This is a genomic window from Bacillota bacterium (assembly GCA_040755295.1).
Lineage (GTDB): Bacteria > Bacillota > Desulfotomaculia > Desulfotomaculales > Ammonificaceae > SURF-55.
In genome coordinates this window covers 1-55,964 of the sequence record JBFMBK010000009.1, presented here as the reverse complement: position 1 = coordinate 55,964, position 55,964 = coordinate 1, and the positions used below count along the sequence as shown (strand labels likewise).

The following is a 55,964-nucleotide window of genomic DNA, read 5'->3' as shown; positions in this document are numbered from 1 at the left end:
TCGCGCTCGGGTTCGGCTTGGCGAAAAAGGTTATCCTAGAGGGGTCTTAATGCGTGTCCTACTGGTCGGTAATCCGAATGTCGGTAAAAGCGTTTTCTTCTCGGACCTTACGGGAACCCTGGTAGAATCGTCGAACTACCCGGGCACAACCGTGGCTTATACCAGGGGGTTCCTTAACCTCAACGGCCGGAAAATCGAAATTATCGATGTTCCCGGCACCTACTCCCTGGAGCCGACGCGAAAAGCGGAAGAGGTCGCCGCGGCCATGCTGCCGCAAGGCGACGTCATAATCAACGTTGTCGACGCCACCAACCTCGAACGTAACCTGTACCTCACTCTGGAGCTTCTGGAACTGCAGAGGCCGTTGATCGTAGCGCTCAATCTCTGGGATGAAGCCCAGCACAAGGGGTTGATCATCGACCCCGGACAGCTTGAGGAGATCCTGGGAGTACCGGTGGTGACAACCGCCGCCATCCGGGGCCAGGGGATGAAACAGCTCGTTTCCCGGCTGCATGAAGCCCGTACCGGACTTGCAGGCTGGCAGACGGTGGACGAACGTTACGCCGCCGTCGGTCATATAGTCCGAAAGGTGCAGCAGGTCACTCACCGCCACCATACCCTGCTCGAAACCCTCGAAGACTTAAGCGTGATGCCGCTGTCGGGCCTCTTAATCACGGCGGTGGTGCTCCTTTGCGCCTTCAAGGCGATCCACTTCATAGGCGAAGGGCTGATAGATCATGTCTTCGACCCGGTTTTCGAAGGGTTGTACGCTCCTCTTCTCGACAAACTGAGCGTCATCCTGGGCGGTTATGGATTCCTCCACCACATGTTAATCGGCCAGCTAATCAACGATAAGATAGATTTCGTACAGTCTTTCGGCCTCCTGACGACTGGTCTGTACGTCTCCCTGGCGATGGTCCTGCCGTATATCATCGCGTTTTACGCGGTTCTGGGGGTGCTCGAAGATTTCGGTTACCTGCCGCGCCTGGCGGTTGTCCTGGACAGGCTTATGCACCGGGTCGGTCTGCACGGTTACGCCATTATCCCGATGATCCTGGGTTTCGGCTGCAACGTTCCCGCCGCCCTCGCCATCGGCAACCTGGAAAGCCGGCGCCAGAAATTCATCGCCAGTACCCTTATGGTCATCGCAATACCGTGCTTTTCCAAAACCGCAATGATCGTCGCCTTGGTCGGCCGTTACGGGTTCCTTTACCTTGCCCACATCTTCCTGACCCTTTTCAGCGTATGGCTCATCCTCGGCCTCACCTTAAACCGCCAGCTTGAAGGTTCCACCCCGTCCCTGCTGATGGAGATACCGCCCTATCGCCTTCCCGACCTGAAGAACCTGTCCCAGAAGCTTTATCTCCGGGTCGGCCTTTTTCTCAAGGAAGCGATCCCCCTGGTACTGGCAGGGGTGCTGGTAATGAACCTGGCTTTCTACTCCGGTGTTATCCCTATAGTGGCACGCGCCTTAGGACCGTTATTCCGTTTCCTGTTCGGCCTTCCGGGAGAAGCCTCCATCGCTCTTTTCCTTGGTTTCGTGCGGAAGGATGTGGCGTTCGGCCTCCTGGCCCCCCTGAATCTTTCCCCGGAACAACTCGTGACGGCGTGTACGATCCTGGCCGTATACTTCCCGTGCATGGCCACTTTCGCCGTCCTGCTCAGGGGACTCGGCGTGCGGGACATGCTGAAAAGCACCGGCCTTATGTGTTTGACGGCCGTCCTCGCGGGGGTTTTCTCCAACCTCGCCATGCACCGGTACGGTATGCTGTTATGGATAGGTGTTTTAGCCGTCATCAGCGGTCTTATCGTATTTGGCGGCAGACGCGCAAAAACCTCCGGGATCGCCGACGAGTTCTGACGCGACTCTTACCGCCTGGCAACAAGTTACGAGTTACGAGTCGCAGGCCAAGTCCTCGGTCCTCGGTCGAAAGTCCTTAGTGTGATCGGGTGTCGAAAAGAATTAACTCGCGAGTCTCGGGCTCTATATTCTGAATTCTATAATTCTGTCTATTACCTATTACCTATTACCTATTACCTATTACCTACTGACTACTTCCTACTGACATTTAACCTTGCACCTTGAACTTTGAACCTTGAACGTTATAAAGGAAGCCTCACCGTAAAGGTGCTTCCTTCCCCCGGTCTGCTTTGAACCTCCACCGCCCCGCCGTGGAGTTCGACTATCTGCCGGACGATCGCCAGCCCCAACCCGCTACCGCCTGTTCCCCGCGTCCGCGCGCGGTCCACACGGTAGAACCTTTCCCAGATGTACGGCAGGTCCTCGGGAGAAATGCCCGGACCGGTATCCCGGACGCTCAACTCAATTCCTTCGGAACCCTTACCGGCGATAAGGGCCACGGTCCCGCCGGACGGTGTGAACCTAAAGGCGTTATCCAGGAGGTTTACCACAACCTGCTCCAGGCGGTCCGGATCACCGTTGACCGGAGGAAGCGCGCCCGCTTCAACCTCGAAAACCACCCCCGCTGCCGCCGCCCTGGGCCGGAACCTGGCCGCGGCCCGCGCCACCACTTCTTCCAGCTGAACCGCTTCCCGACTGATGCTGATGGTCCCGGTTTCCATCTTCCGCAGGTCCAGGAGTTCTTCGGTAAGACGACGGAGCCTCTCTCCTTCTTCCTTTATGGCGTTGAGATACTCCTTCTGCTCTTCACCCGCCACCATTCCGTCCATGATGGCTTCGGTATAACCCTGTATTATACTAAGCGGCGTCCGTAACTCGTGGGAAACCGCGGCTACAAAATCGCGCCTTGTCTGGTCTACTCTCTCGAGCACCGCCACCCTTTCCTCCAGTTCGGCGGCAAGCCTGTTCAACGAACCGCCCAGTTGGGCGACCTCGTCCTCGCCTTTAACCGCCAGCCGCGCCGCATAGTCACCCCCGGCCATCGCCCGCGCCACTTTCTCCATGGCCACCAGTCGGCGGGTGAAATTTCTGGCGACAAAGTAGCTCAGAAGACCGGCCAGCGCCATCCCCCCAAAAAGCGCCGCCAGCAAGGTGAACTCGAGACCGCGGGCCCTTGCCGTCAAGGGATCGAGCGGGGCATAAACGAAAACGCCACCCTGGACCTGTCCCCCGGAACGTATCGGGACCCCGACCCACAACAGGCTCACACCCGTGAAAAACGGGTGAGCCCCACGCCGCGTAACCGTCTGACCGGCCAGAACGGCTTCCACGTCGTCCCCGGTTACCGGCATCCCTTGATAGATCTGCCACCGCCCGCCCATACCGCGCCAGGTCAGTACCCGACCTTCCAGATCGACGATCAGCACGTTCGCCCGGAGCACCTGACTCAAAAAGGCGGTCCTTTCGCCCATTGTCTGCGGTGAAGCCCCATTCGATATAAGGTCCGCCAACCCCTCGGCTTCCGAAGTCATCCGCTGTGCCTCATAATGGTAATAACCCGCCTCGATAGCCCTGGTCTGGAACAATCCAAGGATTCCAAGGACCAGAGCTACCAGAAGCACCATCGCCACCCAGAGTTTACCCGCTATGCTGCGCATTTTCGGCCTGTCTTTCTCAAGGCAATATACTTGCCCGTCTCACTTTTCAATCTTATATCCGACGCCCCACACCGTTGTGATTAACGGAGACGCGCCCGCCCGCCCGAGCTTCTCCCTCAGACGGGTTATGTGAGTGTCTACGGTCCGGGAATCCCCGTAAAAATCGTAGCCCCATATCAACGTTAAAAGCTCCTCGCGCCGGAAGGCCCGGCCCGGCGCCTTCCCAAGCGCAAACAGGAGGTCGAACTCCTTCGGCGTAAGCGGAACCGGCTCCGTCCCGACTGTAACCGTCCGCGCCGCCGGATCGATTATAACCTTTCCCAAGACAAGCTGTTTTTCCGCTTCGGGATATTTCCTTGACCGCCGCAAAACCGCCTTAATCCGCGCTATTACCTCCCGCGGGCTGAAGGGTTTGACGATATAATCATCAGCGCCGAGCTCCAGCCCGAGGACCCGGTCCATCTCATCGCTCCTTGCTGTGAGCATGATCACCGGTACATCCAGGGTTTTGCGCATCTGGCGGCAGACATCCCAACCATCCCTCCCCGGCAGCATCAGGTCGAGAACGATCAGGTCCCACTCGCCGGCGGCGGCCTCAGTCAGCGCCGTTTCACCGTCCGCGGCCTCTCCCACCTCGAACCCTTCCGCGAGAAGGTATTTGCGCAGCAGCTCCCTTATTCTCGGCTCATCGTCCACGAGCAATACCCGCGGCCGGGGGTCTCTGGTCATATCGGCTTCCCTCCCGTAAGGAACGATCGTCGCCTTCGGCGTTATTCACCGGGTACTTGTTATAGGTTTGCCGTCCCGATTCGCGACGATTTACCTATACAAACAATAACAGAGCTCCCGGTCGTTTTAAAGAAGCTTTTTCGGGCCGAAAAAAAACGGCGCCGTTAAAGCGCCGCGGAACAGGGATTTCGTCGTGATTTATTTCGCGAGAAACCAGCTTATCCTGGTCACCAGACGGACCAACGGGTTCCTGAGCCTACGCTCAAGTTGACGGTGTTCCTCCCTCAACCGGTTGAGCTCCTGGTGCAGGAACCGATAGTCACGTTCCAGTTCCTGTCCGGCGTTGGTGGTTTTCTGCAACTCGTTGGAAAGGCGCGCGTTCTCCGAAAGAAGACGCCTCTCGTTTTCCGTGGTGCGTATCGCGCACTGTTCGAGCTTCTGCTTCATGTCGATGACCTCCCGCTGCAGACGGGCCACCTGCGTTCCGTACTGCTCCCGGGTTTCCGCAAGTTTTGCCCTCGCCTCGCGTTCCTTATCACGCTCCCGGCCAAGCTCCGCCTCGAGCCCGGAAATGATGCCTTTCAACTCCTGGACAACGCCTTCATAGTTCGCGATCTCTTTTTCGCTTTCCCGCGCCCGGCCGACCCAGAGCCGGCACTGGTGTAAAATGCTCTGTGCCTTGTTCTCGATTTTCTTCATTTGCTCCCGGTAATACACAAGCTCCCGCTTCCTGAGGGTCAACAACAGTTCCTTCTCCGAAAGCTGCGTGTTGATGCGGTCGCATTCATCCCGGTAGTGGGCGTGCGCGGCCAGGGCGGCTGCGGTCTGCTGCTGGGCGGCGATTATTTCGTTCAACTGGATTCTTTGGGCAAGAAACTTCTTCTGCCAGGCCGTGCGTTCCGCGCCGTGTCGTTGTTTCTGCTCCCGAAGCAGCCCGAGAAAACGCCGCATTACGGCGTCGTAAGCCGTCTGCGCGGTAGCGCTGTAAGACCAGGTCTCTCCCTGCTGCTCGAAAAAGGGGAAGCGGCGAAGCACCCCTTCCACTGCTTGTATCGCAATCGGCCGCCAGAGGTTCAATGCCTCAACGATTTGGTTCAAGGAAAGACCGGCGGGGTGTGCCCGCAGAATCTTTAATACAAGGTATTTCAAGGGGTACTGCCCGGCGTCAAGGTCCCACTCCGTAAGACCCCACATCCCGGTGTCCAACTGGACAAAACGCCCGTCGGAAATGAGGTTGGCCGCTTCGGTTATCACCTTCTTGGCTTTATTCTTCTTACCCTTCTCCTCCCGCCTTAACTCCCACATGCTCAGCGGCTGCTGGCGTTTTAAAAGCAGATGATAAAACGCATCATTGCCGCGAAACCCCTCGGTATTCAAATGCCATTGGTTCTTATTATCCAGGTTAAAACAAGTGTGTTGTTTAAGGCACAGCTCAACCTTTTCCTCCACTTCGCGGAGTGAAAGATCCCGTAGCATCTTCCGCCGGACATATGGAGCAACCTCTTTCACCGAAAGAGCTTCAAAGAAATAGAGTGTTCTTTTTAAAACATCGGTCAGGGAATAGAGCCTGCCGTTCACAAAACCACCTTCCTTAAGATTCATTTGATGGAAGTATTTAACATTAGAATTCCGCAAAAAAAAAATTCCTCCTGCCTGTGGGAGGAAATTTATTGCCAAATTGTACCGGTAATCCAATTGTCTAACCTCTGTTAGCGGTGTAGTTGGGGGCCTCCTTGGTGATGGCCACATTGTGCGGGTGGCTTTCGATCAACCCCGCAGGGGTTATCCTGATAAAACGGGTCTTTTCCTTTAACTCTTCTATGGTCCGGCAGCCGCAGTAACCCATCCCGGCCCGCAGACCGCCAATCAGTTGAAAAACGGTCTCGGCAAGCGGCCCCTTGTAGGGTACCCTGCCCTCAACCCCCTCGGGCACCAGCTTTGGACCGTGATCCTGGAAGTAACGTTCTGCTCCGCCCTCGCGCATCGCCCCCAGGGAACCCATACCGCGGTAAACCTTATAACTCCGTCCTTGATAGATTTCGATGTCTCCAGGGCTTTCCTCGGTTCCGGCGAAGAGGCTTCCAAGCATCACGGTATCCGCGCCCGCGGCTATAGCCTTGGCGATATCACCGGAGAACTTGATCCCGCCGTCGGCGACGATACGCCGCCCGAAGCGTTTGGCTTCCTCGGCGCAATCGTAAACAGCGGTGATCTGCGGTACTCCGATGCCGGCAATGACCCGCGTGGTGCATATCGACCCGGGGCCCATCCCGACCTTGACGGCATTCGCCCCGGCCTCAAAAAGCGCCCGCGCACCTGCGGCGGTCGCCACGTTTCCCGCCAACAGGTCCATGTCGGGGTAAAGCTTTTTCATCTCCCGGACGGCTTCCACGACGTCTCGCTGGTGACCGTGCGCCGTATCCACCACCAGGACGTCCACCTTCGCCGCCACCAGGACCTCGACCCTTTCCAGGAAACCTGCGGTTACCCCTACCGCCGCCGCGGCGAGCAGCCGGCCCTGGTCATCCTTTGCAGCGTTGGGATGCTTGTGCAGCTTCTCAAGGTCCTTAATGGTAATGAGACCGCGCAGCCTCATATTCTTGTCCACCAGCGGCAGCTTCTCTATCTTGTACCGGCGCAGTATCTCCTTCGCCTTTTCCAGCGTCGTGCCCACCGGTGCCGTGATGAGGTTGTCTTTGGTCATAACGTTTTTAATCGGCTGTTCAAAATCGGTCTCGAAACGTATATCCCGGTTGGTGATTATCCCCACCAACTTCCCTTTTTCCGTAATCGGCACCCCGGAAATACGGTACCTCCCCATCATGGCCATAGCCTCTTGGACGGTATTCTCCGGCGCGAGGAAGATCGGATCGGTAATAACGCCGTGCTCGGACCGTTTGACCCGGTCAACCTCGAGGGCCTGCTGTTCCATGGTCATATTCTTATGGATTACACCGATGCCGCCCTCCCGGGCCAGGGCGATCGCCAGCCGGGATTCGGTCACGGTGTCCATTGCGGAACCGACCAGCGGTATGCTCAGTCTGATTTTCTCAGTCAACCAGGTGGCTGTATCCACATCCCGCGGCAAAACCGCCGAAGCTGCCGGAGTCAGCAAAACATCATCGAACGTAAGCCCCTGTCGGCTGAACTTTTCCGGATACATCCTATCTCCCCCTTTGTATGCAGTCTATTATAGCACAGGCCCCTGTTATAAAAAAGTTCTCCCTTATTTGTAATAACGGCCGCGCAGCCTGTACGTAAAAGCTGCCGGCGCAAAGACCGCGAGGAGCGGCAGCAGGGGAAGCGCGTAACGGCAGTGGGCGTACGTGACAAGGTGCACCGCTGTATAGGCCGCAAGAATACCGAAAATACGCCCGGCGCCCGGCAATCGGCGTGCGAGACCGTAGACCAGGCCAAATAACCCCGCCGACAGGATGACATAGTGAAGGTACTGGGTAAAAACCGGCGGTAACTTTTGTTCCGCACCCCACAAAAACGTCCTGAACCAGAGCAGCTTAAACTTCGCCCGAGTGTACCAATCCAAATAACGCCTGAAATCCTCTGCAAAGCCGGTTTCAAGACGCTCCAGGGCAAGGGCGGTCTGCAGCCGGCTCGTTTCCATGGGGTCCTTCCCCACCGGCCAATCATTGCTCCAGCCGTACCTGATTCCCTCAAGGTTAACGTAAGTCCCCAGCAGCAGGGGGTTTCCGCCTCCCTCGGAAAGCGGGATGAAACGGTGGAAGACGACGGCGTTGCGTACCCACCAAGGTGACACGGTAAGGCAAAAGAAACCTAGGAGCACGACGGCGGCAAGAAACGGCGCCCGTACGGATCTCCCGGAAGCGGTAAGAAATCGCCAGCCTAAAAAACATAAAGCAAGCATCACCAGGACGGCGCCGGTGGGACGGAGAAGGACCGCCAGCCCTGCGATTACCCCCAACAGCGCATAACCACGGCGGTTCGCCGGCTGCACCTTCAACCAGATCAGAGTGAACACAAGCAGACAAAATGTGAAAAGCGTCTCGGTAAGCAAGAGCCCGCTTAACAAGATAAGAGGAGGATAAAAGGCGCAAAGCAACGCCGCGCCGGCTCCCGCCCACCGCCCGCTGAAATGCTCGCCGAGATAATAAACGAGACAAACACCGCCCGCGGAGATAATCGCCTGGGCGTACCGCGCCGCCGCCAGTGCATGGCTGCCGGCGTCACCGAACATCCGGAAGAAAAAGGCAAGGAAAAGCGGGTATCCCGGGGTGATATAGGCCGTCGGCCCGAGGGCCGGTTCAGGGGAAAGTTTAGGGCGCCAGTACGAAAAGACGTGGTCGACAGCAAGGCGTCTGCCGCTCTCGATGTAACCCAGGTCGTCGCTCTGCAGGGTCAACGTGTCGCCCCAGTGATGGATAAATGCCGCCCGCACCGCAAACGCCGCCATAAACACCAACACCGGAACAGCGACGTTCAACCGGGAGGCGCGCGCCGGGCAGGCTCCCGCCGCAGCCAATTCAGTCCCGATCGGCCCCGCCCGTTGTTGTCCGCGGCAGGACCGGGGGCTTCGTCTCCCATGCGACTGGTTCAGATGACGGTTTTTTACCCAAGGAATCGCATCTCCTTTGGGAAAGGCGGTCTTCTCCGGAGGGATCTTCCTTTCCTTGATTGAAGGTTTCTCAGAGTTTACGCTGTTCTATGCAATAATGGTCGTTACCGGTCCTGGTTTTTGAGATGACAGTGTCCGGCGCCTCCTGCGGACAGCTCCTCCAACTGCTGTCGCAAAAGCGCGACCTCCTGGGCAAGGCGCACCACCCGCTCACTCTGACGCGAAAGCGCCACGGAATACTGTAGATTAAGCGCCAATAAAAAGAGAAAACCCAGCAGGAAAAGGGCGGAAGGCGCGTAGTATATCCCCAGGACCTGAGCCAGTACCTCCACCAGACTGCGGTTCGCCGCAAAAATCAGGAGCACCATGGCAGTTGCCAGCCACAGAAGCGCGTACTTTTCCTTGAGGTGGCGGCGCCTTATCAGGTCCAGTATCAAATAAAGCAATGCGGCGCTCACACCCACGGTGAAGAGGTAAACCGCGCCGCTACCACTCATAGGGCGCCCCCTCCTTCCTGCGGAAGGCGCTGACAAAGACGGCCAGCAACACCTTAATTATGTAATAAACCGCGCGCCACGGAGTAATCGAAGAAAACCCCGCCTGGCGGGGCCGCATCCCCACCGGTACCTCGATCACCTTAAAACCCAGCCGCCTGGCTGCCACCAGGCTTTCCGGCTCCGGGTAATCCGCCGGATAATGTGCGGCGAATGCGGCGATCGCACGCCGGCCCGCGGACCTGTAGCCGGATGTGGTGTCCCGGAACCGACGCCCGGTTAAAAGCGATACCGCCCACGAGAGGATTATCATTCCCGCACGCCGGGCGTATGGCGCCTTATAGCCGTTTGACGCCACGAACCGTGACCCTACCACAAGATCGGCTTGACCAGATTCAACCGGCCCGATAAGTTTCGGAAGATCTGCGGGGTCGTGCTGCCCGTCGGCGTCTATCTGCACGGCGACATCGTACCCGTACCGGAGAGCGTAACGGTAACCGCCCTGAACCGCCCCGCCGATGCCGAGGTTGAACGGAAGCGTCAGCACCCTCGCGCCGGCCGCCCGGGCCACGGAAGCGGTGCCGTCGACGGACCCGTCGTTCACCACCAGAACTTCCCCTCCGGGCAAAGCGGCCTTTGCCTGAGCCACCACGTTTCCGACCGTTGAAGCCTCATTATACGCCGGAATAATGACCAATACCCTGGTAATTTGTGACACCCCAATACTATTAATAACTCCGAAGACACCTTTCGGCAATTTTCTTTGTCTGCGGGCGATAGAGTCTCTTTTCTTCAGGATTCGCTGCAGCATGAAAAATCCCTGCCGCATATTGCGCTTTCCCTTTTTGAAGCGCTGCATGCAACCTTATCTTCTTGTGCGAAATCACCGGTGAATGATAAACTACGGGTGTAACCGGACTCGATTTTAAGGCGGCACGGAACTTTTTTCTCTTTCCCGGGGTCTAATAGGTGTCCGGGCCAACCGGACCCAGAGGAGGATGCTCCTTTGGTTGACGTAAAGGCGCTGGTCACTAAGGCGCAAGACGGCGACAGTGAGGCGTTCGAACAGCTGGTCTTGATGTACCAGGACCGCGTTTACGGGCTCTGTTACCGGATGTCGGGTAACTACGCCGACGCACAGGATCTGGCACAAGAAGCCTTTGTCAGGGCGTACCGGGCGTTAGGAAAGTTCCGCTTGGAGGCTGATTTCGGGACCTACCTTCATAAGATCGCTGTGAACCTTTGTATCAGTTTCCGGCAGCGGAATCACAACGAACTCTCCCTCGACGACCCGGTATCGACCGAAGAAGGACCTCTCACCCGCCAGGTGGCGGACAGAGGCCAACAACCGGAAGAGATGGTGGAAGAATCAGAGTTTCGCAATCTGATTCGGGAAGGATTATCCACACTGGCGCGGGAGCATCAAGCGGTGCTGGTTCTGCGAGAAATGGAAGCGCTGAGTTACGAAGAAATAGCCGTCTCGCTCGGCGTGGCGCCGGGCACGGTTAAATCCCGGTTAAGCAGGGCTCGTGAGGCACTAAAGAAATCTGTCAGCCAGTTAGCCAGTAAAAAGGGGCTCGACCTGCCCGGGATAAAAGTTAGGTGATATTATGCGGTGTAATAAGGTAAAAAAGAATTTAATGTTGCTGATCGACCGGCCGGAAGACATAAAGCCGGATGTTGCCGCACACCTTCAGGCGTGCAGCGGCTGCAGGCAGGAATTTGCATTGTTACAGCGGTTGAGCAAAAGCCTTCGGTCATTGGAAGCCCCACAGGCGCCGGCGCATTTCTCAGCCGGCGTGATGGCGCGGATTGCCGCGGAAGGCAGAATGGAAAGCCGCGGCCGTTTCGGCTGGGTTTCCTCCTGGAAGCGGCTTGCGGTAGCGGCGGCTACAGTCATAATGATGGCGGGAAGCGCTTTTGGGATCATTCGTTTCGCCGGGGTTACTCAGCCGCCGATGGTTGCGGGAAATCCAAAGCCGCCGGTTGTGCAGCCGGGAACCACCCAGGGTACAAAGCCGCCGTCGAACCCCGTTACAGCAACAGAAACGCCGGGTTACCAACCGGGGAATAACACGGTTTCACCGGAACACACAACGCAGGCGCAGCCGACAGGCGATAACCCGGGATCAGAAACTCAACCGGCGGCGGACGGTCAGGAAACGCAGCCGCCCAAGCATAGTGACAACACCGTTGAGATCGCTGCCGCGCGTTCACCCCGCGTGTTCTTGAGCGAGACACGGATTCTGTCGAGCACGGTGTTGCGAGTAGAGGTCAAGAATCTGGCGGGAGCCAGGGCGGAAGCGCTTTCGGCGGCCCGCGGGTTTGACGCCAGCGGCGGGATCTCGGTCGCCAACAGCAGTGACGGACAAAAACGTACGGAGATGTATCAGTTTATCGCACCACCTGAAAAAGCCGAAGACCTTGTAACAGCCCTTGGGGGGCTGGGGATGATAACCAGCCGGCAGGACGAACAGCGTGACATTACGAATGACTTCAACAATGCCCAAACGCAGTACCTGGACCTTATTGCCAGCCGGAACGCGGACCCTGAAGGCACGGCTAAAATAGACGCTGAAATCGACGGGCTGGAGAAATACCTGTCCCGGTTGGAAGCAGCCACCGGCAAGAGAACGGTAACACTCTGGCTTGTGGAAATCCCTTAATGAAAGACTCCCCCCTTTTGCCACAAGATACAGAAAGGAACCTCACCGGTTCCTTTTTTTATTCAGGCTTCAGGCTTCCCGTTATCGGGCACTATTAGCTGAAACAACAACGCGGTTGGATAGTCACCTTTCTAATGAGGGTCACTCTATGGCGGCCGGGCTAAGATTCTGGGTTAAGGTTTTTTGAACGGCAAAAAACAACCGCCGCCTCGGCCCTGGTTAGAGGCGCCAGCGGAGCAAAAAGGCCGTTCGACCGCCCGCGCATCAAACCGCGGGCATAGAGCCCGGCCACCGCTTCCCTGGCCCGTGAAGGCACCGTCGCCCAATCCCGGTACGGCGGCGTATCGACGGGCTTAATGCTGCCGCTAAGGAGTGAATCGAGAGCCACCGCCACCGTCGCTCTGTCCACCGGTAGCGACGGCCGGAAGCTTCCGTCGGGGAAAAGCGGCAGCAGCCTGTTGTAAACCACATCCTGAACGGCTTCACGCGCCCAGAGCGGCGTATCACGGGGCACGGGGCCTGCCGGAACGCTTTCCTTCGAAAAACGCGATAACAGCGCCGCAAACTCCACCCTGGTAAATATCCTGTCAGGTTTAAAACTTCCGTCGGGATAACCGGCAAGGAGGCCGTCGGCGGCCAGCGCCGATACCTCTTTTTCCGCCCAGTGCCCGCCGATATCGCTAAACACCTTCGCGCTGCGCGGTTCTACCCACAGACCGCTGACCCCGCCTGTGCGGGCGTCTGCCGCGACCAGACGCACCGGTTCCTGATTTGTCCAGTCAATCGGGCAGGAAAATTCGCCAGTGGGCCCTATTTCCACCGGCAAGCGTCCATCCGTCCGGTAGAGGTAAAGCTGCGTTCCCCCGGTCCGACCGGTCAGCGGCTTCCCGGAGACCGGCGGGGAAACCTCCAAGGCCGGCGCCTGCTCTGTATTTCGCGATTTAATCGCCAGAGCGACAGGAACCGCACCATCTTCTTTCCAGAAAGTGAGCGATACCTTTTCGCCGGCCCGGATGTACTCCAGATCGACGGGATAACCGTCTTTGGTAATGATGCTCCCCGCACTGACACGGTAATTATCATCGTTAATTACTATCAGCCCGCGTTCGGGCTGGCAGCTTTGTACCGTGCCTTCCATCTGCCCCGTCGCTTCACCGACATCTACGCGCGCCACCCGTCCCTGCGAATCCATGGTCACACGCAACCACTGACCGGAGCCGAGTATGGTCGATCCGAGATTAACAGCGCCTTTATAAAAGCAGGCCCCCGGAGCGATCAGCAAGGTCCGGTAATTCCCGGTGCTGTCCTGAACGTTAAGCGTTTCCCCTCCTGCACCGGAATAAAGCATCTGCCCGTATATAATCCCCGTATCGACCCGGACCTGGAGCAACCCTTTCCGGTCATCCAGAACGTTTCCCGTGATGTGTTCCCCGGTCGCCAGCCGGTCCGGGGATTCCTCGGTGGTTCCCCGAAAAACACGCGCCCCGGGGAAAAACGTATACGTCCGGCCGTCGACCAGAGTCAGTTTATCATCCGCCACTTTTTCCACAAAGCCGGAAATTACTTTCTGGCGCACCGCTATATGTAGCACATTCTGAGTCTGCGGGTCCAGGTGGAGCTTGAGCGGAATCCCGGGAGGAATATCTGCGGTCACAGTGGGCGGGCCGAAAACCTGGTCCAGCGCGTCGAGCCCCACCGGGTCGGTTTCACGGGCTATGGAGTACCCCGGTTCAAGCGGATAGCTTTCCCCGCCGATAAGCGAAATACGGCTCGCATTCAAAATCGCCAGGAATCCATCCTTCTCCACCCAGTCGGCTTCGGCCTCCCACGCCTCCTGAGTCGACGGGTTGATCTTCAAAACAGCCCTGACTCCCGGCGGTATCGACTCTGCGGGCAAGTTTTTCCTCTGTACGGTCACGTATGGCGTCCGGACGAGATACCCCCCGTCTTGAATGGCCGGCGTTTCCTTTGTCGCTACGACTCCGGACTCCGTTTCAAGGAAACGTGCCGGCGACAGACATTGTCTTTGGCTTACTACATAAGCCTTGTTTCCGTCGGGGCAAAGATACAGGTCCGCGCCCGGGATAATCGCCTGCTGCGCGGGTGTAATCGCTTTACCGTCTAAAACAGCCGCCGCCGTTTGCGGCGTCTGTATTGTTCCGCCATTCGCAAGTTTCACCGTATTGTCCGCAATAGTAACCACTACCTCGTGTTTAAGCGGCTGTCCGTAAACAAGAGCGAAAGGCTGCCGGATATGCCCGTCGGACATCGTCCCTCGGCTTACCTTAACACCGGTCACGAATATTTTGTACCGGCCCGGTGTGGGGCGTTGTATGCTGACCTGCTCCACGTTATTCAGCCGGTCCGGCAGGCCCCGTTTCGCAAAGTCGTTCCCCAGGTAACGGCTGCCGTCCGGCCCCTCCACCACCAGGTCGAGGTCGTTGACCAAAGCCGGCGACGCCCCGGCGAGAGCCGTCGGATCAGTCCAGCAAAGGGTCACTTTCAGGGGCGTGTCGTCATCCCGCACCGTCACTTCGTATCCGATTCGCTCCCCCTCCCCTGCTCCCGGTTCTTCGGAAGCAAACCGGAATGTGTGTTCCCTTAAAGCAATGACCGTACCGGCGAAATCCAGGATGCCGAAACCGCCGCCCGCCGACCCTTCAAGAGGCCGCGCGCCGTTGATTAAAAGCGCTTTGAGAAGCGCCGCCGGCGGCGTGGTATAACCTTCTTTCCCGCGCAGGTACTCACGCAGCAGCACCGCGGCCCCGCCGCCCACCGCCGCGGACATGCTCGTACCGTCCTGGCGCATGTAAGTATTGTTACCGGAAGGGTTGGACGCCGCACTGCGCGAAGCCGGGGCGATCACCCCTACCCCCGGCGCCACCAGATCGGGCTTCATCCGCCCGTCCCCCGCCGGCCCCCGACCGGAAATGCGGGCCACCGCATCGGGATCGGTATACCCCAGGAGGGGCCGCGGGTTCTCGCTCGCTCCGACGACCAGGGCGTTTTTACTGTTAGCTTCGCTTGTAAGGGTTTTCCCGGCCGGGCCGCCGTTACCCGCGCCGAAAACGGGCAGGAAGTCGGGGTTGTAATAGCAAAAACGGTCGATCTGCGATGAGGCGGATGAATAGCCGTTTGATCCGCCGCCCCAGCCGTCGACGTGTACGCGCACCCCGGCGTTGTAAGCGGGTTTGAACAGCGAAACTAAGTCCGCCGGCGGGTCCGGCTCACCGTCGGCGTTGGTGATCGCTTGAAAGTAGATGCTGGCCTCCGGGGCAACACCGCGGTAATCCCCACCCGAAGCCGCCCCGGTTCCCGCAACAATCCCGGAAACGTGCGTGCCGTGTCCGCTGGTGTCGGCGGTGCTCCCCCCGGACCAGGACCGCAGCATGACCACCTTCGGCATCTTTCCCGGGGTGCTTTTGAAATCGGGGTGAAGGTCATCCAGGTTTCCTCGGTCAAGGCCGCTGTCTGCCACCCCCACTATCTGCCCCAAACCGGACAGGCCCTGCGGTGTTATAAATCCGGGAACAAGCGACGGCGCCGTTCCGGTAACCGCCGCCGCCCGGTCGGAAAGGAAATGCGGCGGTTCGTAAGCCTCGACTGTCAAGACCGCCGTCTCGTGCAAGAGCTTCTCAACCGACACCGCGGGAAGACTCACGCGCAGTGTCGTCCCTTCCTCCCCGGCACCCTTTATGACCGTACCGCCGGCGGCATAAACGACCTTCGCGATATGTTTTTTGTCTTCTTGAGAGAAGAGGACGACATTCAAAAGTAGTGTTTTCCGGGCGGGAGCATCTTTTATTTCCGGGGGAACGTCCGGAACCACATACGGCTTGAACTCTATTCCGCGCGGGAGCGAAACCGGACGGCGCACACGGACCAGTACCCGGTCCCGCGAAACCGCCTCCCCCACCTGCACCCCGGGAATGCGTCTCAACCGGGGTATGGCATTCGAATCGGCGAGATAAACCCCGGAGCTATAGCTCCCGGCGTTCTCTCCGGCAGGTCCCGGGCCCGACCCGGATACCGTCCACCAGATCCCGGCCGAACAGATCACAAAAAGGGCTGACAAAAATAAAAACCGCCGCATTTATACCTCACTTAAGGTTTAGTTAATATGTTAGCGGTTAAACCAGTTAAATTATAAATTTTATTCCGTGGTGTATCAATAAGATAAAGGTACCTTATTAAGTTAAAAAACCCTGGGCTTGCAGATTATCTCTCTGATCCTGGTGTCAAAAAAGTGCTGCGAATGCGCCGGCTGGATCACAACCGCCGTATCGGCGCCGCTTGCAGTCCCGGCTACCGCCACGACATCCTCGCCGGGAGAAATCATCCCGGCATCCAGCGCCATAACGCTTATCTCCACACAGACCTTGGCCCCCTGTCCGAAAAGACGGAGCGTTGAAGCGATGATTTCCGCCGGGTAGACGCCGCCGAACTTGAATCTGAGCGAACGGTCAATCCCAGCCATCAGGTGGGTCGTTGTCAGTATTCTGATCCCTGCGCGTTCAAGCCGCGCCCGCGCCTCCACAGACATCTCATCTGCGCCCGGCGTTGAGAACCCGACCTGGTGCGCCACACATACCGTGTTAAGACCGCATCCAGCCAGTAAAGCCGCCGTCTCTCCCGAGCACGAAGCCACGACAAGATGTTTCAGGTTAAGTTCCCCGGCCCGGGCCAATGCGGCCTCAATGGTAGCGGCGGTATTTGTCTTTCCCGCCGCAGGCCAGTAATGCGTCATCAGACTACCCTTAGCGCCCGTGCGTGCCGTGAACGGGACAGGACATTGAGCATTCCCAAAGCCCGTCCGGTACCCAGCGCCACGCAGGATACCGGATCCTCCGCGACATAGACCGGCAGACCGGTTTCCTTGGAGAGGAGCGTGTCAATCCCCTCCAGGAGTGAACCGCCCCCGGTCATAACGATGCCCTTGTCCACAATATCCGCAGCCAATTCCGGCGGTGTCCACTCAAGGATACTCTTGAGGGCGGTAACGATGTTGTCAAGCGGTTCCCGGATCGCTTCCCATACCTGCTGACTGTTGACCGTTACGGAACGCGGCAGACCGCTGACAAGGTCGCGCCCGCGGATGCTGCCGGAACGCTTTATTGTACTGGAAGGAACCGCGGTGCCGATCTCGATCTTCAGTTCTTCCGCCGAACGGTCGCCGATAATCATATTGAATTCGCGCCGCACATATCGCACGATCGCCTCATCAAATTTATCCCCGCCTACGCGTGTGGAAGTGGAGCATACGATGCCGCCGAGCGAGAGGACCGCGATGTCCGTGGTCCCGCCACCGATGTCGATCACCATCGACCCGTTCGCTTCGGCCACGTCCAACCCCGCCCCAAGAGCCGCCGCCATCGGCTCTTCAATCAGAAAACTTTGTCTGGCGCCGGCCTGAATCGCCGCCTGGCGGACCGCCCGTTCCTCAACGCTGGTGACTCCGGTCGGGATGCACACTATTACCCGCGGGCGCAGCAGAAATCGCCTGCACCCGCATTTCATTATAAAGTACCTAAGCATCTTCTCAGTAACGTCATAGTCCGCTATAACGCCTTCTTTAAGCGGCCTTACCGCGATAATATTTCCGGGCGTCCGCCCCAGCATTCGCCTGGCGTCCTCACCAACCGATATCACCCTGTTGTCATCGCGGTTTATCGCCACGACCGAAGGCTCATTCAGCACTATCCCCTTGCCTTTGACATAAACCAGTACCGTTGCCGTCCCTAAATCAATTCCGATATCCGGAGTGAAACCAAGCATCCGATCCCCCCCTGTTTCTCTTGCGGACTCGTCCAAACATTACCCAAAAAATAACCGCCGTATATTGCGGCTTCGGGAAACGAAACGTCACCGCACAGGATGCTATGTGTATTCTACATATTCTGGGGGAATTCCTTTAGCCTCGGCAAAATTTCACCCGGTGTCCTTATATTTCCTCCTGGTGGCCTCACCGCCGCGCAGGTGCCGTTCCGCTTTATTGACGTCCAGAACCTGCCGCACTTGCTGCGCCATTTTTTTATTTAATGAGGGCAGACGTTCTGTTACATCCTTATGCACGGTACTTTTTGAAACATTAAATACCTGCGCCGCCTGCCGGACCGTAGCCTGGGTCTCGAGTATATACGCACAGATGTCTAGAACCCGCCGCTGGATATACTCCTGCATCACCCTACCCCCCGGTTCCGCTCTGTTACCTAAACTATATGCTGCATAATTAAGGGAAATGCTTGTCCAGAGGCGGCTTTCGCCGTCTTTCATCCATTCGTTCCTTGAGAGGCGGACGTTACTGAACCGGGCGGAACGTTATGCAATCCACGGGTCATACGCTTAACGGACCGGAATGCATTTAGAACTACCGCCTCTCCAATAATCTTCAAGAAGAAAATTATCGCATTTTGGTGTCAGCCGACAAAAAATGGAGTCTAAACTCCTAATATTTAACAACCTGCACGCCGCTGTAATAATGGGTGAGTATCTGCCCGAAACCGCATCCGTTTTCGGCCATTCCCATAGCGCCGTTCTGGCAAAGCCCTACACCATGCCCGTAACCTACCGTGGTGAATAAGACGCGGTCCTCCTTAATGTTCCAGGTGAATCTGGTGGATTTAAGTCCCAACCGTTCACGAACGATCGTGGCGGAAACGGGTTTTCCGCTGACCGCGACCTCTTTGGGCCTGCCTGTTGCGGTTACATCCGTGATGGTTATGGTCAGCTGTCCCTCCCCCTTTCCGTCCTCGGAAGCGCTTGTCGTCGTGTTCTTCGGAGATATAAGACCTTGGAGTTGGGCCAGCGTGAAGGAACGGCTCTCCACCGGTCTGGTCTTCAAATCATAAGGACACTGAACGCTTTTTAGATACGGTATATCGAATTTCCAAACGTCGCGCGCGTTTTCGGTGCAGCCGCCGCACGAAGCGTGATAAACAGGGTCGATTAATTGTCCCTTGTAAGTGATAACTAGTCCGGAGGTTTCCGCCACCGCCCGCCGCACTTTGTAATAGTAGCGATAATAAGCGATCGGCCCCCACGATTTTTTCAGGTCCTCCCGGCTTAGATAAGCCTGGCTGTGCTTCGGCTCATCGCAGATATCGGTACCGGGGTGCGGGTTATTGGCCACCCCCCGCGAAATAATGCGACGCATGGAATAGGTGCGCGCCGCCACCGCCTGTGCCTTTAACGCTTCAAGCGGCGCCGAAGCCGGCATCTCCGCGGCCACCACACCGACAACGTATTCCTCCAACGGTATCGTCTCCACGGTGCCGGGCCCGTGCCGGTACAGCCGTATGTCCTGGCCCGTCTGGCGGATTTCAACCCTTTCCCTCGCAACCCTGCCGGGATAAAACCATACGATGGAAATGACGGCTGCCATTAAAAGTAACAGTCCTGCTCTCAGCCTCATATTACCCCCCCAGGCAGGTTTGACCGCGACTTCCCGCATTATGTACGCCGGCGACCCTTCGAAGAGCGATTATTATGGTTTGTCTCCCGAAAAGGGCGCGTACTATAAGATACTACCTTTTACCGACCAGTATTACCATTTTAAGGGGAAAGAACGAAGTCTCTCTCCGGCATCCTGCATCCGACTTCTAAAACAGACAGGCGCAGTTTTGCAGCAACCTCCCAGGGGGTTATGCCGGCGTGTTTAGTGGAGGGATTGAAATCGGTGAGTTTATCGGAAGCCGCTGAAGGAAAATAAAAGGGGCCTGTCTCAAAAGCTATTTGAGACAGCCCCCATAGAAAACAGTCTTGTTGTTAAAAGGTTTTTACCGGCGTCCCGCCATGTCGGCCGCCTTCAACCTGGCCAGAGCCCGGAGAAGCGCCGCCTCAGCCCTGATGAGGTCAATATCTGCCGTCTTGCTGCGCAAGCGTTCCTCTGCGCGTTCCTTGGCCCGGCGTGCGCGTTCTACGTCTATTTCCTCAGCCAGTTCCGCAGCGTCGGAAAGGATAACCACACGGTTGTCTTTGGCTTCCAGAAAACCGCTGCTGACCGCCATCTGCCGCCACTGACCGTCTTTTTGAATGCGTACCGCGTCGGTCTTCAGGCTCGTCAGCAACGGCGCATGGTCGGGCAGTATACCCAAATCACCGCCGGCGCCGCGCGCACTTACCATCCTTACCTCGTCGGTAAAAACGACGCGGACCGGCGTGACGACAACTAACTTCTGGAGTTTTTCAGCCATTACCAGTCACTCCTTAAGAGGCCCCAAGGAGCCTCTTGCCCTTTTCAACCGCCTCTTCAATACCTCCAACCATATAGAAGGCATCCTCCGGCAGGTCGTCGTGCTTACCGTCCAGGATCTCTCTGAACCCACGGATGGTATCCTTGAGTGTTACAGCCCTCCCGGGTGTTCCCGTGAAGGCTTCCGCCACGTGGAAGGGCTGCGAGAGGAACCTCTGCAGCTTACGCGCGCGGGCCACAATCAGTTTATCCTCTTCTGAAAGTTCTTCCATACCGAGGATAGCGATGATGTCCTGTAGTTCCTTGTACCTCTGGAGTACCTTTTGCACGCCGCGGGCCACCGCGTAATGCTCCGCTCCGACAACCTTCGGCTCCAGAATACGGGATACCGAGTCGAGCGGGTCCACCGCCGGGTAGATTCCAAGCTCTGCGATCTGCCGGGACAACACGACGGTGCCGTCAAGATGGGCAAAGGTGTTAGCCGGCGCCGGGTCCGTCAGGTCGTCGGCGGGCACATACACCGCTTGCACCGAGGTGATGGAACCCTTAGTGGTGGAAGTAATCCGTTCCTGCAACTGGCCCATCTCGGTCGCCAACGTCGGCTGATAACCCACGGCTGAAGGCATCCGGCCTAAGAGTGCCGACACCTCGGAACCAGCCTGGGAGAAACGGAAGATGTTATCGATAAAGATCAGCACGTCCGCGTTTTCTTCGTCACGGAAGTACTCGGCAAGACACAGACCGGTCAGGCCCACGCGCAGACGGCAGCCCGGCGGCTCGTTCATCTGGCCGAACACCATCATCGTCTTGTCCATAACCCCGGACTCGGTCATTTCTATGTACAGGTCGTTTCCTTCACGCGTCCGCTCGCCCACACCGGCAAACACCGAAATGCCGCCGTGCTGCTTGGCGATGTTGTTAATCAATTCCATAACGATAACCGTCTTGCCCACACCGGCGCCGCCGAACATCGCAATCTTGCCGCCCTTCATGAACGGAACCAGCAAGTCGACCACCTTCAGGCCGGTTTCAAGCTGCTCCACCTTTGTGGACTGGTCAACCAGCGGAGGCGCCGGTTTATGAATCGGGTAGAGCTTGTCGGTCTTAATCTCACCCTTGCCGTCAATCGGTCTGCCGAGAACGTCGATCATACGGCCCAGCGTCGGTCTTCCCACCGGCACCGAAATCGGCGCGCCCGTGTCGGTAACCTTTGCACCGCGCTTTAAACCGTCCGTGGTGGACATGGCAACGGTACGTACTACGTTGTTACCAAGGTGCTGCTCCACTTCCAGGGTAAGGTCTATCTTTCCCCCGGAAGGTCCCTCGGCTTCAATCTTAAGTGCGTTGTAGATTGGAGGCACTTGTCCCGGAGGGAACCGCACGTCAACCACAACGCCGATTATCTGAACAATTTCGCCAACATTCATTGTGCCAATCAAACCTCCTCCAAGGCCTTATTCGAGCGCCGCCGCGCCGCTTACGATCTCCAGCAACTCCTTCGTGATACCTTCCTGCCGTGCCCGGTTCATCTTCAGTGTAAACGTGTCGATCATTTCCGCCGAACTCTTCGTCGCACCGTCCATGGCAGTCATACGCGCGCTGTGCTCGCCGGCCTTTGACTCAAGTATGGCGTGAAAAACAACTGTTTCCACGTATTTCGGAAGCAGGTCGTAAAGCACGGCTTCCGCTGAAGGTTCAAAGATGTACAGCGGCTGCGGACCCTTTTTACTTTCTTCGCCGGCCGCTCCTTCTTCCGCCGCGGGCGGCTCGACCGGCAGCACTTTTACCACCGTGGGCTGCTGAACAAGGATGTTAACAAACTTCGAATAAATCACATAAACCGCGTCATACTCGCCGCTCGCGTACTTATCGATGGCATCCTTCACAATCAGCCGGGCATTCGCGAACTTTATGTCATCGCCTAAGCCGACGAACTCACCTTGCATCGGTATCCGGCGGAAACGGAAGAAGTTCCTTGCCTTGCGCCCTACAGCAATGATATCCGCGCCGGGGTGCGCGCTGGATTCACGCATCGTCGCGCGCAGGACATTGCTGTTGAAACCGCCGCAAAGCCCTCTGTCTGCGGTAATTACGATATAACAGACCTTTTTGGGTTCGCGCACTGCTAAAAGCGGGTGTCTTACATCACCTGCCGCCTTGGACAGGCGCCCCAAAACCTCATGAATCTGCCGGGCATAAGGGCGCGCCGCCGTAACCGCTACTTGCGCCTTCGCCATTCTGGCAGTCGCTACAGCCTTCATCGCTTTACATATCTTCTGGGTGCTCTGGAGGCTTTTTATGCGCCGCCTGTAATCACGTAAGGATGGCATTACCTCACCTCCACGCTACGCCAGTCCGTACTGCATCTTAAAGCCTTTTTTGAAATCATCGATTGCGCTCTTGAGTTTCCCTTCCGTATCGGGCTTAATTTCCATATCGGTCTTAATCGCCTGCAGCACCGCAGCTCCCTGAGCGCGCATATATTTCAACAACTCCGCTTCGAACTCCTGAACCTTATCGGCAGGAAGATCGTCAAGGTGACCCCGGACGCCGGAATAGATCGATACGACCTGTTCCTCCATCGGCATCGGGACGTACTGTCCCTGTTTCAAGAGCTCGACCAGACGCTCGCCGCGGGTAAGCCGCGCCAGTGTCGCCTTATCAAGGTCAGAACCGAACTGGGCAAAAGCCGCCAGTTCCCGGTACTGAGCGAGTTCGAGCCGCAACTGGCCCGCAACCTGCCGCATCGCCTTCCGCTGCGCCTTACCGCCGACTCGTGATACCGAAAGACCCACGTTGACGGCGGGACGCACACCGGCGTAGAAAAGGTCGGGCTCAAGAATGATCTGTCCGTCTGTAATGGAGATAACGTTCGTCGGGATATAGGCCGAAACGTCACCCTGCTGGGTCTCGATGACCGGCAATGCCGTCATCGAACCGCCGCCGTAATCCGGGTGCAGTTTCGCGGCCCTTTCCAGAAGCCGTGAGTGCAGGTTGAAGACGTCACCCGGGTACGCCTCGCGTCCCGGCGGGCGTCTCAAGAGAAGTGACAGCTCGCGATAAGCCGCCGCCTGCTTCGAAAGGTCGTCGTAAACGATCAGGACCTCTTTCCCCTGATCCACGAACTCCTCGCCGAGGGCCGCGCCGGCAAACGGAGCGATATACAAAAGCGGTGAAGGATCGGAGGCCGACGCCGCAACCACGATGGTATGATCCATCGCACCGTACTCCTGGAACTTCTGAATCACGTTGGCCACCGTCGAAGACTTCTGGCCGACCGCTACGTAGATGCAAATACAATTCTGTCCTTTTTGGTTGATGATGGCGTCCACCGCAATGGCGGTCTTACCGGTTTGCCTGTCACCCAGGATTAACTCCCGCTGACCGCGGCCGATCGGAATCATACCGTCGACGGCTTTGATGCCGGTCTGCAGCGGTGTGTCCACCGGCGCCCGGAAAATAACACCGAACGCGATCTTTTCAATCGGGCGGAACTTATCCGAATTAATGGGCCCCTTACCGTCAAGCGGCACACCGACAGGGTTAATGACCCGTCCGAGCAATGCGTCGCCGACCGGAACAGAGGCGATACGACCGGTCCTTTTGACCACATCCCCTTCTTTGATGTGCGTGTACGGCCCGAGGATAACGCAACCGATGTTGTCTTCTTCCAGATTCAGCGCCATCCCGAGCGTGCCGCCGGGGAATTCAAGCAGTTCGGCGTACATACAATCTTCCAGTCCGTAAACCCGCGCCACGCCGTCACCGATGTATATAACGGTGCCTACATCCGTGACCTCGACCTGCACCTCATATTTTTCAATCTGCTGGCGGATTATCGAACTGATTTCTTCCGGTCTAAGTTTCATTTCCCTCTGTCACCCCTATCCAACTCGAATTTCGCGCACCTGTTCCTTCAGGCGCTGAAGCTGTCGCGCTACACTGGAATCTATCACCCGGTTACCGATACGGACTACAAGGCCGCCAAGGATTTCCGGTTCCACCTGATAACCCACCTTGACATCCTTGCCGGTCACTTTGCCGAGAGCCTTGACCAGCTCATCCTTGTCGGCCGACTGCACTTCCACCGCCGAGGTGATCTCAACCTCGACGACGTTCCGCGTCTCGTTAACCAACCTGGTATATTCTCCGACGACGTCCTTCAAAAATATTTCCCGCCGGGCATCCATAATCACATTGATAAAGTTCAACGTGTACGGTTCCACCTCGGCGCCGAAGACCTCTTTAACGATGTCCTTTTTAACGCTTGTCGGAACCTGGGGATGAAAGACCACCCTTCGGAGATCCTGCGAGGCATCCAAGGTATCCATGATATCGCTCAGTTCCTGTTCGATCTTATCCAACAGGTTCTCTTTTTGCGCGATCTCGAATAACGCACGCGAGTATCGTTCAGCAACCGCACCTTTTAACATGGCAGGCTCTTCACCTCGCTAATAGCGTCCTTAACGAGCTTATGCTGCGCATCGATATTCAACCCGTCCCTGATCACCTTGCTGGCGACAAGAACCGCCAAGCTCGCTACCTGATCCTTCAGCTCGGCCATAACCTTATCTTTCTCCCTCTCGATGTCCGCCATAGCTCCCTCTTTCAGGCGGGTCGCCTCCTGCTTTGCCGCTTCGATGATAGCCTGGGCTTGTTCTTCACTCGCTTTAGTGGCCTTTTCCACGATCTTCTGAGCTTCTTCGCGTATACGGCGCATTTCAGCTTCGACTTCCGTCTTGATCTTTTCTGCATCAGCCCGCTGTTTTTCCGCCTGTTCTATGTTAGAAGCCACATATTTCTGCCGGTCTTCCAAAACCTTTAATATTGGCTTGTAAGCTACCAGCCGAAGAAGGACTAACAAGAGGAGGAAGTGAAAAATTTGAGCGACTATCGTCCCGTTAATCTCTATCACCGGGGTTTTTCCCTCCTTCCGCAAAAGGGTACGGTAGCAGGTTTTAGCCTTATAAGACTAAAACCTGCCCCCTAAAGATTATTAATAAAAGCAATACCGATAAAAGTCGAAAAGCGACTCCTTCGTTTCGGACCAGGGCCCAAAACCGTTCTTACCCACCGATCTTACCCATGAGCATGAACGCGATAACCACGGCGATAATCGGAATGGACTCGATCATACCTATACCCACAAACATAATGGTCATGAGCTGACCGCGTAACTCAGGCTGACGGGCTGTTCCTGCCAGGCACTGACCGGTGGCGATACCGTCGCCGATGGCAGCGCCCAGAGCACCCAGACCAGCAGCAAGAGCCATGCCTAAAGCTGCACCAGCACCAACCTCCATCACTATCCCTCCTTTCCGCAAAATTTGTGTTTCGTTTAATGCTCTTCGCTTACCACCATAGAAATGTAAGCGATACTTAACGCTGTGAACAAGAATGCCTGGATGCAGGAAACGAATATCCCGAAACAAAGCCAGATCACCGAGGCCAAAAATCCGCCGAAATATTCCGCCGAACCGGTGATAAGACCCAGCAACGCGCAAACCATAACGTGGTCGCCTTTTAAATTGCCGAAAAGTCGGAACGACAGCGTAATCGGTTTTGCGAAGTCTTCCACGATCGGCAGAATCGGTATCGGCATGAAATAATGCTTAAACATCTTAAGACCTCTGTATCTAAGCCCCCAAATATAGATCAAGGAGAAGGTAATCAACGCCAAACCCAGCGTGGTATTAATGTCAGTCGTCGGCGCTACCAATGTCGGTATCAAACCCTGCAGGTTGCATACCAAAATGAATATAAAATAGGTCAGGATGAGCGGGTAAAGACCTTGTCCTTTCTTTCTGCCCATGCTGTCAAAAAGCTGTGCTCCGAGAAAATCAAAGATCAACTCGATCATGCAAGACAGCTTGCTGGGACGCCGCACGTTGCATCCTCTGGCCGCACTGAGTAAGAGCAGCAACGTCAACGCCATTGCCAACCAGGTGTAGTAAATGGTACCGAGATTAAACGCGACCTCATAACCGGCGATGTTAAAGTGCTCCGCCTCTATCGGAAAACCCCAGAAATTAAGAGCTCCCTCGGTATGGTGCAGGTCAAAGTGTTCGCCGCAACCCGAAGTAATAAAGACTATTAACGCCATAACCGATCCAAGCAGGAAAACCCTTTTAAATCGCTTCATTCCCATCAAATTTTCACTCACCCCCTTCCTTGATCAACTAAATAACAAAGAAGCCCTCACGCATCGACCTGAAGACGGCCTAATACGAGGGCTCTTATCGCCTCGACGATACTGAATGCCGGAACCAACAACAGGCCTCCCATTACCGCCGGAAGGATGAACCAGCCTGTTTTTGAAGCAAAATACAATGTAGTGATTATTAAAACCCAGCGGGTAGCCGTACCCATCTGGATAAAGGATTTTGCCCGGTGTTCCCCGTACGGCAGAAGCTGCAGCATCCGCCGCATCCGCAGGCTCAGAAAAAATCCGTTGATGATACTGATACCGAGACCCAGGGTAAAACTCGCTATCAGTGTATTATGCGGCTGATATAAAAGCATAACCATCAAAACCACAAGAACCCACACAGCCTCACGGATAACACGGCCGGCAAACCGCTCGAACTCTCCCGACAACGCCACCTAACCCATCACTCCGGTAACTAGTTATTTTTCTTCGTCTTTTAGGGAAAAACGCCCCATTATATTTATAATCCCGTAAACACCGGCCCCAACCCCTACCAGCAGACCTACAATGGTCATCCATGGTATCTCCGATTGGAACCGCTTGTCTAACTTGTCCCCGATCCACCAGCCCAGAACAACAGACACTGCGAACTGCACACTAATGCTTGAGGTGAGGGCGAATACCTGCATCACGCGTCCCCACCCGTTCTTGCTGGCCACGATGGCGTTTTTCCTCCGTTTTTTCTCTTTTACTTGTTCCTTAAATTACAATTCCAGACTCTTTTACTCCCTTTTCTACCCAAAATAAGCTTATCCAATGCAGTATATTTTCTACGTTACCAAAAATATTCCTGCCGGAAAATACATTTTCGTCTGCGGTTTTGAAAATTTTTTTTCGCAAGGTTCACTTTAAAATATCTTGTGACCTTAGGAACGTACCGGCGGGCTGAATTCCACCGGTCGCGGGCCCAGTCCGAAAAAACACCTGAGCCCTTCTTCGATCCTCGCCGCCGCCCGCCCGTCACCGTACGGGTTAACCGCTTCCGCCATCCGTTTGTAGAAAGTGCTGTCGTTTAGAAGTCTTTCCACCGCTGCAAACACCCTGCTCTCTTCTGTTCCGACAAGCATCACCGTGCCTGCATCCACGGCTTCGGGCCTTTCCGTAACGTCGCGCAATACGAGTACCGGTTTTCCGAGCGCAGGCGCCTCCTCCTGCAATCCTCCAGAGTCCGTGAGCACAAGAAAGCTCTTCGACATCAGGTTGGCGAAATCGCCGTAAGGCAGCGGCTCTGTGAGATGCACCCGCGGACAATCCGCGAACTCCTTCGCCGCCGCCTGCGAAACGACCGGGTTGCGATGAACCGGAAAAACCACGGTAATATCGTCATGGTTCATGACCACGCGTTTGAGCGCCCTGTACACGCCGGCCAGAGGTTCGCCCCAGTTTTCCCGGCGGTGGGTGGTGACAAGGATGACGCGCCGCCCGCTGTTTACCGCGGTTTCCAATGCCCCGTCCCCGAAACGATAGTCCGGCCGCACCACCTGGAAAAGAGCGTCGATGACGGTATTCCCCGTAACAAATATGCCGCCCGCGTCGACGCCTTCGTTCAGAAGCGCGGACCGCGCCCGCGCCGTCGGCGCAAAATTGACATCCGACAGCACCGCCGTGAGGTGCCGGTTAATTTCCTCGGGGAAAGGCGCGTATTTCTCACCGGTACGCAGTCCGGCCTCGACGTGCCCTACCGGAATCTTAAGGTAAAAAGCGGCCAGTGCCGCGGTGAAGGTGGTGGTCGTGTCCCCGTGGACCAGGACGACGTCCGGACGCACCTCCCGCAGAACCCGCTCAAGGCCGTTGAGCGCGCGGACCGTCACCCCGAAGAGAGTCTGGCCTTCCTGCATGATGTTCAGATCGTACCGCGGGACGATCCCGAACAGCGCAAGCACCTGGTCGAGCATCTCGCGGTGCTGCGCCGTAACGGCGACCACCGCCTGAAAGGCATCCGCCCTCTCCAACGCCTGTATGACGGGTGCCATCTTAATGGCTTCGGGCCTGGTGCCGAAAACAACGAGAACCTTTTTGGGGGAGACGTTCATGAGGAAAGGTATCCTTTATCAACCAGCTTTTGTACGTGCTGTTCTAGCGCCACGTCGATATTAATCCCGTAGTGCTCCTCCAGGACAAACATCATTGACACCGCCGTCTGGGCGACATCGAGGAGTTCCCTTGTCACCTTTTCCATCACTGTCCGTGTATCCTCGTAACACGCCTCGCCGGAAAGCCCCCTCAGCTTACCGATCGCCTGCGCAAGTTCCCCGGCCTCTTCCATCAGCTTGAGCGCCGTCGATTCGAGGGTGGGCGAAAGCCTGTTCAGCCTCGGCAGTGATATAACCTTGTGTTTAACCGTCACCGTTCTCGCCCCCTTCCGGAAATCCCGGTCGCCCCTGAACCCTGTCCGCCGCGGCAAACCGTCGCCGGATTCGCAGGATCCGCCCCGAACCCCCCGGCGCCGTCTTCCGCTGAACTCCGGTTTTCCCGGGATTAGGGGGCGGGTGCAGCACCCGCCAGGGCTCTCCGGTGAACCGTTCCAATATCACACCCGCCTCCGCCAGTATGGATTCCGCAAGCTTGTCCGGGTAGTTACCGCCGAAAACAACCCGCCTGATTCCGGCCTGAACGAGCATCTTGGCGCAGAGAACGCAGGGCTGGTGCGTGCAGTAAAGGGCCGCACCGCCTATGCTGACGCCGTATACCGACGCCTGCACCAGCGCGTTTTGCTCCGCATGAAGGCCGCGGCATAGTTCGTGCCGCTCACCTGACTTGATCCCCTGTTTCTCCCGCAGGCACCCCGTATCGAGACAGTGCTTCAGTCCCGAAGGCGCGCCGTTGTAACCTGTGGCCAGGATGCGGTGCTCTTTCACGATAACCGCCCCTACCTTACGGCGCAAACAGGTTGAGCGGCTGGAAACGACGCTCGCGACCGCCATGAAGTAGACATCCCAGTCTGGGCGCATCTTATCCCTCGTAAAGGGGGTATTTTTTACAGAGTTCCGCCGTCATTCCGCGGGCCTTGGTTATGTATGCGTCGTCATCCCGGTGATCCAGTGCGAGGTGAATAATCTCGGCTATCCGCAGCATTTCCTCCGTGCCCATTCCCCGCGTGGTCATGGCCGGAGTGCCCAGACGGATGCCGCTTGTTACCCGGGGGGGCTGGGTATCGAAAGGAACCGCGTTCTTGTTCACCGTAATGTTAACGCCGTCGAGCAACTGCTCCGCGACGACACCGGTCAAATCTTTATTGCGCAGGTCCACCAGTATTAAATGATTGTCCGTCCCGCCGGAAACCAGGTCGAAACCGTAATCTGCCAGAGCCGCGGCCAGGACGCGGGCGTTTTCCACCACCCGCCGCTGATACTCCTTGAATTCCGGCCGCAGGGCCTCCCCGAAAGCGACCGCCTTGGCTGCGATGACGTGCATCAGCGGCCCGCCCTGTGTACCCGGAAAGACCGCCTTATCGATCATCGCGCCGTACCTCTCCCGGGCGAGTATTATCCCGCCGCGCGGCCCGCGGAGGGTTTTGTGGGTCGTAGAGGTGACCACGTCCGAGTAAGGGACGGGACTCTGATGCAGACCCGCCGCCACCAGGCCGGCGATATGAGCCATATCCACAATGAGGTAGGCGCCCACCTCCTGCGCCGCCTCCTGCATTCGCTTGAAGTCGATTTCACGAGGGTAGGCGCTGGCTCCGGCCATGATAAGCCGGGGGCGGTGTTCCCGCGCGACCTTCACTACCTCGTCATAGTTTATGCGGCCGGTTTCCTTTTCCACCCCGTAGGGTACGAAACGGAAGTACGTGCCGGATAGATTCACCGGACTTCCGTGGGTAAGGTGCCCGCCGTGCGCCAGGTTCATGCCCATTATGGTGTCCCCCGGCTTCAGCAGGGCGAAGTATACCGCGATATTCGCCTGTGTCCCGGAGTGCGGCTGGACGTTTGCGTACTCCGCCTTAAAAAGCTCACGCACCCGTTCCGATGCCAGACGTTCCGCAATGTCGACGTACTCGCAGCCGCCGTAGTAACGCCTTCCGGGGTAACCCTCGGCATATTTATTGGTAAGAACGGATCCCTGGGCTTCCATGACCGCGCTGCTGGTGAAGTTTTCAGAGGCGATCAGCTCAATCTTGTTCTGCTGGCGTGAACGTTCAAGTTCCACAGCGCGGAATACTTCAGGGTCAACCTCGGCGAGGCGCCGCATCGAGCTCAACTTTTGCCCTCCCCTTTTAAACCCTAATCCGGACAAGCCGGAACCAAAATATTAATTTTTCTTGTCATTCATCGTAGATCTTGGTTCAAAGCGCCGCTCAATTGCGGTTATCTTGTCCACCCGTCCGGCGTGACGCCCTCCGGCAAAATCCGCGTTCAGCCAGGCCCGGACGATGTCCAGCGCCAGGCCCGGGCCCACAACCCGCTCTCCGAGTGTGAGAACATTTGCGTCGTTGTGTTCACGCGCCATCCGCGCCGAAAACGTGTCGTGGCACAGCGCCGCCCGGATCCCCGGCACCTTGTTGGCGGCGATGGAAACACCGATGCCGGTGCCGCACACGAGGATTCCGAACGTGAATTCCCCGCGGGCCACAGCCTCGGCGACAGTCGACGCCACGTCGGGATAGTCGCAGGAATCCGTGGAAAAGGCGCCGAAGTCATAAAATTCCGCGTTTTGATTCCGTAAAAAATTGAGGATCTCCTGTTTGAGTCTGAAACCACCGTGGTCGGAACCGACAGCAACCCGCAAAACAAGACCCCCTATTTCAGATGCCGGATGCAGGACATCAGACGCCATCCCAAGAGCATTCTACAGAAGTCCGCCCGTTTCCTATAAGGATGCTGAACTTTTTCCCCTGTTGCCGGAAAGACGTTGCAAAACTCCGTGTTTTACGGTTTTGAGTCATTTTCGCACTCCGCCTGGAAGCGGTTCAGCGCCAACCGGCAGAGCCGGCGTATTTCTTCGGCGTATTGACGGTAAAAGAAAAGCGGTTTGCCGATAGGATCCGGTATATCGCCGCCAAAACCGGCATATTCGGCGAGAGTGTATATCTTCTGTTGTTCTTCCGGCGCCATTTCCACAACGGCTTTTTTATGATGCGCGGTCATCGTCAGTATAAGATCGGCCTCACGCACCATTTCGGGGGTTAAATAACGGGCCTTGTGACCGGTCAGGTCTATTCCCCACTCCGCCAGGGCTTCCACGGCCTCATAAGAAGCCGGGGCGCCCGACAAAGCATAAACGCCGGCTGACGCAACCTCAACGTCCTTTGCCCCTTCGGCGGAAAGCAGGTTCCTGCAGACGCCTTCCGCCATGCTCGACCGGCAAGTGTTTCCAGTACAGACAAACAATATCCGCGGCATCTTCTCACCCCCCGTCCAGCACCAAGAAGTTTTCCCCGGTAAAAACAATAAGGTTCTTTCAGCAGAGCACTACTTAACCGTATAACGTAATTGTTTTCCCGCTAAGTGCCGGCTCAACGTAACAGGCTAAACCCGACGCCGAATAGAATGAGGCCGCCCGCAAACTGCGCACGCCGGCCCACGAGGACGGAAATTACCCGTCCGAGACCTAACCCCAGCGCGGTCATCAACCCGGCGACTATCCCGATCGTTCCTACAACGGTAAAGGGCTCAAAACGGTAAACACCCAGGGTGAAACCAACGCTCAAGGCGTCCATGCTGACACTGACACCGACAGCGACAAGGCCCGGTATCCCCGGGCGTAGTGCACGCGCCCTACGCTGGGCGCCGCTACGCACCGCGGTGTAAATCATCCTTCCGCCAAGGAAGAAAAGCAAGGCTGCTCCAATCATTCCCGCCAGGCGCCCGAGGTATTCTCCCAGCGCCTCACCCACCCACCATCCGATAAGCGGCATTACAACGTGAAAAGCCGCAATGGTGGCTATCAATAAATACCCGCGTCTTCGGCTTATCCCTGCAAGCCCGATCCCCAGACAGACGGAAAAAGCGTCTATCCCCAGGGCTGCCGCGAGCAGTATCACCGTGAAGAAACTCATGACCCGCCCTCCGCCCGGACCACCTGCGACGCGAACTCATGCAGCCGCTGCCGGACCGCCGCCCCCATTTCCCCCGCAACCCCTTCGACCAGGATGACGTCTGCGTTTTCCAGCTGCCTGAGCGCCGCGTAAAGGGCCGCAGCCACCGACCGGCTGTCGGTTGAAGAACCGCACGCCGCAACCACACCCGGGTAAAGCCCGACGCGTTCTTCCCGGGCCAGGACGGCGACATCATTCCCATCCGCCGTAAAAGAAGCGTGGAGGCGCACAATTGCATCCGTAACGCTTCCCGGCGTTCCTTCCACCAGAATAAGCCGGGCGCGTGACAGAGAGGTCGGCTTCTGTTCCTTGCGCAGGAATTCCTCCTGCAGGGACATGCCGCAAACGGCCGCGATTTCCCCGACGCTGACCGCCCCGTGCCTCAATATCTTGGGGACGTCCCCCGACACATCCAGGATCGTCGATTCAATTCCGACAAACGTGGGACCACCGTCGACCACCGCATCGATCTTTCCGGCCATGTCCGCCATTACATGCGCCGCGGTGGTGGGGCTCGGTCTACCGGAAGCGTTGGCGCTCGGCGCGACCACGGGAACACCCGCCGCACGGATGATGCCCAGGGCCACCGGGTGTGCCGGAACGCGCACGGCAATCGTTTCAAGCCCCCCGGTCACCATCCGGGGCAATCTTCCCGCCCCCCTGAAGACCAGCGTAAGCGGTCCGGGCCAAAAGGCTTCCATAAGCCCCGCAGCAAGCGCCGTAACCTCCCCGACGTATGCGGTCACATCCTCCGGCGCGGCCAGATGAAGGATTAACGGGTTATCAGCCGGCCGTCCTTTTGCGGCGAAAAGAGCCCGGACCGCGGCCTCGTCGAGGGCGTTCACCCCTATCCCGTATACCGTTTCCGTAGGAAAGGCCACCAGTCGGCCCCGGGCGATCAATGCCCCGGCCTTGGAGAGCACCACGTTATCGGGGCGGCTGCCGTCAACCCGCCAGACAGTTGTTTCAGGCATAACGCTTTAAAACCGTCACCTTTTTTCAATGTAGTATATCACAGCGTCTTAATAACCCAGGACAGTTTTGCCTCCCGGAAGCATGAAATTCCGCGGGTCAAACCCTGCGCCGCGCCACCACCAGACGTTCCCGTCCGGCCAGGTCCGGTTTAATGACCGCTTCCCACGCCGCGGAATTCAAGAGTTCAAGCGCCGCCTTCCCCTGCCCGGGGCCGATTTCCATCAGGAGGTAACCGCCGGGCTTCACAAGCTTCTCCGCCTGGGGAACCAGCCGGCGGTACAGGTCTAATCCGTCGGAGCCCCCGTCAAGAGCGGACCTCGGTTCATGCCGCACCTCCTCCGGCAGTCCCGCCAATTCCCCGGCGGGAACATACGGGAGGTTGGCCGTGACCAGGTCAAAAGAATACGCTCCGGCCAGAAACGGCGCCAACAAGTCGCCCCGGTAAAAGGCTACCCTGTCGGCCACCCCGTGCCGCGCGGCGTTGCCCTTAGCCACCGCCTCAACCCCCGGCCCGATATCAGACGCCAGGACAAGCGTACCCGGCACCAGAACGGCAAGGCTGACCGCCACGGCGCCGCTCCCGGTACCCACATCGACCGATACGGGCGATTCAATTCCCTGAAGCAGGGTGCAGGCCGTTTCCACCATGATTTCGGTTTCGGGCCTCGGGATCAGGACCGCCGCGGATACGTTGAAGGTTAATCCCATGAACTCCTTCTCACCGGTGATATAAGCGATCGGTTCATGCGCGGCCCGCCTCCGGACAAACGACGTAAAAGCCACCGCCTCTTCCCGAGTGACGCGGTGGCCCGGTTCCCGATAAAACAACGTTTTTTCGCAGCGAAGAGCCGCCGCCAGAAGCACCTCGGCGTCGAGGCGCGGGGATTCGATACCGGCCGTTATAAGCTCTGCGGTCCCTTTTTTCAGCATTTCCTGTAACTGCATCAACCCGTCCCCGCAAAAATGCCTTACCCCATCCGGCGCAAACGCTCGGCCTGGTGATATGTAACAAGCGCGGTTATGAACTCGCTCAAATCTCCCGCCATCACCTGTTCGAGCCGGTACAACGTCAGGTTGACACGGTGGTCGCTGACCCGGTTTTGGGGGAAGTTGTATGTACGGATGCGCTCGCTGCGGTCGCCGGTCCCCACCTGCGTCCGCCGCTCCTGCGCAATCGCTTCCTGCTGTTCCTGCTGCATCCGGTCCAGCAGCCGCGCCCGAAGCACCTTCATCGCCTTATCACGGTTTTTGTGCTGCGATTTCTCGTCCTGGCAGCTTACCACAATGCCGGTCGGAACGTGCGTAACCCGGACCGCCGACTGGGTGGTGTTCACCGACTGACCGCCTGGGCCGGTCGAACAGAAGACATCAACCCGAAGGTCCTTGGGATCTATATCCACATCCACCTCTTCCGCTTCGGGCAGGACGGCAACCGTTGCCGCCGAGGTATGAATCCGCCCGCTCGCCTCGGTATCGGGAACGCGCTGCACCCGGTGGACCCCGCTTTCAAATTTTAACTGACTGTAAGCTCCGCGCCCCTCGATAAGGACAATGGCTTCTTTTGCGCCGCCGAGGTCCGTCAGGCTGGAGCTCAGGATTTCCGCCCGCCATCCGAGCCTTTCCGCGTATTTCAGATACATCCGCAAAAGGTCAGCCCCGAATAGGGCGGCCTCTTCGCCCCCCGTACCGGCCCGGATCTCAATAATAACGTTCTTCTCGTCGTTGGGGTCCTTCGGCAGGAGAAGAACCTCCAACTGCCGGGTAAGGTTCTCCTTCTTTTCTTTCAGCGCCTCCAGCTCCTCCTCGGCCAGTTCCCGGAGTTCAAGGTCTTTTTCTTCCCGGAGCATGGTTTCCGCGTCCTCAATCTCCCGGACAACGTTCTTATAATACCGGTAGACCGTTACGACCGATTCGACTTCCGCCCTTGCTTTAACGTATTCCCGCCAGCGGGAATAATCGGACACCACCTCGGGATCGGCGATAATGCTTGTGAGCTCCTCGTAACGCTCCTCGAGTTTAGCCAGTTTCTCGAACATTATGCTCTCCTTCTTTCACCCGCACCGCTTCCAGCGCGGCCAGCGCCACTTCCACCTGGGAATCGTCCGGCTCACGCGTGGTCATCCGCTGGAGCCACAAACCCGGCGTAATCATCGCTTTGACTAACGGATTATGCATCCTGCACGCGCCGAATCTGTTCATCTCGTAACTGACCGCTGCGATTAACGGCAGCAGGATAATGCGGGATACTATACGCCACCACAAGACCTGCTTTCCCAGGAGCGAAAAGACAAAAATGCTGAGTACCAGCACCACCAACAAGAAACTCGTGCCGCAGCGCGGATGCAAGACCGAAAACCGGCGCACGCCGGACGGCGTTAGGTCGGCTCCGGCTTCGCAGGCGTTGACCACCCGGTGCTCGGCGCCGTGATAAGCGTAAACACGCCGTATATCCGGAATCAAACCGACCAGCAGGATATACAGCAGAAAAACCGAAAGTCGTATGACTCCTTCAATAATGTTCTGCCCCAGGCTTGAAGGCACCTGATCTCTCACGAGGTGCGCAAGTCCTGTGGGTATAATCACAAATAGAACTACCCCCAGACCGAGGCCTAAAAACAGTGTGGCCGCGATCTCCCAGCGGCCAACCGGATGCTCCTCCTCGCCTCCCACAGCTTGTTCCGCGGAATACGTCAGGGCCTGGATTCCTATCACCAGCGCATCATAAAGCACCATTACCCCCCGGATAAAAGGACGGCGCCATATTCGGTGGGCGCTCAAGCCCTTCAACGGTTCCCGCTTCACCACAATGGATTCATCCGGACGGCGTACGGCCACCGCCCAGGACCGGGGACCGCGCATCATCACGCCTTCGATGACCGCTTGCCCGCCGTACACTACTTCATCTTTTTTCACTTTACCCCCCGAGCTTTCTGAACGCGGTATGGAAGGCCGCTGCAAAACAGCTCCCTCCAGGCAACGACGTCCGATATTGGACTTCACGGGTCGGACCTGCTGGGAATCCTGTTACTTGTGGCTCCGTTCTTGTATTTCCGACAAAGATACGGTTGATTCACGTCTGGAGCCGCGCGGCTTATAAATCAGAGGTGAGAACTCGGAACCGACGACAGCCCGTACCCGGACGCCGTTCAGGAACCAACTTCCCACCTTATTTATATCCTGCAAAAACACTTCCGAGCCAAACGATACCTCATCCGGTCTTCGAGCCTCTGTTTCAGTGGTCTTGAAACGTTCCGGTAATGTTTGTATGGTATGGCTACATCCCGTATTTTTTACGGAAACGCTCCACGCGGCCTCCCCGTTCCGCAACAAACTGCCGCCCGGTATAAAAGGGGTGGCACTTGGAACAGACCTCCACGCGTAATTCCTGCTTGGTAGAGCCTGCCTCGAAGGTATTGCCGCAGGCGCAGACCACACGCGCCGGACCATACTTCGGGTGAATATCCTTCTTCATTTTTTTTGACACCTCCTAGAACAGGTTAAACAGTAAAATAATCTCCCGTGAACAAAAAACCGATGCTATTATAGCACAGGGTAAACCTCCCTGCAACGATATAACAACATCAGCCGCAGGTCACCGCGGTCAAGGTCATACGCCGGACTTCCGGCCCGGCAGGGGAAGTAACTCTTCATCGTCCCTAAATAAAAGCCCCGTCCGTCCCGGAAGGAAGGAGAGGCTTTTATTGCGTTACGGGAAGCGGTTACTTTACCTCTACTGTCGCGCCGGCATCAGTCAGCTTGGCTTTCACGGCCTCCGCCTCTTCTTTGTTGACCTTTTCCTTAACCGGTTTCGGCGCATTATCAACGAGATCCTTCGCTTCCTTAAGTCCAAGACCTGTAATCTCGCGCACAACCTTAATGACGTTGATCTTCTTGTCTCCCACCGCAGCCAGGATTACGTCAAACTCCGTCTGTTCTTCTTCCTGCGCCGCCGCGGGCGCTGCGGCAGCCGCCGGAGCGGCCACGGCCATGGGGGCCGCCGCGGTTACCCCGAACTCTTCCTCGAGCGCCTTAACCAGTTCAGCCAGTTCCACCACCGTAAGGCCCTTTATCGAATCCATAATTTCTGCTATCTTAGCCACTTCTGTTTCCTCCTGAATTATTAATTATTAAATATTAAACCTATGAGGCTTTCGCCTGCTTTTCCCGAACCGCCTCCAAAACGTAGACCAGGTTGCGCAGCGGGCCGTTCATTACGTTCACCAGCCCGTAAAGCGGCGACTTCAGGCCGCCGACCACTTTCGCCACCAGCACCTCATAAGGCGGCAGTTCCGCAAGCGTCTTAACATCATCCCCGGATAACACCTTGCCTTCGAGAATACCACCCTTTATCTCAAGAATCTTGAATTCCCGGATAAAGCCCGACAATATCTTGGCGGATACGGCAGGTTCGCCGTAAACCACGGCAAGGGCTACCGGTCCTTCAAGGAACTGGTCCATCCCTTCGATACCGGCGTTTTTCGCCGCAATCTTCACAAGGGTGTTTTTCGCCACCCTGATTGTGCTGTTGACCGCCCGCAGCCGGTTGCGCAGATCGCTTACCCTTGCGACGGTGATACCTTTGTAGTCGGCAATGAATACGGTTTTAGCCGTCTTCAACATTCCGGTGAGTTCTTCCACCATTTCTTCTTTGCGTTGGCGCGTTAGCACGTCCATACCACCCCCCTTCTCGGGAAGCCCGTTGGCAAACTTCACATAGTTTTGGCAGCGAGTTGGGTCTGGGTGCTCACATACCCGACCGGTACGCTCCACCCCATCCCCACCCCGGCTTTCGCGCTATGCTCGTTTCTAACGGCCTTCAAACTTTTAAATCAGCCGAAAATAAAAACGAGGCCTGTAGACATAAAGACCCCGTTGTTTCTCATTCAGGCCTCGGTTGGCAGCATATTGATGCTTTTAAGTCGGCGACACCAACTGTCTACAGCTTTCAGAAGCAGGATGCAGGAGGTCAGACTCGAAAAACTTCGTTGGCTCCAAAAACATCCCGATTCCGTTAATCGCTTTGACCGCTTGAGGCGGTGTTTTTCCTGATTACTTCTTTTAGGACACGACTTTCGAAAGGTTAACCTTTACCCCGGGGCCCATCGTTGACGAAACGGTAGCCCCCTTCAGGTATTGGCCTTTGGCCGCCGCAGGCTTCGCCCGGACCAAGGCCTCAACCAGAACCCGCAAATTCTCGACGAGCTTATCCGCTTCGAAAGAAACCTTGCCGATCGGGGCGTGTATAATGCCCGCTTTATCTACCCGGTATTCGATCTTACCCGCCTTTACCTCGGCCACAGCCCGTGCGATGTCAAAGGTAACCGTCCCCGTCTTGGGGTTCGGCATCAGCCCCCGCGGACCTAGTATACGGCCCACCTTACCGACCATGCCCATCACATCGGGAGTGGCTATGGCAACGTCAAAGTCAAACCATCCGCCCTGCACGCGCGCAATCAGGTCCTCCGCGCCGACAACGTCCGCTCCGGCGGCCTCGGCCTCCTTGACCTTCTCCCCGCGGGCGAAGACCACCACCCGGCGCGTCTTCCCGGTTCCATGCGGCAGCACGACCGCGCCGCGGACCTGCTGGTCGGCATGACGGGGATCAACACCCAGCCTTATCGCGGCTTCCACCGTTTCGTCAAACTTGGCGGTCGCCGTCTGCTTGACAAGCTCCATGGCTTCGGGCGCACCGTAAAGTACGGTTCTGTCCACCTTTTTCAGCGCGTCTGTATACTTCTTTCCGCTTTTCGGCACTTAAATACCTCCTTGTGGTCATAGCGGAGCAAGTTCCAAGCTCCTCCCACATCCGTAATCAGCCTTCGACTACTTCTATACCCATGCTGCGGGCTGTGCCCTCAACCATACGCATAGCCGCTTCTAAAGACGCCGCGTTAAGGTCGGGCATCTTCAGTTCGGCGATCTCCTTCACCTTGGACCGCGGCACCTTACCGACCTTCTTGGTGTTGGGCTCCCCGGAAGCGGTCTCAATTCCGGCCGCTTTCTTCAAGAGCACCGCCGCCGGCGGGGTCTTACAGACAAAACTGAAAGAGCGGTCCTCATAAACGGTGATCTCCACCGGGATTATCAAACCGGCCTGAGCGGCCGTCCGCTCGTTGTACTCCTTCACGAAAGCCATTATGTTAACTCCATGCTGGCCCAAAGCAGGGCCGACCGGCGGCGCCGGCGTCGCCTTACCGGCGGGAACCTGGAGTTTGACTATCGCCTGAACCTTTTTTGCCAATCAGCACACCCCCTTCTACACTATCTTTTCCACTTGCGAATAATCCAGTTCTATAGGCGTTTCGCGGCCAAACATCGAAACCGACACCTTCAGTTTGGCCTTCTCGGTATTTATCTCCTCCAATACCCCGATAAAGTTCTGGAACGGCCCCGACGTAACCCGGATCTTCTCTCCGGGTGTCAGGTCAATCCTTATCCTCGGGATATCACCTTCAGCCTGTTTGAGTATCTGTTCCGCTTCGGGCTCGGTCAACGGCACCGGCTTGTTGCCGCTGCCCACAAAACCTGTTACGCCGGGAGTATTACGCACGACGTACCATGATTCGTCCCCCATAATCATCTCGACAAGGACGTAGCCGGGGTATATCTTACGCTTGAGTATCTTTTTCTTTCCGTCCTTTATCTCAACCTCGTCTTCTTCCGGCACAACAATGCGAAAAATCTTATCCCCCATGTTCATGGAAGCGATTCTCTTTTCCAGGTTGGCTTTCACCTTATTTTCGTAACCGGAATAGGTATGTATTACATACCACTGTTTACTCATACTCAATCACGGCAGGGAGGCTTGCCCCTCCCTCACCTCCTTAAAACTTATCGCTCCCGTCAATAATCAAACCGCTTCAGCTTCATGATTTAATGATGAATTGCAGGACCCGGCTGAAGATGGAATCCGCAATCCAGATAATTACCATTACAATAGCCACAACCACTAGTACCACAGCGGTATAAATGGCAACCATACGCCGGGTCGGCCAGTGTACCTTCTTCATTTCCTGCCACGTCCCGGCAAAGAACTGCCTGACGGTCCTTATAAGCCTACCCGGATCCAGACTTTTCTTAGCCGCTTCTTTTTTAACAACGTCTTTTTTAGCAACGTCTTTTTTGGCGACATCACGCTTAAGGGTCCCCCGCCGGATCTCCTCGACCACCGCTCCCTTTGGCGTATCCTCGGATGGAGAACCTTTTATCGTCTTAACCTTTTTCCCCTTCTGCGTGGGTGCTGGTTTTTCCGCCTGGGTACGGCCCTTTTTCTCTTTCTTGGATTTAATGACGGCCATAATCCCGCCCCTTGCTCAATCTATTTTGTCTCCTTGTGCAGGGTATGTGTCCCACACCACCGGCAGTATTTCTTAAACTCAATTCTGCCCGGGTCGTTCTTTTTGTTCTTGCTCGTAGCATAATTCCGTCTTTTACACTGCGTACAAGCAAGCTGAATAACGATACGCACCTCAAACACCGCCTCTATTAAGGTAAAAAAAAGACGCGCTTCATACATTACGCCCTAAGTAATTTAGCACAAGCGCCGGCCGCTGTCAACTCTTTTCTTTCCTGCCCGCCGCCGGACTTCGATAAGGCCGGTTAGCGGTTGTACATTAATAATCATTGACACATCCAGGTAAATTATTCCGAACCTACGAACAAGCAGGAATTATGGTACATCGTATCGAAGTTTAATATGATTTGGCAGTATCCCAAACATGCGCCGTGAGACTTGTGACTTGGACTTCGGCGCCGCTGCCATGATCCTGTTTTCCACAGGATTCATCCTGCACCTTTTTGGGCCGGCTTAATTGTTAAAGAAGGTATCAGCGACCGTACGGCCGGTTCCCGGGCAGATTAGCAATCGGGGCAGCAGACGTTGTTGTATGCTAAGGAACCGGAAGGTGGCGCAGAATGTTTGAGGACCAAGAAAGAACAGAAATAGAAATATCGGCGGAAGGTCTCCGGTTTACAAATGAAATCAAGAACTTGGGCGCTGACGGCATTTTTCAGTGCAACCAGTGCGCTAAGTGTGCTGCTGCCTGCCCGCTTGTCCTGGCGGGTTTCCCCTTTTTCAACAAACGGGTCATCCAGGCGATTCTTCTGGGCACCAAGGAGAAGCTGCTGAGCGACGTTTCCATCTGGGCATGCCAGGCATGCAACCGGTGTACCCAGTTATGCCCCAGGGATGTCGACCCCTTCGAAATAATTCTTGCCGTACGCCGGGCCGCCGTGCAGGAATACGCGCTGCCGGCCATGGCCCTTGAAGGGATTAAGTCGCTTTACGACTTTGGACATGCGGTTTATCTGTCGGAAGCCGGCAACCCGAGGAAGAATCTCGGATTACCCGAAAAACCGCCGTCAACCCTTACGAACCCGGAATCGCTTCAGGAAGTGCGTGCCATAATGCGTAAAACGGTGCTGATCAACCTCGGGATTATACCCATGGGAGACACGGTTTAGGATGCCGTCGCACTGAAAGCTGATAGGTGATATTTCTATTGATTTATTTGTTTTACAACACTCTCTTAGAAGGTGCGTAAATGAAAGTAGGTTTCTTCATAGGCTGCAATACGGCTTTCAACCGGCCCGACCTCGAAAAAGCGGTGCGGTACACGTTCCCGGTGTTAGGCGTGGAACTCGACGACCTTGAGGGACAGTCCTGCTGTCCCACCTGGGGCACGATGCCCTCCATAGACCTGGTCGGCTGGTGCGCCCTCGGGGCCAGGAACTATTGCATCGCGGAAGAAAAAGGCGTCGATATGATTACCGTGTGCAGCACCTGTCACGGCAGTCTGGCCAGGACCGCGCATAAAATGAAAACACAGCCCAGGATCAAGGCCCGGGTGAACGAGCTTCTCAAGGAGATCGGCAAGGAATACAAGGGAACAAGCCGGATAAGACACGCGGTGCGTTATATCCACAAGGAAATCGGCCCCGAGAAAGTTAAGAGCCTGCTGAAACACAGGCTTGACGGGCTCGTGGTCGCAATCCAGCCCGGCTGCCTTTCTCTGTGGCCCGAAGTGGTCTTTCACGACCAGGAAGAGAACGCTTTCCACCCCAGGGTCCTTCGCGAACTATGCGAAGCGATGGGAGCAACGGCCCCGAATTACAAGCAGATGCTCGACTGCTGCGGTATGGGGGCCATGCGCAACACGGACATGGAGAAATCCTTCAGGCTCGTGGAACGAAAGCTGATCTCAATGAAGGAAGAGATCAATCCCGACCTGATCGTCACCGGCTGCAGTTCCTGCCTGATTCAGCTGGATACGGCGCAGGACTTCCTCCAGAAGAAGGGCCGGATCTACTTTGAGATACCGGTGCTCCATTACATGCAGCTCCTGGCGGTTTGTCTGGGCGCGGACGCGAAGCTCACCACGAGCTTGTCGCGGACTGACGTGGACGCGGTCGTCGACAGACTGTACGGGAACAAACGGCTTTACACCGCCCGAAGATAGCGGCGCAGAACCTCTTAACGCAGGAACCGAATGACTTCGCGGAATCGACCCCTGAAACGGACAGCACACCGCACACCGGCCTATTCTTTCATTATATTCATACGACGAAAACCGCCGCCTTCAGTTCGAAGAAAGGACCGTGGAATCCCGTCAGGGTTCTTCTGCTGTACAGGGCCGACGAGAACGGGATAATCTTTCACACCGGAAAGTTCAAGGACCTGCACAGGCAGTTGTCTAGCAATCCGAACGTGGAACCCTGCTTTAACAACTTCCGGAAGGGACTGCAGGTCCGCCACCAACTTCGAACCCAAGACGTACATTGAGTATGATGAGGGTGTTTTTGCGCCGCTTGTTTTACTGCGAGAGTTGAGTCGTTAAGCGAAGATCATATTTGCCCCACCAAAGCCCAATCCCTGGGAATGCCCGGATCACCCGGCTGCCAGCCCGCGGGCGCGCCGAGCCCCGTGGACGCCGTGAATTGAAGGGCCTCAAGAATGCGGATTAATTCATCCGCGTTTCTTCCTACCGTACCGGGATACTTGCAGAAGTACTTCACCAGTTGTTCTTTGGGGGAAATAATCACCGTGGTGCGGCTCGCGGTGCCTGTTACCGGATTATATGCACCGTAGCATCGCGAGACAGCGCCGGTCTGGTCGGAAAGCAGGGGATACCGCACCTTCTTCGCCGAGGGTGAAGTTCGCGCAAATATCTTGTGGGAGTAAACACTGTCGGTGCTGATACCCAGCACTTCGGCGCCGAGTTTCTTGAATTTGTCGTACCGGACAGCCACGGCTGCCAGTTCCGTCGGTCAAACAAAGGTAAAGTCCGCCGTGTAAAAGAACAGCACCACCCACTTGTCACGCAGGGCTGACAGCTTTATGCGCGCTCTTTCTCCCCGGAAATATGCCTCCGCCGTGAAATCGGCGGCCGGCTGGTCCAGCGGTATCGGCTCCCGGACCAGACAGGTTCCCGATAGAATTTCGGACACGCTCCACACTTCCCTATAGCCATTTTATCCCATCTTATGTAGGGACAGGAGCTTAGGTGCGTAGGATGCGTCTTTCTTGTCCCCTTCACTCTCTCCTTCCTTATCCACCCGTACTATATCCGCTACTGACCGGGGAACGAGAATCGGCGGCCCCCGGTTTTTCGTGGCCGCGGCGGCGTTTCAATTATCCCGTTTGGAGGCCTGCCCGTCCATCCCGTGCAAGCCGCGCTTCTTTTCGCGCGCCTCGGTCTGACAGCGCCTAAAATAAGTGACGTACTTAACGTTCGGCGGCATTGTAAGCATTTGCGCGTACCCGTTCAGCAGCAAGTCGGCGTTTAGCAGGTGGTTGCGGATTTCTGCGTCGCTGATTTCAGCCGGCGGGATCAGCCAAACGTACGCAAGCAGCCGCCCGTATCTGTCCCTTTCCTGAACGTCAACTTCCAGCCAGACCCGCCGGTCCAATATCCGTGAACGGGTGTATTCTGCCGCTTCTTTCCCGTATGGTTCCTCCGTCTTCGGATGCCCTGTCTCCGGGGTATCGATCCCGGTAAACCGAACCTTTTTCACAAGGCCGCCTGCTATTCTGATGTACGACGTATCGCCGTCAACCACCCTGGTCACGATACCCTCAACCAGTGTTGCCGGCAGTTCAGCCTGCTGTCCGGCATTCCGCGAATCAGGCCGCTTCGCCGTGGAGTGCTGTGCGGCCGGCCCGTCTTGCGGGGTGTTTGATGGCCTGTCCGTCGTTTCATTCCTTGTGCCGCAGCCGCATAGGACAAAAATACTTACGATGACTGCAAAAAGAAAGCGCTGTTTCATCATTGCCTCTCTTACAACAAATCTCTTATCCGGCCGGCCTTGAACGATTCATCACCGCGGCGGGCCGGCCCGGCAGAAAGAGCGCCAGAAAGAGGCCGATTGCCGGAAAAACAATCATTACGTGAAATATGGACGGAAGCCCCCAGTGGTCGGCAACCCAGCCCAGAAGAGCCGCCCCCGCCCCGCCCGCGCCGACGCCGAAGCCCATCATCAGGCCGGAGGCCAGTCCGACATTGTTGGGCAGCAGCTCCTGGCCGAAAACTATGGTCACGGCAAAAGTTGATATTACGGCAAAACCGGACAGTGCCACTATCAGTACCGTCCAAATCCCGCTTGAGTGGGTAAACAGATACAAAAACGGAACCATCAGGGCCATGGAAGTAACGAGCACGGTTTTCAGGCCCCAGCGGTCAGCCGCAGGCCCCCCGGTAATGGTGCCGAACGCGCCCGCCAGCAGGAACAAAGAGGTGAGGAAGGCGGCATACCGCTCGCTATGGTGAAGGTAATGCACATAGTACTGGGGTAAGAAAGTGACCATGCCGAAGTGGACCCAGGTCCGCATGATAATAACCAGCACCAAAAGGACAACAGCGGCAATCAACCTTACTTTGCTCATCCCGGGGTTTTTTCCTGCATCCCGGACCGCTCCGGTTGCCGGAGCCGGCGAGGCGGAGCCGGCGCCGGCGGACTTGACGGCGGGAAGGAAAAACAGAAGCGTAAGCGCCATTATCCCGTTCAGGGCAAAAAATCCCGCAGAACCGGCCAGGCCTTTCCACCCGAAGAAAAGGGTGGCCAGTATGGGACCTGCCGCAAAGCCGAAATTCCCCCCCACGGAAAAGACGGACATGCCCGAGGCCTTGCGCGGACCGCTGGCAAAACGGGTGTATTTCGAGCCTTCGGGGTGGAAGGCCGCCACACCCAGCCCGCTGATTAACGCCGCAATCAGCAGGAACGGGTAATTTGGGCTAAAACCGGTAAAAGCCATGCCCAACCCTGCCAGCAGGCAGCCCAGAGGGATCAGCCAGGCGGCCCGGAAGCGGTCGCTGAACATTCCGAATAAGGGTTGGATGACCGAAGAGCTTAGATTAAAGGCGAGCATCGCCAGGCCTACCTGCATCTGATTCAAGCTCAGTACAGGCTGCAGAAACGCCAGCATCATCGACAGCGCCCCCTGGTTGACGTCGGTGACGGCATGGCCCGCGCCCAGGAGGGCGAGTATTTTTTTGTTCATCAAATTTGGAACACCTTCTCCTTCCAAATAAAACTTTACTTATTATAAATCCTGTAACCCGGAAATAACTATTACTCCTTACCGTCGTCCGCTTTTCATGCAGGTTCCGGGAATTTAGCCGATCGGCTTTTGAGGGCAAGGCTTGTTGGCATGAAGAAGGGATTTCTGATATTCAGAGGTGATTTATATGGCGAGCACCGAAACCATCCGTATAGGCAAACGCGGGACGGTGGTTATTCCCGCTTCACTACGCCGGGCTTATAATCTGGATGAAGGTTCTTTTCTTGTGGCTGAACCGCGCGAAGAGGGCATTTTGCTTCGGCCGGGGCGCACTTATAGAAGGTTTATGGACTGAATCGCCCTTTTAATTTACATTTATATTAACGACAGTATTATGGTAAGAGGAGGTTTAGTTTGATGTCGGATGTGGTTGTCTCCAGTAAGTACCAAATCGTTATTCCGGCTGCGGTGCGGAAGTCTCTTGGGATCAAGAAAGGGCAGCGCCTGCACCTTATAATCAAAAACGGGAGCATCAAATTGGTTCCGAGCGTCCGTCTTGCCGAAATGCGCGGCTGCCTGCGCGGGATGAGCACAGATGTGGCGCGGGACGAGGAGGAACGGTTTTGATTCTCGTAGACTCGTGCGGATGGCTCGAGTTTCTTGCCGACGGTCCGCTTGCAGAGGAATACACACCCTATTTTTCCCAGCGGGAGGAGATCGTCACACCTTCCATCGTCATTTATGAAGCAACCAAAAAGATTTCACGGGAAGAAGGTAAAGAAAAAGCCCTTTTTATCGCCGCCCAAATGCAGCAGACAAAGCTCGTTCCTTTTGACGACCGCTTGGCGCTTGTTGCCGCCGATGTATCTCTTCGGTGGGATCTACCTATGGCCGACGCGATTGTTTACGCTACCGGTCTGGAATGCGGCTGCAAGGTGGTTACCAGCGATCATCACTTTAAAGAATTGCCGGGAACCATCTTTACTGGTACTTAAGCGGCATTTAGCATATATCCCCGGTTGAACCGTGTCAGCGTAGGCGTCCCTCCCCCGGTACTCAATTAGAGTTTTATGCTGCTTTATACCGTTAGTAGATATGCAATATTTGCACAAAAACATATCCAGGCCGGCAAGTTGAGCGCCGGGACACCCGTCAGCGTCCGCGGGAATTCTAACTGCCGGTCTGTTGTCAGATGAACCGCCTTATGATAGTTCCGGCTAAAAACGGGGCTGACGCAAGAGTCGGCTCTTTTCTTGCAGCGGTGAAAAAAACGGTATTGCCGGTATCGTCCGGCGGTGCTATTATGTCACTAGGTAAACCAAATTGGTGCATTAGTTTACCTGTGTATTTCCAAGTTCCTGTAGTAAATATCTTTTAATTAATTGATTTGATAATCTTCTCTCGTGAGAGAAAGGGAATGGACATGAAAAAGCGGGTTGCCATGGTGCTGGTGGTTTTACTGCTCACCGCGGGGGGATACTGGGGCTACCTTAACTACCTGGACCGGGACACTTCGGCCATTGAAGCCACCGGTACCGTCGAGGCCGTCACGGTGGACCTGAGCGCCAAAATTCAGGGGACCTTGAAATCCGTTACCGTTAAGGCCGGCGACACCGTGTCCAGGGGGCAACTGGTGGCGGAGCTTTCCCGTAACGACCTGGCGGCTCAGCGGGAGCGGGACGCCCTGGCCGTGTTAAAAGCCGAGGCCGCTCTGGCCGACCTGCAGTCCGGGGCCCGGGACCCGGAGATTCAAGAGGCCGCCCTGGCGCTCGACACGGCCGGAGTGAATTGTGAACAGGCTTCCGCCGATTATGAACAGGCTGCCACCGATTATGCGCGGCTGGAGTCCCTTTATGAGGCGGAGGCCATACCCCAGTCCGAGTACGAAAAGGCGGCCAACATGCTGGAAAACGCGGCCAACAGACTGAAGCTGGCCGAGAACCAGGTCGAGGCGGCCCGGGCCAGGCTGAACCTGTTGGAGTCCGGCAACCGGCCCCAGCAGATTAACGCCGCGCGGGTCGAGGTTGAGCGCAGCAAGGCGGTTTTAAAGGCCACCGAGGCAATGTTGGATGATCTGAAAATCACCTCGCCCCTTGACGGCAAAGTGCTGTCCCATAATTACGAAGAAGGCGAGTACGTCACCCCGGGCGCGCCGGTGATAACCGTTGCCGACCTCTCCGATATGTGGATCAAGGTATATATACCCACCGATGACTTGCCGCACATCAGGCTGGAGCAGCGGGTCACCTTCACCGTAAGCGGCGAAACCAGGATTTTCTCCGGCAAAGTGGAGGAAATCGCCTCCAAAGGGGAATTCACCCCCAAGACCATTCAGACCAAGCAGGAGCGCGCCAATATTGTGTTCGGCGTCAAGATCAGGGTTGAAGACGCCGACGGCGTGCTGAAACCCGGCATGCCCGCAGACGTAGTATTTAACTGACAGTCGGGGGAGTATCATGATTAAGGCGGTAAAGCTCACTAAGTCCTTCGGCGCCGTCCAGGCGGTTAACGAAGTGAATATCCACGTGGGAAAACAGGATATTTTCGGTCTGGTGGGTCCCGACGGCGCGGGCAAGACCACCCTGATGCGCATGGTGTGCGGGCTTGTGGTCCCCGACGCCGGGGAGGTCAGGCTGATGGGCGAGACGCCGGGCAAATTGGAGCGGGCCCGGGAAAACCTGGGTTACATGCCCCAGCGGTTCAGCCTTTACGGAGACCTGACAGTGATGGAGAACATCAACTTCTTCGGCTCCATGTACTGCCTGGACCGGCAAACAATCGCCCGTAGGGCGGATGAAATACTGGCACTGACCGGCCTGATTGATTTCAAGAACCGGTTTGCCGACAACCTGTCCGGTGGGATGAGACAAAAGCTGGCGCTTACCTGCTCCTTGGTGACCAGGCCGGCCCTCCTGGTGCTGGATGAGCCCACTTACGGCGTGGACCCCGAGTTCCGCAAGGAATTCTGGAAGATCCTGTACCGCCTGAACCGGGAGGGTATGACCATCCTGGTTTCCACCCCCTACATGGACGAGGCGGAACTGTGCGGCGTGGTGGCCTTTATGGACCGGGGCCGGGTGACGGCGGTGGACTCGCCTGCCGGCCTGAAAAAAAGCTTCCGGTCCCGCGTGCTGGAAGTGCGGGTGGATGTCCGGGACCCGGAAATGTTCCGCGGCCTGGCCGAAACGCTGGACTACTCCTTTTATGGGGATAAGTACCGCGTGGTGGTGGATGACGTGGCGGCCGGCCGGCAGGCCGTGGAGCGCCGCCTGGCCGACAAAAACGCCCCCGGCGCGATCATCCGGGAAATACCCCCCACCATGGAAGACGTCTTCATCTCCCTTGCTGAAAAGGAGGTGGTCTGATGGAGTACGCGGTGACTGCCAGTGAACTGACAAGGGCTTTCGGCAGTTTTATCGCCGTGGACCGGTTAACGTTGAATATCAGGCCGGGGGAAATATACGGTTTTATCGGACCCAACGGCGCCGGTAAGTCCACCGCGATCCGGATGCTGTGCGGCATCCTTGAGCCCACCTCCGGTACGGGGACCGTGCTGGGACACGACCTGGTGCGGGAAACCGAGGAAATAAAAAAAAGGATCGGCTACATGTCCCAGAAGTTCAGCCTCTACGAGGACCTGACCGTGGAAGAAAACCTGAATTTTTACGCCGGCCTCTACAGCGTGCCGCGCCGGGAGTGCAAAGACCGGGTGCGGGAAATGACGGCCATGGCCGGGCTGACCGGACGCGAGCACGAGCTGGCGGCCAACCTCAGCGGCGGGTGGAAGCAACGGCTGGCCCTGGGGTGCGCCATTATTTCCCGGCCCGCCATCGTATTCTTGGACGAACCCACCAGCGGGGTCAGTCCCACCAGCCGGCGGATGTTTTTCAACATTATCCAGCGGATGGCCGCCGCGGGTACCACGGTGATGGTGACCACCCATTTCATGGACGAGGCCGAGTACTGTGACAAGATAGCCTTTATTTCTTCAGGACGGCTGATGGGCGTGGATACTCCCGACAACCTGAAGAAAAACGTTATCGGCGGGCACCTGGTGGAACTGGAACTTTCCGATGCCATGGACCGGATTAACGACATCGAAAGACTGCCCTATGTTCAAGAGTGCACCGTGCACGGGCCGCTGCTGCACGTGCTGCTGGAAAGCGAATCCCGCCGGCCGTCACTGATGGAATTCACCGGGGCCGAACCCCGGCCCGTCACACCCTCGCTGGAGGACGTATTCATCGCTCTCGCCCGGCGGAAGTCGGCGGCGGATTCGTGACTCGACTCAAAAAGGAAGGTGCGGGTTGATGAGCAGGATACTGGCCATCCTTTACAAGGAATTCCTTCAAATGCGCCGGGACCGGATGACCCTGGGGTTAGTCTTCATGCTTCCGCTGGTGCAGTTGTTGCTTTTCGGGTACGCCATTCAGACCGAGGTGAGGCATATTCCTACGGTGGTCTTCGACCAGTCGCTTTCACCCGAAAGCCGGGATTTGCTGAATTCCTTCAGCGCCTCGGGGTACTTTGACATCACGTCCGCAGCGGGAAGCTACGACGAAGTGAACGGGACCATCGACAGCGGGAAGGCCAAGGTGGGGATCGTATTCCCGCCTGACTTCGCGCGCAGTATCAAACGGGGCGCCCCCGCCCAGGTGCAGGTAATTGTGGACGCCAGCGACAACATGGTGGCCAACCAGGCCATAGCCGTCGCCAACTCCATCGGTTTAATCAAGTCCCAGGAGATCCTGGCCCAAAAGAAAGCCATCGCCGGTCCTCCTTATGACGTCAGGGTACGGCCGTGGTACAACCCGGACGGCATCACCGCTTATTACATGGTGCCGGCCATTTTAGGGATCATCGTCACCATGACCATGGTAATGATGACTTCCATGGGCATCGTGCGGGAGCGGGAAAGGGGTACCCTGGAACAGCTCATCGTAACCCCGGTCAGACCCTACGAGCTGATGATCGGCAAGATCCTGCCTTATATAGCCCTGGGATACCTGCAAATCACCGTGGCGCTGCTGGTGGGGGTAATCGTGTTTCACGTGCCCATCCGGGGAAGCTTGCTGGAGTTGTACCTGCTGACCCTGTTTTTTATCACCGCCTCACTGGGGCTGGGGATCCTGATTTCCAACGTCGCCAAAACCCAGATGCAGGCATTCCAGATGTCCTTCTTTGTCTTTCTGCCCAGCATAATGCTTTCCGGGTTCCTGTTCCCCCGGGACGCCATGCCGCAAATCATATACTATCTCGGCAACCTTATTCCCCTGACTTACTATCTGGATATAATCAGGGGCATAGTGCTGAAAGGCATTGGATTTCCCTACCTGGTGGGGCAGGTCGCCTCGCTGCTGGTATTCTCGCTGGTGCTGCTGACCCTGAGTATATTGAAATTTAAGAAGAGGATTGCGTGAGTATTCACCGCGTTCAACAAGGTGGTGTTACGTTTTTGAATAAGAAGGAACAGATTATCACGGCCCTGGCGGAACTGTCCCGCACCAGGGGTTTTTACCGGGTTACCGTGGACGAGTTGGCCGCCCATGCAGGAGTAAGCAAAAGGACCATTTACCGTCACTTTCGGAGCAAGGACGAGATCGTGGAAGTCCTGTTGGAAAGATTCATGAATCAAATGACCGGTAAAATCGAACAGACAATCAGTTCCTCTGAAAGACCGGCCGATATATTCTCCGGGGTGATCAGTCTGGTCGTTCAACACGGCCGCTCCATGTTGAACCCGCTGGTACTGGATGACCTCAGGCGTCACTACCCGGAGTTGTGGAAGAAGATTGAGCGTTTCCGGGCGGAAAAGATCCAGCGGAATGTCGTAGAGTTGCTGGCGGGAAAATACGAGGGAAAAGGTCTGCGGGAAATAGACCCCAGGATCGTGGGGGCGGCTTTCTTGGCTTCCGTACAGGCGGTGGTGAATCCCGAATTTATATTGAGCAACAACCTGTCCTTTGAAGATACGGTTAAACAACTGATCGGGCTTTTCATGTCCGGCATCATTGACGACCGCCCAAGCCGCGCTGCAGAGTAAGAGGCGTGACAAGGGACAGGAGACTGAGGGAAAGAAGAGAACCGGTCCTGACATAGGCACCGGTTTTACTGTTACCATTATTCAAAGGGACTTGTTTTGACGTCTAGACAGGAATGGGGACTACTACAGCGGGTTAGCTGATTGATTTATCACACGGTCTGCCATCCCCATGACACTCATAGTAAGCATAGCTTGTGTTTATTCCTTGCATTACCTTGGTTATTATATTGTCGCCTTCGCCGACAACCAGGTGTACATGGTTATCCATCAGACCTTAAGCTAACGGTGGGCGCTGTCAACTCCCGTTCGGAACTTTCACCTAAAGTTATCTCCATGCCGGGAATAGAGAAAAAGGGACTGGCTCTAAAGTAGCCAGCCCTCTTTTTACTGAGTTGCTTACTACAATCTCCTTATTTTATCGGCTAGACTTGCTGCCATTTTCTCTCCTCCGAACATTTTAAGAGCGATTTTGAGATCTTCAGCGATCTTTGGCAAGTTCTGCGCATCGATCTGATCAGGTTTGATGCCTAGTCTATTACATAAGAATATAATTGCTCCTTTGGCTATTGTCGGGCCTATTGCGGGTGCCAGAATTGCTTCAATTTGCTGGGCCATTGAGCTTGCCATAGAACCGCACTCCTTTCTACTTTCCGAACTTCAGAAGTTTTATGCCTGCAAGCAGGATCAGAATTGATCCGATTGTGTATGATAAGCTTTCGAACCATTTCAGCGAGAAAGCTTCGTTAAAACCAAACTGTGTTCCATGCCCGAAATACCTGAAGAATGCGCCCAATGCGGACAAGAGCACCCCTATGGAGACCAAATTGACAAATTTGCCGACCTGACCGCCGAAATCGCCCTTGGCTTTATAAAACATAAGAGTTGCTATAAAGAAACATGCGGCAATGATGATCTTAAGTAAAGGGTTGAAGAAACTGATATCGTAATTGAACATTAGATACCCCCCCTGAAGATTCTTGTAGCTTCCTTCAGCCGTGTAGAGACTCTAATTGCTATGATTAATGCTACTATAGCGAACAGCAGGAATAATAAGCTTTCGCCCCACTTCCAGGCGACCAGCTTATCCCCTCTCCATCGGAAGGCCAGCGCGAGTGTACCAAATAAACTGGTTGTTGCTAGTAATCCCGTGATTTTCTGGAGTTCGCCGCCTAACCTAGTTCTGGCCACCAGAAAAACTAAGGTCGCACAGAGGTAGATTAGGGCTACCAGTTCCTTTAAAAGCGGGTTAAGAAAACTTTCCTTATAGTTTAAAAGATCCACTCAACTTCCTCCTTACTCTAAGGAATTAAATTTTTACGTTCAGAAAATATGTTTGATTGTTATATTTCTAGCCCCCCCTTTCCATAACAGGGTATTTCACGGAATGAGTCCTCTTTTTTATAACATGGTTATCGAAATACCCCGATCCCCGTAAAGTATATCGGTATCTTTCAATCGCCTCTTTAATTTTTAGGCAAGACAATAATATAAAGAACGGCATCCAATTAATGTTAGAATCTTGCCGGTAAAGTGTTTACATACTCCGCAGATAAAGGGCTTTACTATTACAGAGACAGGAAAAAGGGGAATGGGAAATGCTTTACCCGTGCAGTACAACGGCCGGCTGGCTCTTATCGGCTTGAGTGGACTGATGATAATCATAATCCGTGCTCACCCGCACGGATTCTTTCTCAACAACGTAATCATAATAACGGCGGTTGTCGGGCGTTCTTTCCAGACCGTACAAGTTCCAGGACCATCTGACGCGGACGGCCTTCTCGATGAGGAAGTCGCGGCCTCTAATCAACGGCGGCGAGGGATTCCACACCTGCAATTCTTCCCCGTCGCTAAAACGGATTGCAAGCACGTCATTCTCCCATTTGACTTCAGCCGCGCGGTGAATGTTGTCGTACGGCCTCCCGAACCACTGGCCGTAGATCTGCAACAACCCGGTGATTCTCTCCAAATTGGCCCTTACGAACGTTTCAGGCGTCATCATAATCACGGTGCCTTTCCACAAAGAAGCATACCCTTGCTTGTCCTGTTAGTAATGTCAGGGGAATGTCAGGGGGACGGTTCCTCTGACAACGCTAAAGCCGTTTTAAAACCGCCCTGCGAACAACCTCACGGTTTATTCCCAGCACATCCGCTATACGCCTCAATGACAGGTCAAATTCTTTGCGCAGCAATTCTATTAGTTCATCCCGGTAAGTCTTATTCTCGTGCAGTTTCAAATCCTTTATTTCCAACTTGCGTTTTTTTAGGTATTTACCTATAAACAACTGCACGTTCTCCTCGGTAATTCGTTTTTTGTCCTTGATATCGAGGAAGAGTCCCCCCGGCTCTTCTTGATGAAACTTCTTAAAATCGTCAACGGCTTTTTCTCTATTATCGGAGAACATACTCAATATCTCGTCTGCCGCGACCAGGCTTGCGTTTTCCTTGAAGTATTCATGGTAACTGCTCCATGGGTAGGTCTCCGCGCTGCCTATGCCTGCTTTCTCCGGATTTAAATGAACGTACCGGATAACCCCGAGTAAATAGGCGTCGTCCTCAACGCTTTCGCTCCGGTACCGGTCTTGGAATACATGGCCTACCCGTTTGTATTTCTTATTGAAATAGTAGGCGTAACTGGTCCCGATACGTTTTAAGGTCTTTGATAAAAGATCCTTTCCCTCCCTGAGAACTAAGTGCAGGTGATTGTCCATCACGCAATACGCGTAGACCGTAAAACGGTCAGCGCCCTGTTTCTCCGAAATAACGGCAACGATTCTGGCCTTATCTTCATCATCGATAAAAACATCCTTCCGGTTGTTTCCCCGCAGCATAATGTGATAGGTTTGTGTTTTGGATAACACCCTGGCATGTCTTGGCATTTTACCACCTCGGCCAAGATATTATCATAGTCCGCTGACTGTTGTCAACAGAACCGTCCCCATGACATCCCCGTCACCGTCCTCTTCCATCGGGATACTTGCTTCCCTTGAGACTAAAAGCCACCTTCTTGGGGAAACGGCGTCAATCTGGTCGCCGGCGAGGAGGTTGGGGTACTGAGCAAGCATTTCTTGCAACAATGATTCCGAGTCATAGTCCTGCTCCCTCATCTCAATGAGCTGTCCGTTGGTGTCAATCAAGTATATACCGCCGTTCATAATGCCCTCCTTGACATCCCGTTAAGGCGTAACCTGAGGAAACAGTCCGCGAAATCGATTTTTAATAATGCTTAAAGCGTGATGGGTCCAGCTAAATCTTCCTAAAATGTATTTGATAAGTAGCAGCACATCGTTTACATTCGAGTGCTACAAAGTTGTAGCAGCACATCGTTTACATCCAGGGTAGTTTGTAGTCGATAACCGTGACCTCGTGGCCCTGGCAGTCAACGATAAGAACTTGTTCTTTGACATATATAGTTGCGGTCACGTATTCATACACGACACTTCTATCAAGGCGAAAGCGCTCAGTAAAGATGTCGAGCATCACATCGCTCCTGATGAAGCGGATCAGCTTGACCATCCCGGAAGTTGGTGGCTCCTTCGGTACAAAGGTTTCGTGCAGGAGTCGAAGACTACAGCCCGAAGCCTGCAGCGATTCGTCCGGGGTTTTACCCGACAGAACGCTATAACGATAATGTTGATTGTGAAAGGCCTCAAAGCTTATGGTCTCGGCACGAAGCGCCGCCAAACTCTCGAAGCGCTGGGTACGAAAGAAGGTCTTATCCCACACGTCGTTAAACTTCTCGATCTCTGGATTGCGCCACGGTTCGGAAACCGGGATAAATACCGGTGTTATGCCTAAGTTAAGGCAACACCTGATCACCAGACCGAAGCTTCTAGGATAACGATTTGCACCACGCAAGGCCTGCTGGTTATCAAGCTGCACGTACCTGGGCATACCGAGGCGTTGCCAACTTACCATGAGCGATTGGGCCAGAACGTCGTCGCGCTTACTCTCAGTTACGTTCACGGCCACGCGATGCGTCGCATAATCAAGCACATTGAGGCTGTAGAAGCGTACT

General features: G+C 55.9%; 64 protein-coding genes and 2 pseudogenes (1 of these 66 running past the window's edge). 15 read left to right on the top strand and 51 right to left on the bottom strand.

Features of this window, described 5'->3' with window-relative positions; genetic code table 11:
* Together AB1500_08255 and AB1500_08250 are read left to right on the top strand one after the other, a co-directional pair.
* Positions 1–50, top strand: the end of a protein-coding gene (locus tag AB1500_08255; protein MEW6183153.1) for a FeoA domain-containing protein. It extends 190 nt beyond the left edge of the window; the window shows 50 of its 240 coding nt (coding positions 191–240); its start codon lies beyond the left edge, outside the window; it ends in the stop codon at positions 48–50.
* Positions 50–1,861 (top strand): ferrous iron transporter B, encoded by a 1,812-nt coding sequence (locus AB1500_08250; protein MEW6183152.1) that lies wholly within the window; start codon positions 50–52, stop codon positions 1,859–1,861. The genes AB1500_08255 and AB1500_08250 overlap by 1 nt, the downstream gene beginning before the upstream one ends.
* Positions 1,862–2,103: 242 nt before the next feature.
* On the opposite strand, the gene AB1500_08245 is transcribed toward AB1500_08250, so the two are convergent.
* The 7 genes from AB1500_08245 to AB1500_08215 all read right to left on the bottom strand — a co-directional run bounded on the left by AB1500_08245 (position 2,104) and on the right by AB1500_08215 (position 10,192).
* Entirely contained in the window at positions 2,104–3,519 is a 1,416-nt protein-coding gene (locus tag AB1500_08245) for an ATP-binding protein (protein ID MEW6183151.1), read from the bottom strand.
* A 39-nt stretch (positions 3,520–3,558) separates the two neighbouring features.
* The gene (locus tag AB1500_08240) at positions 3,559–4,248 is read right to left on the bottom strand and encodes a response regulator transcription factor (protein ID MEW6183150.1); all 690 of its coding nucleotides are present in this window, start codon (positions 4,246–4,248) and stop codon (positions 3,559–3,561) included.
* Positions 4,249–4,446: 198 nt separating this feature from the next.
* Positions 4,447–5,883, bottom strand: coding sequence for a phage-shock protein (locus AB1500_08235; GenBank protein ID MEW6183149.1), 1,437 nt, complete (start codon positions 5,881–5,883; stop codon positions 4,447–4,449).
* Between the two features lie 64 nt (positions 5,884–5,947).
* On the bottom strand, positions 5,948–7,411 hold the full coding sequence (gene guaB / locus AB1500_08230) for an IMP dehydrogenase (GenBank protein MEW6183148.1): 1,464 nt from the start codon (positions 7,409–7,411) through the stop codon (positions 5,948–5,950).
* Positions 7,412–7,474: 63 nt separating this feature from the next.
* Complete coding sequence (locus AB1500_08225; GenBank protein MEW6183147.1) at positions 7,475–8,746, bottom strand: glycosyltransferase family 39 protein; 1,272 nt, start codon at positions 8,744–8,746, stop codon at positions 7,475–7,477.
* Between the two features lie 197 nt (positions 8,747–8,943).
* A complete protein-coding gene (locus tag AB1500_08220) occupies positions 8,944–9,336 on the bottom strand; it encodes a DUF2304 domain-containing protein (GenBank protein ID MEW6183146.1) in 393 nt (130 codons plus the stop codon).
* Positions 9,326–10,192, bottom strand: coding sequence for a glycosyltransferase family 2 protein (locus AB1500_08215; protein MEW6183145.1), 867 nt, complete (start codon positions 10,190–10,192; stop codon positions 9,326–9,328). The genes AB1500_08220 and AB1500_08215 overlap by 11 nt, the downstream gene beginning before the upstream one ends.
* Positions 10,193–10,339: 147 nt before the next feature.
* On the opposite strand from AB1500_08215, the gene AB1500_08210 reads away from it, so the two are divergent.
* Both AB1500_08210 and AB1500_08205 read left to right on the top strand, forming a co-directional pair.
* Positions 10,340–10,939 (top strand): sigma-70 family RNA polymerase sigma factor, encoded by a 600-nt coding sequence (locus AB1500_08210; protein MEW6183144.1) that lies wholly within the window; start codon positions 10,340–10,342, stop codon positions 10,937–10,939.
* A gap of 4 nt (positions 10,940–10,943) precedes the next feature.
* Complete coding sequence (locus AB1500_08205) at positions 10,944–11,999, top strand: hypothetical protein (GenBank protein ID MEW6183143.1); 1,056 nt, start codon at positions 10,944–10,946, stop codon at positions 11,997–11,999.
* A 160-nt stretch (positions 12,000–12,159) separates the two neighbouring features.
* Here AB1500_08205 and AB1500_08200 read toward each other — a convergent pair whose 3' ends face one another.
* The 34 genes and pseudogenes from AB1500_08200 to rpmG all read right to left on the bottom strand — a co-directional run bounded on the left by AB1500_08200 (position 12,160) and on the right by rpmG (position 40,878).
* Complete coding sequence (locus AB1500_08200; protein MEW6183142.1) at positions 12,160–16,092, bottom strand: S8 family serine peptidase; 3,933 nt, start codon at positions 16,090–16,092, stop codon at positions 12,160–12,162.
* A gap of 102 nt (positions 16,093–16,194) precedes the next feature.
* Positions 16,195–16,746 carry a pyruvate kinase alpha/beta domain-containing protein gene (locus AB1500_08195; GenBank protein MEW6183141.1) on the bottom strand — a complete coding sequence of 184 codons (552 nt, stop codon included), beginning with the start codon at positions 16,744–16,746 and terminating at the stop codon, positions 16,195–16,197.
* On the bottom strand, positions 16,746–17,774 hold the full coding sequence (locus tag AB1500_08190) for a rod shape-determining protein (GenBank protein ID MEW6183140.1): 1,029 nt from the start codon (positions 17,772–17,774) through the stop codon (positions 16,746–16,748). The genes AB1500_08195 and AB1500_08190 overlap by 1 nt, the downstream gene beginning before the upstream one ends.
* Before the next feature lie 153 nt (positions 17,775–17,927).
* On the bottom strand, positions 17,928–18,179 hold the full coding sequence (spoIIID, locus tag AB1500_08185; protein ID MEW6183139.1) for a sporulation transcriptional regulator SpoIIID: 252 nt from the start codon (positions 18,177–18,179) through the stop codon (positions 17,928–17,930).
* Between the two features lie 265 nt (positions 18,180–18,444).
* Entirely contained in the window at positions 18,445–19,410 is a 966-nt protein-coding gene (gene spoIID, locus AB1500_08180; protein ID MEW6183138.1) for a stage II sporulation protein D, read from the bottom strand.
* Positions 19,411–19,774: 364 nt separating this feature from the next.
* Positions 19,775–20,191 carry a F0F1 ATP synthase subunit epsilon gene (locus AB1500_08175; protein ID MEW6183137.1) on the bottom strand — a complete coding sequence of 139 codons (417 nt, stop codon included), beginning with the start codon at positions 20,189–20,191 and terminating at the stop codon, positions 19,775–19,777.
* A 13-nt stretch (positions 20,192–20,204) separates the two neighbouring features.
* The gene (gene atpD, locus AB1500_08170; protein MEW6183136.1) at positions 20,205–21,617 is read right to left on the bottom strand and encodes a F0F1 ATP synthase subunit beta; all 1,413 of its coding nucleotides are present in this window, start codon (positions 21,615–21,617) and stop codon (positions 20,205–20,207) included.
* A 27-nt stretch (positions 21,618–21,644) separates the two neighbouring features.
* The gene (gene atpG / locus AB1500_08165; GenBank protein ID MEW6183135.1) at positions 21,645–22,520 is read right to left on the bottom strand and encodes an ATP synthase F1 subunit gamma; all 876 of its coding nucleotides are present in this window, start codon (positions 22,518–22,520) and stop codon (positions 21,645–21,647) included.
* Between the two features lie 15 nt (positions 22,521–22,535).
* Entirely contained in the window at positions 22,536–24,059 is a 1,524-nt protein-coding gene (atpA, locus tag AB1500_08160; GenBank protein ID MEW6183134.1) for a F0F1 ATP synthase subunit alpha, read from the bottom strand.
* A 15-nt stretch (positions 24,060–24,074) separates the two neighbouring features.
* A complete protein-coding gene (locus AB1500_08155) occupies positions 24,075–24,623 on the bottom strand; it encodes a F0F1 ATP synthase subunit delta (protein ID MEW6183133.1) in 549 nt (182 codons plus the stop codon).
* Positions 24,617–25,105, bottom strand: coding sequence for a F0F1 ATP synthase subunit B (gene atpF / locus AB1500_08150; GenBank protein MEW6183132.1), 489 nt, complete (start codon positions 25,103–25,105; stop codon positions 24,617–24,619). Before atpF ends, AB1500_08155 begins: the two co-directional genes overlap by 7 nt.
* 151 nt (positions 25,106–25,256) lie before the next feature.
* On the bottom strand, positions 25,257–25,493 hold the full coding sequence (gene atpE / locus AB1500_08145) for a F0F1 ATP synthase subunit C (protein ID MEW6183131.1): 237 nt from the start codon (positions 25,491–25,493) through the stop codon (positions 25,257–25,259).
* A gap of 35 nt (positions 25,494–25,528) precedes the next feature.
* Entirely contained in the window at positions 25,529–26,338 is an 810-nt protein-coding gene (atpB, locus tag AB1500_08140) for a F0F1 ATP synthase subunit A (GenBank protein ID MEW6183130.1), read from the bottom strand.
* A 50-nt stretch (positions 26,339–26,388) separates the two neighbouring features.
* Entirely contained in the window at positions 26,389–26,793 is a 405-nt protein-coding gene (locus AB1500_08135; protein ID MEW6183129.1) for an ATP synthase subunit I, read from the bottom strand.
* 24 nt (positions 26,794–26,817) lie between these two features.
* A complete protein-coding gene (locus AB1500_08130; GenBank protein MEW6183128.1) occupies positions 26,818–27,057 on the bottom strand; it encodes an AtpZ/AtpI family protein in 240 nt (79 codons plus the stop codon).
* Between the two features lie 207 nt (positions 27,058–27,264).
* Positions 27,265–28,431, bottom strand: a complete 1,167-nt coding sequence (wecB, locus tag AB1500_08125; protein ID MEW6183127.1) for a UDP-N-acetylglucosamine 2-epimerase (non-hydrolyzing) — start codon at positions 28,429–28,431, stop codon at positions 27,265–27,267.
* Entirely contained in the window at positions 28,428–28,745 is a 318-nt protein-coding gene (locus AB1500_08120) for a MazG-like family protein (GenBank protein MEW6183126.1), read from the bottom strand. The genes wecB and AB1500_08120 overlap by 4 nt, the downstream gene beginning before the upstream one ends.
* A gap of 169 nt (positions 28,746–28,914) precedes the next feature.
* Positions 28,915–29,349: pseudogene (locus AB1500_08115) on the bottom strand (cytidine/deoxycytidylate deaminase family protein).
* Between the two features lies 1 nt (position 29,350).
* Positions 29,351–30,598 carry a serine hydroxymethyltransferase gene (gene glyA, locus AB1500_08110; protein ID MEW6183125.1) on the bottom strand — a complete coding sequence of 416 codons (1,248 nt, stop codon included), beginning with the start codon at positions 30,596–30,598 and terminating at the stop codon, positions 29,351–29,353.
* Positions 30,599–30,649: 51 nt separating this feature from the next.
* A complete protein-coding gene (gene rpiB / locus AB1500_08105; protein ID MEW6183124.1) occupies positions 30,650–31,126 on the bottom strand; it encodes a ribose 5-phosphate isomerase B in 477 nt (158 codons plus the stop codon).
* Positions 31,127–31,266: 140 nt separating this feature from the next.
* Positions 31,267–31,740, bottom strand: coding sequence for a low molecular weight protein arginine phosphatase (locus tag AB1500_08100; protein MEW6183123.1), 474 nt, complete (start codon positions 31,738–31,740; stop codon positions 31,267–31,269).
* A gap of 113 nt (positions 31,741–31,853) precedes the next feature.
* Entirely contained in the window at positions 31,854–32,396 is a 543-nt protein-coding gene (locus AB1500_08095; protein ID MEW6183122.1) for a manganese efflux pump MntP family protein, read from the bottom strand.
* A complete protein-coding gene (locus AB1500_08090) occupies positions 32,393–33,409 on the bottom strand; it encodes an L-threonylcarbamoyladenylate synthase (protein MEW6183121.1) in 1,017 nt (338 codons plus the stop codon). Before AB1500_08090 ends, AB1500_08095 begins: the two co-directional genes overlap by 4 nt.
* Positions 33,410–33,506: 97 nt before the next feature.
* A complete protein-coding gene (gene prmC / locus AB1500_08085) occupies positions 33,507–34,355 on the bottom strand; it encodes a peptide chain release factor N(5)-glutamine methyltransferase (protein MEW6183120.1) in 849 nt (282 codons plus the stop codon).
* 23 nt (positions 34,356–34,378) lie between these two features.
* Entirely contained in the window at positions 34,379–35,446 is a 1,068-nt protein-coding gene (gene prfA / locus AB1500_08080; GenBank protein ID MEW6183119.1) for a peptide chain release factor 1, read from the bottom strand.
* Complete coding sequence (locus AB1500_08075; GenBank protein MEW6183118.1) at positions 35,427–36,323, bottom strand: DUF1385 domain-containing protein; 897 nt, start codon at positions 36,321–36,323, stop codon at positions 35,427–35,429. Before AB1500_08075 ends, prfA begins: the two co-directional genes overlap by 20 nt.
* 361 nt (positions 36,324–36,684) lie before the next feature.
* Positions 36,685–36,882: a 50S ribosomal protein L31 gene (gene rpmE / locus AB1500_08070; GenBank protein MEW6183117.1), complete on the bottom strand. Its 198-nt coding sequence runs from the start codon at positions 36,880–36,882 to the stop codon at positions 36,685–36,687.
* 247 nt (positions 36,883–37,129) lie between these two features.
* Positions 37,130–37,510 (bottom strand): 50S ribosomal protein L7/L12, encoded by a 381-nt coding sequence (rplL, locus tag AB1500_08065; GenBank protein MEW6183116.1) that lies wholly within the window; start codon positions 37,508–37,510, stop codon positions 37,130–37,132.
* A gap of 40 nt (positions 37,511–37,550) precedes the next feature.
* Positions 37,551–38,084, bottom strand: a complete 534-nt coding sequence (rplJ, locus tag AB1500_08060) for a 50S ribosomal protein L10 (protein MEW6183115.1) — start codon at positions 38,082–38,084, stop codon at positions 37,551–37,553.
* A gap of 384 nt (positions 38,085–38,468) precedes the next feature.
* Positions 38,469–39,164 carry a 50S ribosomal protein L1 gene (gene rplA, locus AB1500_08055; GenBank protein MEW6183114.1) on the bottom strand — a complete coding sequence of 232 codons (696 nt, stop codon included), beginning with the start codon at positions 39,162–39,164 and terminating at the stop codon, positions 38,469–38,471.
* Positions 39,165–39,222: 58 nt separating this feature from the next.
* Entirely contained in the window at positions 39,223–39,651 is a 429-nt protein-coding gene (gene rplK / locus AB1500_08050; protein ID MEW6183113.1) for a 50S ribosomal protein L11, read from the bottom strand.
* A 15-nt stretch (positions 39,652–39,666) separates the two neighbouring features.
* Positions 39,667–40,194 (bottom strand): transcription termination/antitermination protein NusG, encoded by a 528-nt coding sequence (nusG, locus tag AB1500_08045; GenBank protein MEW6183112.1) that lies wholly within the window; start codon positions 40,192–40,194, stop codon positions 39,667–39,669.
* A gap of 82 nt (positions 40,195–40,276) precedes the next feature.
* Positions 40,277–40,708 (bottom strand): preprotein translocase subunit SecE, encoded by a 432-nt coding sequence (gene secE / locus AB1500_08040; GenBank protein ID MEW6183111.1) that lies wholly within the window; start codon positions 40,706–40,708, stop codon positions 40,277–40,279.
* Positions 40,709–40,728: 20 nt separating this feature from the next.
* Entirely contained in the window at positions 40,729–40,878 is a 150-nt protein-coding gene (gene rpmG / locus AB1500_08035; GenBank protein MEW6183110.1) for a 50S ribosomal protein L33, read from the bottom strand.
* 446 nt (positions 40,879–41,324) lie between these two features.
* Between rpmG and AB1500_08030 the strand changes: the two genes are divergently transcribed.
* The 3 genes and pseudogenes from AB1500_08030 to AB1500_08020 all read left to right on the top strand — a co-directional run bounded on the left by AB1500_08030 (position 41,325) and on the right by AB1500_08020 (position 43,161).
* Positions 41,325–41,873, top strand: coding sequence for a 4Fe-4S dicluster domain-containing protein (locus AB1500_08030; GenBank protein ID MEW6183109.1), 549 nt, complete (start codon positions 41,325–41,327; stop codon positions 41,871–41,873).
* A gap of 80 nt (positions 41,874–41,953) precedes the next feature.
* Positions 41,954–42,868: a CoB--CoM heterodisulfide reductase iron-sulfur subunit B family protein gene (locus tag AB1500_08025; GenBank protein ID MEW6183108.1), complete on the top strand. Its 915-nt coding sequence runs from the start codon at positions 41,954–41,956 to the stop codon at positions 42,866–42,868.
* Positions 42,869–43,017: 149 nt separating this feature from the next.
* Positions 43,018–43,161: pseudogene (locus AB1500_08020) on the top strand (pyridoxamine 5'-phosphate oxidase family protein).
* Between the two features lie 92 nt (positions 43,162–43,253).
* Here AB1500_08020 and AB1500_08015 read toward each other — a convergent pair.
* From AB1500_08015 to AB1500_08005, 3 genes are all read right to left on the bottom strand, one after another.
* Complete coding sequence (locus tag AB1500_08015; GenBank protein MEW6183107.1) at positions 43,254–43,856, bottom strand: peroxiredoxin; 603 nt, start codon at positions 43,854–43,856, stop codon at positions 43,254–43,256.
* A gap of 180 nt (positions 43,857–44,036) precedes the next feature.
* Positions 44,037–44,678 carry a thermonuclease family protein gene (locus tag AB1500_08010; protein MEW6183106.1) on the bottom strand — a complete coding sequence of 214 codons (642 nt, stop codon included), beginning with the start codon at positions 44,676–44,678 and terminating at the stop codon, positions 44,037–44,039.
* 22 nt (positions 44,679–44,700) lie between these two features.
* The gene (locus AB1500_08005; protein MEW6183105.1) at positions 44,701–45,906 is read right to left on the bottom strand and encodes an MFS transporter; all 1,206 of its coding nucleotides are present in this window, start codon (positions 45,904–45,906) and stop codon (positions 44,701–44,703) included.
* A 187-nt stretch (positions 45,907–46,093) separates the two neighbouring features.
* Here AB1500_08005 and AB1500_08000 point away from each other — a divergent pair, with 187 nt between their 5' ends.
* The 8 genes from AB1500_08000 to AB1500_07965 all read left to right on the top strand — a co-directional run bounded on the left by AB1500_08000 (position 46,094) and on the right by AB1500_07965 (position 51,949).
* On the top strand, positions 46,094–46,261 hold the full coding sequence (locus AB1500_08000; protein ID MEW6183104.1) for an AbrB/MazE/SpoVT family DNA-binding domain-containing protein: 168 nt from the start codon (positions 46,094–46,096) through the stop codon (positions 46,259–46,261).
* A 62-nt stretch (positions 46,262–46,323) separates the two neighbouring features.
* On the top strand, positions 46,324–46,533 hold the full coding sequence (locus tag AB1500_07995; protein ID MEW6183103.1) for an AbrB/MazE/SpoVT family DNA-binding domain-containing protein: 210 nt from the start codon (positions 46,324–46,326) through the stop codon (positions 46,531–46,533).
* The gene (locus AB1500_07990) at positions 46,530–46,901 is read left to right on the top strand and encodes a type II toxin-antitoxin system VapC family toxin (GenBank protein ID MEW6183102.1); all 372 of its coding nucleotides are present in this window, start codon (positions 46,530–46,532) and stop codon (positions 46,899–46,901) included. The genes AB1500_07995 and AB1500_07990 overlap by 4 nt, the downstream gene beginning before the upstream one ends.
* A gap of 428 nt (positions 46,902–47,329) precedes the next feature.
* On the top strand, positions 47,330–48,346 hold the full coding sequence (locus AB1500_07985) for an HlyD family efflux transporter periplasmic adaptor subunit (protein ID MEW6183101.1): 1,017 nt from the start codon (positions 47,330–47,332) through the stop codon (positions 48,344–48,346).
* Positions 48,347–48,362: 16 nt separating this feature from the next.
* A complete protein-coding gene (locus tag AB1500_07980) occupies positions 48,363–49,271 on the top strand; it encodes an ABC transporter ATP-binding protein (protein MEW6183100.1) in 909 nt (302 codons plus the stop codon).
* The gene (locus tag AB1500_07975) at positions 49,271–50,188 is read left to right on the top strand and encodes an ABC transporter ATP-binding protein (protein ID MEW6183099.1); all 918 of its coding nucleotides are present in this window, start codon (positions 49,271–49,273) and stop codon (positions 50,186–50,188) included. Before AB1500_07980 ends, AB1500_07975 begins: the two co-directional genes overlap by 1 nt.
* A 28-nt stretch (positions 50,189–50,216) precedes the next feature.
* The gene (locus AB1500_07970) at positions 50,217–51,326 is read left to right on the top strand and encodes an ABC transporter permease (GenBank protein ID MEW6183098.1); all 1,110 of its coding nucleotides are present in this window, start codon (positions 50,217–50,219) and stop codon (positions 51,324–51,326) included.
* 35 nt (positions 51,327–51,361) lie between these two features.
* Positions 51,362–51,949, top strand: a complete 588-nt coding sequence (locus AB1500_07965) for a TetR/AcrR family transcriptional regulator (GenBank protein MEW6183097.1) — start codon at positions 51,362–51,364, stop codon at positions 51,947–51,949.
* A gap of 399 nt (positions 51,950–52,348) precedes the next feature.
* Here the strand turns inward: AB1500_07965 and AB1500_07960 are convergent, their stop codons facing one another.
* The 7 genes from AB1500_07960 to AB1500_07930 form a co-directional block, all read right to left on the bottom strand.
* Positions 52,349–52,576: a hypothetical protein gene (locus AB1500_07960; protein MEW6183096.1), complete on the bottom strand. Its 228-nt coding sequence runs from the start codon at positions 52,574–52,576 to the stop codon at positions 52,349–52,351.
* 16 nt (positions 52,577–52,592) lie between these two features.
* Positions 52,593–52,904 (bottom strand): hypothetical protein, encoded by a 312-nt coding sequence (locus AB1500_07955; protein MEW6183095.1) that lies wholly within the window; start codon positions 52,902–52,904, stop codon positions 52,593–52,595.
* The gene (locus AB1500_07950) at positions 52,904–53,230 is read right to left on the bottom strand and encodes a hypothetical protein (protein ID MEW6183094.1); all 327 of its coding nucleotides are present in this window, start codon (positions 53,228–53,230) and stop codon (positions 52,904–52,906) included. Before AB1500_07950 ends, AB1500_07955 begins: the two co-directional genes overlap by 1 nt.
* A gap of 319 nt (positions 53,231–53,549) precedes the next feature.
* Entirely contained in the window at positions 53,550–53,948 is a 399-nt protein-coding gene (locus tag AB1500_07945; GenBank protein MEW6183093.1) for a hypothetical protein, read from the bottom strand.
* 91 nt (positions 53,949–54,039) lie between these two features.
* Positions 54,040–54,825 carry a transposase gene (locus AB1500_07940; protein MEW6183092.1) on the bottom strand — a complete coding sequence of 262 codons (786 nt, stop codon included), beginning with the start codon at positions 54,823–54,825 and terminating at the stop codon, positions 54,040–54,042.
* 24 nt (positions 54,826–54,849) lie between these two features.
* Complete coding sequence (locus AB1500_07935) at positions 54,850–55,083, bottom strand: hypothetical protein (GenBank protein ID MEW6183091.1); 234 nt, start codon at positions 55,081–55,083, stop codon at positions 54,850–54,852.
* Positions 55,084–55,273: 190 nt separating this feature from the next.
* On the bottom strand, positions 55,274–55,964 hold a 691-nt coding region (locus AB1500_07930), incomplete at its 5' end, for a transposase (protein MEW6183090.1).

What these genes read in the sequence shown, in the direction of transcription:
- AB1500_08250 (MEW6183152.1), top strand. Translation starts at nt 50, where the DNA reads ATGCGTGTCCTACTGGTCGGTAATCCGAATGTCGGTAAAAGCGTTTTC.
- AB1500_08245 (MEW6183151.1), bottom strand. Translation starts at nt 3,519, where the DNA reads ATGCGCAGCATAGCGGGTAAACTCTGGGTGGCGATGGTGCTTCTGGTA.
- AB1500_08240 (MEW6183150.1), bottom strand. Translation starts at nt 4,248, where the DNA reads ATGACCAGAGACCCCCGGCCGCGGGTATTGCTCGTGGACGATGAGCCG.
- guaB (MEW6183148.1), bottom strand. Translation starts at nt 7,411, where the DNA reads ATGTATCCGGAAAAGTTCAGCCGACAGGGGCTTACGTTCGATGATGTT.
- AB1500_08220 (MEW6183146.1), bottom strand. Translation starts at nt 9,336, where the DNA reads ATGAGTGGTAGCGGCGCGGTTTACCTCTTCACCGTGGGTGTGAGCGCC.
- AB1500_08215 (MEW6183145.1), bottom strand. Translation starts at nt 10,192, where the DNA reads ATGCAGCGCTTCAAAAAGGGAAAGCGCAATATGCGGCAGGGATTTTTC.
- AB1500_08205 (MEW6183143.1), top strand. Translation starts at nt 10,944, where the DNA reads ATGCGGTGTAATAAGGTAAAAAAGAATTTAATGTTGCTGATCGACCGG.
- AB1500_08200 (MEW6183142.1), bottom strand. Translation starts at nt 16,092, where the DNA reads ATGCGGCGGTTTTTATTTTTGTCAGCCCTTTTTGTGATCTGTTCGGCC.
- AB1500_08195 (MEW6183141.1), bottom strand. Translation starts at nt 16,746, where the DNA reads ATGACGCATTACTGGCCTGCGGCGGGAAAGACAAATACCGCCGCTACC.
- AB1500_08190 (MEW6183140.1), bottom strand. Translation starts at nt 17,774, where the DNA reads ATGCTTGGTTTCACTCCGGATATCGGAATTGATTTAGGGACGGCAACG.
- spoIIID (MEW6183139.1), bottom strand. Translation starts at nt 18,179, where the DNA reads ATGCAGGAGTATATCCAGCGGCGGGTTCTAGACATCTGTGCGTATATA.
- spoIID (MEW6183138.1), bottom strand. Translation starts at nt 19,410, where the DNA reads ATGAGGCTGAGAGCAGGACTGTTACTTTTAATGGCAGCCGTCATTTCC.
- AB1500_08175 (MEW6183137.1), bottom strand. Translation starts at nt 20,191, where the DNA reads ATGGCTGAAAAACTCCAGAAGTTAGTTGTCGTCACGCCGGTCCGCGTC.
- atpD (MEW6183136.1), bottom strand. Translation starts at nt 21,617, where the DNA reads ATGAATGTTGGCGAAATTGTTCAGATAATCGGCGTTGTGGTTGACGTG.
- atpG (MEW6183135.1), bottom strand. Translation starts at nt 22,520, where the DNA reads ATGCCATCCTTACGTGATTACAGGCGGCGCATAAAAAGCCTCCAGAGC.
- atpA (MEW6183134.1), bottom strand. Translation starts at nt 24,059, where the DNA reads ATGAAACTTAGACCGGAAGAAATCAGTTCGATAATCCGCCAGCAGATT.
- AB1500_08155 (MEW6183133.1), bottom strand. Translation starts at nt 24,623, where the DNA reads ATGTTAAAAGGTGCGGTTGCTGAACGATACTCGCGTGCGTTATTCGAG.
- atpE (MEW6183131.1), bottom strand. Translation starts at nt 25,493, where the DNA reads ATGGAGGTTGGTGCTGGTGCAGCTTTAGGCATGGCTCTTGCTGCTGGT.
- atpB (MEW6183130.1), bottom strand. Translation starts at nt 26,338, where the DNA reads ATGGGAATGAAGCGATTTAAAAGGGTTTTCCTGCTTGGATCGGTTATG.
- wecB (MEW6183127.1), bottom strand. Translation starts at nt 28,431, where the DNA reads ATGAACGTCTCCCCCAAAAAGGTTCTCGTTGTTTTCGGCACCAGGCCC.
- AB1500_08100 (MEW6183123.1), bottom strand. Translation starts at nt 31,740, where the DNA reads ATGCCGCGGATATTGTTTGTCTGTACTGGAAACACTTGCCGGTCGAGC.
- AB1500_08095 (MEW6183122.1), bottom strand. Translation starts at nt 32,396, where the DNA reads ATGAGTTTCTTCACGGTGATACTGCTCGCGGCAGCCCTGGGGATAGAC.
- AB1500_08090 (MEW6183121.1), bottom strand. Translation starts at nt 33,409, where the DNA reads ATGCCTGAAACAACTGTCTGGCGGGTTGACGGCAGCCGCCCCGATAAC.
- prmC (MEW6183120.1), bottom strand. Translation starts at nt 34,355, where the DNA reads ATGCAGTTACAGGAAATGCTGAAAAAAGGGACCGCAGAGCTTATAACG.
- prfA (MEW6183119.1), bottom strand. Translation starts at nt 35,446, where the DNA reads ATGTTCGAGAAACTGGCTAAACTCGAGGAGCGTTACGAGGAGCTCACA.
- rpmE (MEW6183117.1), bottom strand. Translation starts at nt 36,882, where the DNA reads ATGAAGAAGGATATTCACCCGAAGTATGGTCCGGCGCGTGTGGTCTGC.
- rplJ (MEW6183115.1), bottom strand. Translation starts at nt 38,084, where the DNA reads ATGGACGTGCTAACGCGCCAACGCAAAGAAGAAATGGTGGAAGAACTC.
- nusG (MEW6183112.1), bottom strand. Translation starts at nt 40,194, where the DNA reads ATGAGTAAACAGTGGTATGTAATACATACCTATTCCGGTTACGAAAAT.
- secE (MEW6183111.1), bottom strand. Translation starts at nt 40,708, where the DNA reads ATGGCCGTCATTAAATCCAAGAAAGAGAAAAAGGGCCGTACCCAGGCG.
- AB1500_08030 (MEW6183109.1), top strand. Translation starts at nt 41,325, where the DNA reads ATGTTTGAGGACCAAGAAAGAACAGAAATAGAAATATCGGCGGAAGGT.
- AB1500_08025 (MEW6183108.1), top strand. Translation starts at nt 41,954, where the DNA reads ATGAAAGTAGGTTTCTTCATAGGCTGCAATACGGCTTTCAACCGGCCC.
- AB1500_08010 (MEW6183106.1), bottom strand. Translation starts at nt 44,678, where the DNA reads ATGATGAAACAGCGCTTTCTTTTTGCAGTCATCGTAAGTATTTTTGTC.
- AB1500_08005 (MEW6183105.1), bottom strand. Translation starts at nt 45,906, where the DNA reads ATGAACAAAAAAATACTCGCCCTCCTGGGCGCGGGCCATGCCGTCACC.
- AB1500_08000 (MEW6183104.1), top strand. Translation starts at nt 46,094, where the DNA reads ATGGCGAGCACCGAAACCATCCGTATAGGCAAACGCGGGACGGTGGTT.
- AB1500_07995 (MEW6183103.1), top strand. Translation starts at nt 46,324, where the DNA reads ATGTCGGATGTGGTTGTCTCCAGTAAGTACCAAATCGTTATTCCGGCT.
- AB1500_07985 (MEW6183101.1), top strand. Translation starts at nt 47,330, where the DNA reads ATGAAAAAGCGGGTTGCCATGGTGCTGGTGGTTTTACTGCTCACCGCG.
- AB1500_07980 (MEW6183100.1), top strand. Translation starts at nt 48,363, where the DNA reads ATGATTAAGGCGGTAAAGCTCACTAAGTCCTTCGGCGCCGTCCAGGCG.
- AB1500_07975 (MEW6183099.1), top strand. Translation starts at nt 49,271, where the DNA reads ATGGAGTACGCGGTGACTGCCAGTGAACTGACAAGGGCTTTCGGCAGT.
- AB1500_07970 (MEW6183098.1), top strand. Translation starts at nt 50,217, where the DNA reads ATGAGCAGGATACTGGCCATCCTTTACAAGGAATTCCTTCAAATGCGC.
- AB1500_07960 (MEW6183096.1), bottom strand. Translation starts at nt 52,576, where the DNA reads ATGGCAAGCTCAATGGCCCAGCAAATTGAAGCAATTCTGGCACCCGCA.
- AB1500_07955 (MEW6183095.1), bottom strand. Translation starts at nt 52,904, where the DNA reads ATGTTCAATTACGATATCAGTTTCTTCAACCCTTTACTTAAGATCATC.
- AB1500_07945 (MEW6183093.1), bottom strand. Translation starts at nt 53,948, where the DNA reads ATGATGACGCCTGAAACGTTCGTAAGGGCCAATTTGGAGAGAATCACC.
- AB1500_07940 (MEW6183092.1), bottom strand. Translation starts at nt 54,825, where the DNA reads ATGCCAAGACATGCCAGGGTGTTATCCAAAACACAAACCTATCACATT.